Raw genomic sequence first — 57,254 nt, forward strand, 5'->3', positions numbered from 1 at the left:
TTTTAAGGCCCCGCCCCAAACCCCTCCCCACAAGGGGGAGGGGCTTAACTCGCCGCTCCAACATCAATCCACATCAACGTTTCAGCTTGCTCTGCGCTCAATTTTCTGGCGCGGACGGTGCCGCATATGTAGCCCTCCCCCTTGTGGGGAGGGTTGGGAGGGGGTTTGCTCCTACCGTTTCGTCAGCTTCAGCTTCTCACGCACTTCCGCCGGGCCGATGATCTTCGCGCCCATGCCTTCGATGACGCCGACGGCTTTTTCGACGAGCTGGGCATTGGTGGCGAGCTGGCCCTTGCCGGCATAGAGATTGTCTTCCAGCCCGACGCGGACATTGCCCCCGGCGAGAACGGCTGCGGCCGGATAGGCGAGCGCGTTGCGGCCGATCGAAAAGGCCGAGAAGGTCCAGCTGGACGGCACGTTGTTGACCATCGCCATGAAGGTGTTGAGGTCGTCGGGCGCGCCCCACGGAATGCCCATGCAGAGCTGGATGAGCACCGGGTCCTCGATCAGGCCTTCTTCGACGAGCTGCTTGGCAAACCAGAGGTGACCGGTGTCGAACGCCTCGATTTCCGGGCGCACGCCCAGATCGGTCATCATCTTGGCCATGGCGCGCAGCATCGACGGCGTGTTGGTCATGACATAATCGCCGAGCGAGAAGTTCATCGTGCCGCAATCGAGCGTGCAGATTTCCGGCAGGCATTCGGCGACGTGGGAAACGCGCTCTGTGGCCCCGGCCATGTCCGTGCCATTGGGGTTGAGCGGCAGCGGGCTTTCGACATTGCCGAAAATCATGTCGCCGCCCATGCCGGCCGTCAGGTTCAAGACCACATCGACATCGGCGGATCGGATGAGATCGGTCACTTCCTTGTAGAGGTCGTTGCGGCGGCTCGGCGCACCGGTCTCGGGATCGCGGACGTGACAATGGACGATCGCAGCGCCCGCCTTGGCAGCATCGATGGCCGATGCGGCGATTTCCTTTGGCGATCTTGGCACATGCGGTGACTTGCCGGCGGTATCGCCGGATCCGGTGACTGCACAGGTGATGAAAACGTCGCGGTTCATGCTCAATGGCATAAAAGGCCTCCCCTTGTTCTTGGCGTACATTACGAGCCAAGAATGACGGCTCTGCTTTTCATTTGTGGATGTTTGTTATACATTTTCGGAAGAAAAATCCGGAGATGAACGAATGCTCGTTCCAAGCGATGGAACCCAACACCTCGACTTGCTGGTGTTGCCGGAGACCAATCTGATCCTCGTTGCATCGGTGATCGAGCCGCTTCGCGCGGCAAACCGCATTGCCGGAAAAGCGCTCTACGACTGGGAGATTTTCAGCCCGGACGGCCAGACGATCGAGACCAAAAGCGGCATCCCGATCCCCGTTTCCGGGCCGTTCCGGCCGCAAAACGAGACGGCGCCGCTGTTCGTACTCTCAAGTTACAATTGGCGGGCCTATGCGACGACGCAGCTGAAGATGCTTCTGTCGAGAACCGCACGGCATCGCGAGGTCATGGCGGGCATCGAGGCCGGCAGCTGGTTTCTGGCCGAGACCAGCCTGCTCGACAATTTCTCGGCCACCAATCACTGGGAGGATTTTGAGGATTTTGCCGCCGCCTATCCGCAGATCAATATGGTGCGCGAGCGTTTCGTCATCGACGGCAAGCGGATCACCACCGGCGGATCGTTGCCGACGCTCGACCTGATGCTGGAACTGATCCGCCGCCAGCACAGCTATTCCCTGGCGCTCGAAGTGTCGCGCCTGTTCATCTACGAACAGGAGCGCACGCGAGGAGACCTTTTGCAGATGCCTGCCATCGGCAATATGCGCATCCTCGATGCCCGGGTCGGGTCGGCCGTCAAGCTGATGGAGGAGACCGTCGATGCGCCCTTGACGCTTGCCCGTCTCGCCCGACGGACGGGGGTCAGCGCCCGCCATCTGCAGGACCTGTTTCAGGAGACGATGGGGGTGGCGCCGCATGCCCATTACCTGGCACTGCGGCTAAATGCGGCGCGGCGCAATGTGATCGAAACCCGGGCCGATTTCGCCGATATCGCCGCTGCCACCGGCTTCAATTCCTCCTCGGCTTTTTCCCGCAGTTATCGCGCCCACTACCGCGAAAGCCCGAGCGAGACGCGCAGGCGGGTCAAGCTGAAGAGCTGAGACGGCGAGTTCATGCAGTGATTCAACGGGTGGCAGATTCGCGAGTCTGATCAGGGGTTTGCCGCCCGTCGTGCAGGAAGTGATTCAATCTGGATCAACCGCGATGCCGGATGTCTGCTCTGCCAGCATCATGCCGAGCATCGCTTCCGCAACCTGCCGGGAGAGCGCGTTTTTCTGCCAGGCCAGCGACAGGCTTTGCATGTAGTCTGGGCCGAGCCTATGCATCGCCGGGGGATTTCGGAAGCGGGCGGCGGAGCTTTCCGGCAGCACCGAAAGATAGCCGTGGTCCATCACCAGATTGAGGATGACGGGGATCGAATCGACTTCGGTCAAGGTCAGCCGGTTGCGCTCCTGTTCGGTGAGCGCCGCCTCGATGAAATGGGCCGCCTGTTGGCGTAGTCCGCTCTTGAGGCTGGGCACTGCGATCGGATTGGCCTGCAGCAATGCGGCGATATCGTCGCCGTGTTTGGCAAACAGCGACGGGTGGCCGGCGAGCGCCAGCGGCGTGCGCGAGATCAGACCGCCTTCGAACTCGGACGGGAATGTTTCCAGATCAAGCAGCACCACGTCGAAGCGGCGGTTCTTCAAACCGGCAATCAGTTCGTCGGCGGTCGTACTGGAAACGAACAGCGGCTGGCGCGGGCGGGCGCGATGCCACTTGGCAGTCAGTGCGGCCAGCATGCGGGCGATCTCGCTTTCAGGCCCCAGCGGCATCACGGAGCCAAACCGCCAGGTCGCCGCTGCCCGGCGGAACCGGTCGCCTGAGGCCCGCGACAGCCTGCGCCAGATGTCGAGCAGGTTTTCGATGACCGGGATTGCCGCCAACCCTTCGGCCGTGCAGGTGATACCGGATGGCGAACGGATCATGAGCGTATAGCCGAGGTCCCGTTCCAGATCGTTCATCTGCCGCGTCAGCTGCGGTTGGCCGGTTGCCGACGTCTTGGCGGCGCCGCGAATGCTGCCGCTACGGGCGACGCTGACAAAGCGTTCCAGCGCGGTCAGGCTGATCGAGGGTATTGAACAAAGAATGTGAGCGTTGGCGATGCTCTCCCTCTTCTCCCCGGCGGGGAGAAGTGCCGAACGCAGTGAGGCGATGAGGGGGCGGTTCGGCACATTCACAGCTTGTCGCCCCCTCATCCGGCCCTTCGGGCCACCTTCTCCCCGCTGGGGAGAAGAGGGAGGCGACTGAAAACTATTCGATCGTGGTGGTTCTGGCCGGGGATCTGAGGTCGTTGCAGGCCGTAAGAGGGATTGGATCGCCTCGTTTGCGGCCGCAAGGTCGGCCATCCGGCTCTGCGCCTCCAGCGTCGGCACGAGATTGCCGCGTTCGCGCCGGACAAGTGGGACGGCGATGGCGGCTTCGAAGCGTTTCAAGGCTGCGCTAACGCTTGCGGGTGGCCTGCCGCTCACCTTTGCCGCCCGGCGGATTCCGCGCTCTTCAAGGACCGCGTGGACTAGGGCAAGGGTGGCGATGTCCATCGGCGATCTTGATCCTCAAAGTGAAATTAAAGGCTGCTGCCAGTCTGTACCGTTATCGGCATCTCGCGTTTCATTTTTGGGATATAACACGAACCGGGATATTGGGCATAGCATGTCGCCAACAAGGTGAGTCAAAGCATGCATGCATCGATGAAAACCATCCTTCTCAACGGCAATCCGCTGGATTTCTCCGCATTGGAGAAAATCGGCTCCGGCCTGTTCGTGCCCGTTGTCGCCAACCAGTCGTTCGACCGGGTGGAGGCCGCGCACAAAATCATCGCCGATCGTATCGCCATGGGCCTGCCGGTCTATGGCGCCAACACCGGGGTCGGCTCGATGAAGGATCGGTTGTGGACGGTCGATGATCTCGCGGAATTCAACACGGCGCTGGTCAAGGCCCATCATTTTGGCACCGGTCCGCTGTTTTCCAAGGCCATCGTGCGCAAGGCCATTGCCATCCGCATCAACACGGCTCTCGGCGGTCATACCGGCTGCAGCGTCGATCTCGTCAAGGCGTTCCTGGCGCTGTTGGAGCGCGGCGTCGTTCCGGCCGTCCATCGCCATGGCTCGATCGGTTGCGCCGATATCGGCCTGATGGGGCAGGTCGCCTCGGTACTGACCGGCACAGGCCAGGCTTTTTTCGAGGATGAGTTGCTCGATGCGGGCGAAGCGTTGCGCCGCGCCGGGCTCGAACCTTTCGTCATGCTGCCGCGCGATGCGCTGGCCGCCCTCAGCGTCAACGCGACGGCGTTTGCTGCCGCAGCCGACGTGCTGCGCGAGGCGGCCTCTGCGGTGCGTGTGCTGATGACCACCGGGCTGATGTCGTCGCTGGCGCTCGGCGCATCGGCCGATCCCTGGCGTGTTGCGGCAACCCTGGGAACACGCGGCGAAGCGCTTGTCGGCTCGTGGCTTTATGGCCAGTCCGATTGTGTCGACTGGCCGTTGGCGACGGCGATCCATGATCCGCTCAGCCTGCGGATGACCGCCCAGGTTTTTGGTGCTGCCGTCGATACGCTGCTGGTTGCTGCCGAACGGCTGGTCGATGCGACCTATCTGTCCGACGACAATCCGGTGGTGCTCGGCGGACAGGTGCATGCGTCCGGGGCATCGCTGCCTCTGACGACGACGCTCTATATCGAGACGGCGCAGATCGCCTTTTCGCATGTGGCCCGCAACGTGCTCAACCGCTGCATTCTCTTGTCCAATGGCGTCCGGCGAAACCTGCCGATCAATCTGGTCGCACCCGGCGAGGTCGCCAGCGGCCTTGGCCCGGTGATGAAGCTGGTGGTCGAGCTTTATATGCGCGTCCAGTCGCTGGCAGTTCCCCTGTCGGCGCAATCGATCGTCGTTGCCGGCGGATTGGAAGAAGAGGCGACCTTCCTGCCCTTGATCGTGGAGCGCATGGAAACGCAGGTGCGCGACCTCCGGCAGATGGCGGCGATTGAGGCCATGCTGTCGGCACAGGCCGTCGATCTCCTGGGCGATATGCCGCAGGGCGTAACCCAGATTGCCTATGACCGGGTGCGGGCCGTCTGCCCGATCTATCTCAGGGACCGGCCGCTCTCCAAAGAGATTGAACTTCTGCACCATGAATTTGCCTGCGGGCGTCTGCTGGAGGCGATCGTGGCCGCGGCGCCGATGCCCGAATTCGACGATTTCTTCGCGCTCGGACAGTAAGGGAGACAAACATGTCTGACTTCGATCTGGTTCTGAAAGGCACCGTGGTTCTTGCCGATCGTGTCGTCGAAGGCGGATTTGTCGCCGTGCGCGATGGCAAAGTCGCGTTCGTCGGGCAGGGCGCCATGCCGGGAGCTCGCGAGCGCCACGATCTCGGCAGCGCGCTGATCCTGCCCGGCGCCATCGATGCGCAGGTGCATTCGCTCTCGCAGAAGGACCAGGAGGATTTCATCTGGTCGACGCGCTCGGCGGCAGCAGGCGGCGTCACCACCATCGTCGATATGCCCTATGACGAAGGCGATCTGGTCTGCTCGGCCGACGCAGTAAAGCGCAAGATCGATCATGCCGGAAAACAGGCACGCGTCGATTTCGCGCTCTACGGCACGATCGACCCGGAGGAAGGCCCGGCGCGGATCGGCGAAATGGTCGAGGCCGGCGTTGCCGCGTTCAAGTTCTCGACGTTCGGTACGGATCCGAAACGGTTTCCCCGCATTCCGGCCGGCCTGCTGGAGGATTGTTTTGCGGCGATAGCGCCGACCGGGCTGACGGCCGGTGTGCACAACGAGGACGACGAGGCGGTGCGGGCCGCGATCGGCAAGGTCAAGGCGGCTGGTATTACCGATTATCGCGCACACGGGCTGTCGCGTCCGCCGCTGACGGAACTGCTTGCCACCAACCAGATTTACGAAACGGGAGCCGCGACCGGCTGCCCGGCCCATGTCGTGCATTGCTCGGTCGGGCGCGGCTACGATATCGCGGCCGCCTATCGGGCTCAAGGTTTTCGCGCCACCATCGAATGCTGCATCCACTACCTTGTCCTCGATGAGGAGAACGACGTGAAGCGGCTGGGCGGCAAGGCCAAGATCAATCCGCCGATCCGGCCGCGCGCCGAGGTGGAAAAGCTCTGGCGCCATGTGGCCGATGGCAAGGTGACGATGGTTTCGACCGATCATGTCAGCTGGTCGGAAAACCGCAAGACCAATCCGGATATGCTCGCCAACGCGTCGGGCGTTCCGGGGCTTGAGGTGATGATCCCGTTGTTCATCAAAGGTCTGCTCGAGCGCGGCATTTCGTTGACGCGCGCGGCCGAACTGATGTCGCTCAATCCCGCCCGGCATTTCCGGCTTGATCATCAGAAGGGCGCGCTGGAGGTGGGCAAGGACGCGGATATCGCCGTGCTGATACCGGAACCCTACACCTATGACGCAGCGGCAAGTGGCAACAATGTCGTCGGCTGGTCGCCCTATAACGGCATTCGTCTGCCCTGGCGGGTGGCAGCCACTTATAAGCGGGGCGCACAGGTTTTCGACGGCAAGACGGTGCTGGCAGCGCCGGGCGCCGGTCAGTTCGTCCGGCCGCTCGCCAGCCTGCCGCTGCGCGAGGCCGTCTGATGGCTGCAGTCGAAACCAATCTTCCCGTCAATGCCGGGCGTATCGCCGATATCATCAAGGGCCTTGCCCGTATCACCGAGCCGGACAAGCCCTACACGCGGCGCGCCTTCACGCCGCTGTTTCTCGACGGCCGCGCCTTTCTGGAACAGCGCTTCAAGGCGGCCGGACTGGAAACCCGGATCGATGCGTCCGGAAACCTGATTGGCCGTCGCAAGGGGCGCAAGTCGGCGCTCGGCACGATCATGCTCGGCTCGCATTCCGATACGGTGCCGGAAGGCGGGCGTTTCGACGGTATTGCAGGGGTTGCCGCAGCCCTTGAAGTCGCGCAGGCCCTGAACGATGCCGGCTTCCGGCTTGATCATGATCTGGAGGTCGTGGATTTCCTGGCCGAGGAGGTGTCGATCTTTGGCGTCTCCTGCATCGGCAGCCGTGGTCTGGCGGGGTTGATCCCGGACGGCTGGCTGAGCCGGACGCAAGGGGAACTAACGCTGCGGCAAGGCATGATCGATGCCGGTGGCGACCCGTCGCGGCTGGCGCGGCAGAAGCGATCGGATATCAAGGCATTTCTGGAGCTGCATATCGAGCAGGGCCCAGTCCTTGAAACAGAGCGCTGCGATATCGGCATCGTCACGGCGATTTCGGGTATTACCCGTATCGAGATCCTTTTCGATGGCCAGGCGGATCATGCCGGTACCACGCCGATGGGCCAAAGGCGTGATGCGCTCGTGGCGGCGGCGCGGATGGTCGGAGAGGTTGAGCGTCTGGCCTTGGATTTTGCCAGGGGCGAGGGGCATTTTACAGCGACAGTTGGGGAATTCTCGATCGAGCCGAATGCCGCCAATGTCGTGCCGTCGCGTGCCCGCATCCTGATCGATGCACGGGCGGAATTGCGGCCGGACATGGAGCGGTTCATTGCCGAGATCGATCAGCTCGCCGTCGATATCCAGCGGGAAACCGGCGTGTCGATCGCCTCGCCAAAGCTGATTTCGGATAATTTTCCAACGCCCGCCGATCCGCTTGTGATGGCCAATCTCGAACAGGCCTGTGACCGTGTCGGCGCCAAGCGGCGGCGCATGGCGTCCGGTGCCGGGCACGACACCGCCTGGATGGCCCGGATTTCAAAGTCGGCGATGATCTTCATCGCCTGCCGCGAGGGCCGCTCGCATACGCCGGACGAATGGGCTGAAAACGACGATGTGGCGCTGGGCACGGCGGTTCTGTTCGAGGCCGTGCGCAAGCTCGATAGCGATTTACAGGGAGAGCAATGATGGGCCGGATACTCACGGAAAAGGACGTCGAGGCGGCCGTCAAGGGCGGTTCGGTCTATGCCGCCGGTGGGGGCGGCTGGGCCGATCATGGCCGCATGCTGGGCTACGCTGCCGTGTCGATCGGCAAGCCGGAGCTGGTCTCCATTGATGAACTCGACGCCGATGACTGGGTGGCAACGGCCGCTGCCATCGGTGCGCCAGCCTCGACGACGGCCTGGGAGATGCGGGGCGTCGATTACGTCAAGGCGGTCGAACTGCTGCAGGAGGCGCTTGGCGAAAAGGTTGCGGCGCTGATGGTCGGGCAGAACGGCAAGTCCTCGACGCTGAACGGCTGGCTGCCATCGGCCATCCTCGGCACCAAGGTCTTGGATGCCGTCGGCGACATGCGAGCGCATCCGACCGGCGACATGGGGTCGATCGGCATGGCGGGTTCGCCCGAGCAAATGATCCAGACGGCGGTCGGCGGCAATCGCGACGAGAACCGCTATATCGAGCTTGTCGTGCGCGGCGCAACCGCAAAGGTTTCGCCGATCCTGCGCACCGCATCCGACATGTCCGGCGGCTTCATCGCGTCGTGCCGCAATCCGCTGCGCGCGTCCTATGTCCGCAAGAATGCAGCGCTCGGCGGCATTTCGCTGGCCTTGACTCTGGGTGAGGCAATCATCGCGGCGGAAGGCAAGGGCGGCAGCGCCATCATCGATACCATCGCCAAGACCACCAACGGCACGATCCTTGCGGAAGGCGTCATCACCGGCAAATCTGTCATCTACACTAAGGAAGCTTTCGACATCGGCACGGTGACGCTCGGGAAGGGCGATGACTCGACGGTACTCCACGTCATGAATGAATACATGGCCGTCGAGAACGCCGGCGGCACGCGGCTTGCGACCTTCCCCGACGTCATCACCACGTTGTCGCCGGAGGGCGAGCCGCTGAGTGTCGGTCAGTTGCAGGTTGGCATGAAAATCTTCGTTCTACATGTGCCGAAGACCGTCATTCCGCTGGCCTCCAGCGTGCTTGATCCAACCGTCTATCCTTCGGTAGAAAAGGCCATGGGGATCGAGCTGGCGAAGTATGCACTTTCACCCTCCCCTTGAGGGGGAGGGTCGGCGCGTAGCGCCGGGGTGGGGTGATTTTTTGCTCACCTAACGATCACCCCACCCGCGCGTTCCGCGCGACCTCCCCCTCAAGGGGAGGTGGGAGACTGCCGCAACGGCTCGTGCAACGAAGCGATCAAGGACAACACCATGCCCAAACCAAACCCCCGTCACCCCAACTTCCCCATCCCCGGTGGCCCGGAGCTGCGTGCCAAGGGGTGGCGGCAGGAGGCTTTGCTGCGGCTTCTGGAGAATGTGCTGTCGGTCGGCGAGGATCCGGACAATCTGATCGTTTATGCAGCGCTCGGCAAGGCTGCGCGCAACTGGGCGTCCCACAAGGCAATCGTCAGGACGCTGCTGGAGATGGACGAGGACCAGACGCTGGTCATCCAGTCGGGGAAGCCGGTGGGCCTGCTCAAGACCCATGCCAAGGCGCCGCTGGTGATCATGGCCAATTGCAACATCGTCGGCCAGTGGGCGAAGGCCGAGGTGTTCTACGAGCTGGAAAAGCAGGGGCTGATCTGCTGGGGTGGGCTGACGGCCGGCGCCTGGCAATATATCGGCAGCCAGGGGGTCATTCAGGGCACCTATGAAATCTTCATGCGCATTGCCGAAAACCGGTTCGGTGGCGATCTGGCCGGGCGGTTCATTCTGACGGCGGGCCTTGGCGGCATGGGTGGTGCGCAGCCGCTGGCGGGCCGCATGGCGGGCGCGGCGATCTTGTGCATCGATATCGATCCCGTCCGTGCGGAGAAGCGCAAGGCAATCGGCTATCTCGAACATGTGGCGCCCGATCTCGACACGGCGTTGGCGATGATCGATCAGGCGGTCAAGGAGAAGCGCGCTACCTCCATCGGCCTTGTCGGCAATGCGGCTGCGCTTTACCCGGAAATAGCCAGGCGCGGCATCGTGCCGGATATCGTCACCGACCAGACCTCGGCGCATGATCTCGTCTATGGCTATGTACCGAAAGGCATGAGCATCGAGGAGGTCAAGCGGCTGCGCATCGACGGGCAGGGGCAACTGATGGCCGCCAGCCGCGCTTCGATCGTCGATCATGTGAAAGCCATGCTGGAATTTCAGGCCAAGGGCTCGGAAGTCTTCGACAATGGCAACCTGATCCGCACCCAGGCGCGCGAGGGCGGCGTGACCAATGCCTTCGATATCCGCATCTTTACCGAGGCCTATCTGCGGCCGCTGTTTGCCCGCGCCATCGGCCCCTTCCGCTGGATGGCGCTGTCGGGTGAGGAGAGCGATATCGCCCGCATCGACGACCTGTTGCTGGAGATGTTCCCGGACAACAAGATCGTCACCAACTGGATCCGCCTTGCGCGCGAAAACGTGCCGTTCGAAGGACTGCCCGCCCGCATTGCCTGGCTCGGTCATGGCGAGCGGACGCAGCTTGCGGTGGCTGTCAATGCACTGGTCGCATCCGGAGAGCTCAAGGGGCCGATTGCCTTTTCGCGCGATCATCTCGACGCGGGTGCCATGGCGCATCCGAACATCATGACCGAGCGGATGAAGGACGGCTCCGACGCCATAGCCGACTGGCCATTGCTCGATGCGATGCTGCTCTGCTCGTCGATGGCCGACCTTGTCGTCGTCCATTCCGGCGGCGGCGGTTATGCCGGCTATATGACCAGCTGCGGCGTGACTGTGATTGCCGATGGAACGGAGGCGGGCGCAGAACGGCTCAGCCACGCGCTGACCAACGACACGTCGCTCGGCGTCATCCGCTACGCCGATGCGGGCTATGAGGAATCGGTGGACGAGATCGGCAAGAAAGGAATCGGGTACATCGCGCTCGACTAACGGTGATCGCGCCGTTGCCGCCTTTTGCGCCGGAGACCAGCGCCGTCTTCCTGATGGCCGGCAAGCGAGCCATTGCGGATTTATATATTTAGTTTCTCTAAAATAAACTCTTGTACTCTGCCCTCCACGTGTCATCCTGTCCCCGGCCTGAAAGGCGGAGGGGACGGGCTGGCTTGAGGCTGCGAGGGAGGTTGCCGTGAAAGCGACACTGGGGGGATGCATCGCGCTTGCTCTGGTTTTCTCGAGCGTGCCGCCGAGTTCGCCTGGCGACGAACTCTCCCCTGGAAAAATCATCTCCGAGGACGACGCGCGGATTATCAGCGGGCGGCTTTACTCGGCCATCCTGGTGAAAGCCTGCCGAAACGGATGGCGATATCCCCTCAGCCGTGTGAAAAGCGGCTTCAAGCGCCATTTCACCGAATTCAAATTGCAGCTTGTCAATAATGGTTACATCATCGTTCCCGGCCGAGCGGTCAGGGACGGCCACAGGGAATATCAGGCATCGACGGCCATTGCCGATGACCGCGTTGCGCGCCGGTTTGGGTGTGACCGGCAATATTGGCTGGATGATCGCCGATAGTGAGAAGGGCAGGTCAAGCTGCCCTTCCACAGCGCCTGGTATCAGGCGTTGACCAACGCCAACTGCGCGCGTGCAGCCAGAATCTGCGAGCAGGCATTGGCCGCTTCCACGCCCTTGACGACGAAATGGTCGGTAAAGAATCGGATATGCTGTTCGGATTCTTGGAAGTGATGCGGGGTGAGGACGGTCGAGAGCACCGGCACACCAGTGTCGAGCTGGACGCGCATCATGCCATCGAGCACGGTTGCGGCAACAAAATCGTGACGATAGATGCCGCCATCGACGACGAAGGCGGAGCCGATGATCGCCGAGAAGCGGTCGGTTCTGGCCAGCGTTTGGGCGTGCAGCGGAATTTCAAGCGCGCCGGGGACGTCGAAGATTTCGACATCGGATGCGTTGCCGCCAAGCTTCTGCCAGTGGGCAACAAAGGAATTGACGCATTGATCGACGATATCGGCGTGCCAGCGCGCGCGGATGATGGCGATTTTCTGGGTCGGGTGGGAAGCGATTGTCATGTCGGTCTGGCCTTTCAAGGTTGCCATTTTTCAATGATCCCCTTGGGCGAACACGCAGGCGCAGCGACCCCTTTTGACAAGGTGCCACTTGGTCTGCTTGCTCTCTTTCATCCGGACTTTAACCGTCGGCTCCGGAATTCAACCGGATCTGCTGACCTTCCTACCTGGATGCGTGCATCCGGGTGGGAAGCGCTCGCGGGCTCCGGGAATTGCTTCCCGTTACCGCCGGTGGGGAGTTTCACCCCGCCCTGAGAACGTGCAGCGTCAACTATAAGGATCGGCAGGCGGGCGTCAAATGCGCTGAGCGACGCGTACAACGACAAAGGCGACAGATTTTTCCTGAAAATCCATCTGCTGAAACATATTTTTTCGAGTATCGCGCTACTCGCGGATGATCAGCAGGTCGCTTGCGGTGAACCGCAATGTGGCGATCTCGCCGACAGCCGGCGGCATCAGGCCTGGCGCGTTGAACATGTCGAAGGAAATGACGGCGTCGCCGACCTTCATGCGGGTGCGGATGACCGAGCCGAGGAAGTTCGAGGAGACGACTGCGCCGGTGAGCGCGGTATCGCCCTTGGCACCTTCGGCGATCGAGCCCGCCTCCGGGCGCAGTGCCAGCGAAACCTTGTCGCCGGCCTTGGCAATCGCGCCGAGCGGCTCGCGCAGCGTGATCTCCTGGTCACCGATGATGATCCGGTTGGTGGCGGGATCGACGACCTTGGCTTCGATCAGGTTCAGCGTTCCAACGAAGGAGGCAACGAAGCGTGTGGCCGGTTTGTTGTAGATGTCGAACGGCGTGCCGATCTGGTCGGCGCGTCCGCCGTTCATCACGACGATACGGTCGGAGATCGACAGCGCTTCTTCCTGGTCATGGGTGACGAAAACCGTGGTGATGCCGAGCTTCTGCTGGATCGCCCGGATTTCTTCGCGCAGCGACACGCGAATCTTGGCGTCGAGCGCCGATAGCGGCTCGTCGAGCAACAGCACCTGCGGCTTGGGTGCCAGGGCGCGGGCAAGCGCTACACGCTGCTGCTGGCCGCCGGACATCTGGTAGGGATAGCGGTCGGCCAGATGGTCGAGATGGATGAGGCCCAGCATTTCCTTGACGCGGGCATCGACAGCCGATTTTTCCATGCCTGCGATTTTCAGGCCGAAGGCGACATTGTCGTGCACGGTCATGTTCGGAAACAAAGCATAGGCCTGGAAGACCATGCCGATATTGCGCTGGTTCGGTTTCAGCTCATTCTGGTTGCGGCCGTTGATGATGACCGTTCCGGCCGACGGCGTCTCGAAGCCGGCGATCATTCTGAGAATTGTCGTCTTGCCACAGCCTGACGGTCCGAGAAAGGAGACGAATTCTCCCTTTTCGATGGTCATGTCGAAATCCTTGACCACCTGTACGGGGCCAAAGCTCTTCTGAATGCCGGCGAGTTCGAGAAAGGACATGGACGATCAATACCTCAGGGCTTGGAAGGAGCCGATTTGCTGAAACGGGAAACGAGCTGCAGAAGAACCATGCACCCCCAGGTGATGGCGAACGCGATGACGGCGAGTGCCGGCGGCTCATAGGCGCGGTTGGCGCCGATCAGCTGCAGGTAGGGACCGAAGGCCGGGCGGTTGAGCAGCGACGGCATTGTGAACTCGCCGATGACGATGGCAAAGGTGATGAAGGCGCCGGAGAGAACGCCGCTCATGACATTGGGGAGAATGCATTTGAACATGATGGTCGGCCAGGAGGCGCCAAGGCTTTGTGCCGCTTCCGTCAAGGTGCCGACGTCGATGGTGCGCATCGCGGTATCGACCGAGCGGTACATGTAGGGCAGCGACAGCGTCATGAAGGAGAACATCAAAAGCGCATCGGTGCCGCGCGTCGAGCCGGTGAACGGAATGAACGAGGACGAATTGTAGATCCGCAGATAGCCGAAGACGATGACGATGGCCGGAATGACCAGCGGCATCAGGGTGATGAACTCGACCACCGGCCGCATCTGCGGCAGCCGCAAGCGAACCCAGTAGGCAGTCGGCACGACCAGAAGCACCCCAAAGACGATCGTCAGGATTGCCATCACGATCGAGTAGCTGAAGGATTCGCGGAACTGGACGTCGGAAAAGACCGAACGATAGGCATCGAAGGAATATTCGCCACGGCGCATGCGCAGCGAGAATTCGAACGTGGCGATCAGCGGCACGACAAAATAGGATGCACCGAAGAAAATCGCGAGCCAGGCGCCGATTTTTTGTGTCTTCATTTCTGCCACCGTTCGGCACGCATGCGCAGCCAGATGTAGATGAGGTTTGAAATGCCGGTGATGACGATCATGCCGAGCGCCAGAGCATAACCGAGATTGGGATTGTGCAGAACGTCGCCGCGGATCTGGGCATAGAGCTGGATCGGCACGATGTTGAAGGTGGAGCCGGTCAGCGAGTAGGCCGTCGCAATCGCGCCGAAAGCATTGGCGAACAGGAGCAGCGTCGTGCCGAGGATGCTCGGGAACAGGATCGGCAGGGCGACCTTGGTCCAGTATTGCGTGTTGGTCGCGCCGAGAATTTCGGCAGCTTCGCGCCATTCCTTTTTCAGACCGTCAAGCGCCGGGGTGATGATCAGCACCATCAGTGGGATCTGGAAATACATGTATGTCAGCGTCAGGCCGATGAAGCTCAACAGATTGAAGCCGGAGGCATAGAGATTGATGCCGAACCAGTCGCGCAGGATCATCGTCACGAGACCGGTGCGGCCAAGCGTTGCCAGAAAGGCGAAGGCGAGCGGCACGCCGGCAAAATTGGATGCGACGCCGGAAAAGGTCAGAAGCGATGAACGGATCCAGGAGGGCAGGCCGCCGAGCACCACGGCCCAGGCGAGCCAAAAGCCGATCAGGGCACCGCCGATCGAGGAGGCCAGGCTGATTTTAATGGAGATCCAGTAGGAGGCGAGAATCTTGTCGGTGAAGAGCCCGCCAATGTTCTCGAAGGTGAATTCGCCCGCCGGATTGAGGAAGGCGCCGGTGACCAGATAGAGCGTCGGGGCGATCAGGAACATCACTGCAAACAGCAGAAACGGTGTGATCCCGAGCCAGTCGATGGCCGTCTTCTTCAAATCAATGGCCCTGTTGGCGCTCATCCGGAAACCGTGTTTTGAAAATTGAAAAATAGCCTTCCCGCGCGATCGCGGGAAGGCCTTGTTGCGACAGCCTTACTGTACGTTGGCGCCAACGACCGTATCCCAGCCCTTGGTGATGACTTCCTTGTAGGCTTCCTGTTCGGCGAGCGTCGGGAACACGGCCTTTTCATAGGCAGCAGCCGGCGGCAGCTTGTCGAGCAGTTCCTTCGGGATCTTGTTGTTCTTGGCAAGATCATTGAAGCGGATCGGATGGCAATAGCCCTTCAGCCAGCCGAGCTGACCTTCGTCGGAATAGAGGTATTCCATCCACAGCTTTGCAGCGTTCGGATGCGGAGCGTAGGCCGAAATTGCCTGGACGTAGACGCCGGCAACAACGCCCGTAGCCGGGATGACGACGTCGATCGGCGGGTTGCCGGCCAGCGTGTCACGGTCGGACAGCGCATTGTAGTCCCAACGCAGGATGATCGGGGTCGTGCCTTGTGCGAGCGGAGCCGACTTGCCGATGACCGGAACGAAATTGCCCTTGGCATTCAGTTCCTTGAAGAAGGCTAGGCCAGCTTCGCCGGACTTGGCAACGTCACCGCCAGCGCCGGAAAGGCCAGCTGCGAAAACGCCCGAAATCGCCTGGTTGGCAGTGCGCGGATCACCGGCAAGAGCCACCATGTTGGCATATTCTGGCTTCAACAGGTCGGCCCAATCCTTCGGGCTTTCCTTGACGAGGTCCTTGTTCACTTCGAAGGCCATGACGCCGTAATAGTCGCCGTACCAGTAGCCGTCAGCGTCCTTGGCGGTGTCCGGGATCGAATCCCAGGTTTCGACCTTATACGGCTGGATCAGGCCTTCGGCCTTGGCGGACGGGCCGAAAGAGAGGCCGACGTCGATCACGTCAGGAGCCTGGTCGCCCTTGTTGTCCTTGTTGGCCTTGATGGCTTCGATTTCGTCGCCCGAGCCGGCGTCCGGGTTGAGTTCGTTGACGGTCAGGCCGTACTTGGCCTTGAAGCCTTCGATGACGCCGCCGTAGCCGCACCAGTCGTGGGGCAGGGCGATGGTCGTCAGGGTGCCTTCTGCCTTGGCAGCGGCGATCAGTTCGGCGCTCGGTTCGGCAGCGGCGATGGCGGTCGATGCCATGACCATGGCGGTCGAAAGCGAAAGCAGGCGGCGCATGTGTGAAATCACTGGTCTTCTCCTTGTGGTTATATCAGTCAACTTCGATGAAGCTGATACTGGGGTCCTATGAAGCTTATGTGACAGGTGTTGTCTCCTTTGCGACCAGAGGTTCGCAGGCGGAACACCTTCATTTCATTTTCAAAATTTACATCCGTCCGGGTGCTGGCGTTTTGTATTGCATTCCAAATCGCGGACCATGGCATCCCCGCGCCGGTCAACCCGGCGCCACGTTCCGTACCGCTTCCTCCTCTTAAAGCGGCTTTCGAAAAAGCCTCGTTGAATCGAACAGGCCTTCGAGCGTTTTCATGCGGTCATGCGTCTCGTCCCAGATGGAACTCTGCACGGCCTCGATCAGCGCTTCGACGGCAAACAGGGTGACAACCGAGCTATCCCAGGCCGAAGGTGCTTCGATCTGGATGCGGAAGACGCGCCGCGCCGATTTGGCGATGGGCGAGCTCCACTGGTCGGTGAACAGGATGATTTCGACGCCGCGATCGCGGGCGATGCGCGACAGCGTTTCCATCTCCTGCTCGTAGCGGCGAATATCGAACATGATCAGGACGTCGCCCTTCTTCATGTCGAGCACGTAATGCGGCCAGGAGCTGGAATTGGAGGCGATCTGGGTGACGCCGGAGCGAATGACCTGGAGATGGGTGAAGAAATAGTCGGCAAGGGCACGGGTGATGCGGCCGCCGACGAGATAGATATTTCGCTTGCGGTCGGCGATCATCGCCGCAGCGCCATCGAACTCGGCGGTTTCCAGCTGCGCCAGCGTTGCGCGCATATTGTTCATCGTTGCATCGGCGAAACGGTTGAGGATATGCGTGCCCGGCGCATTGGCCGCCCAGCGGTCGTGCTTGCTGATCGGGTTGGAAATGGTTGCTTCGAGTTCCTGATGCAGCCGCGATTGGAAATCCGGGAAGCCGCGAAAGCCGATTTTCTGCACCATGCGGGCGACCGTCGGCGTCGACACGCCGGCATTCTCGGCCACAGTCGTGATGCTGCCGAGTCCGGAAACCGGATAGTTGTCGAGAAGCGTCGCAGCCAACTGTTTTTCCGCGCGGGTGAGCACGGCAAAATGGGCGTTGATCACATCCGACACCGTCATGGTGCCTGCGGTATTGGTCAAAATTCATCCCCTAAACCGGTCTCTGCCAGCTTTGTGACAGAGTAAACATCGCTGTCACAATTCGAGTCAATTGATTTTTTGAAGAGATCGTTTCAGATTCCGATTGACACAGGTCAAAACGTGAAGAATTCTTTTCAGTATCGGCAGTCACGCATGAGTTGAAAAAAATGACTGGCTGACCGATTCTTGTTTCCATGCGTGATTTCAGGGGCTTCCAGCCCATCCTGGAAATGCGTGGCGCCGATGAGGCAACCGGAAGGGGACCGGAGTTGACGGGACTTTTGACAGAGGCGGATGGATCGCCAGTCGCAGTGGAAAACCTGGAGGCGCTGAGCCCGGTGCTGCTGGTCTGCGAACACGCCTCGCGCCGCCTTCCGGAAAAGATGGGGTCGCTTGGTCTTTCTGAAGACGCACTCAAAAGCCATATTGCCTGGGATCCCGGCGCGCTTGCCGTCTCACAGCTTTTGGTCAAAAGCCTCGATGCCGCGTTGATCTATCAGCGCTTTTCGCGCTTGATCTATGATTGCAACCGGCCGCCGGAGGCTGAAGCCGCCATGCCGCCGGTCAGCGAAGTTTTTGAAATACCCGGCAACGCATCCATTTCCGCTGCCGAGCGACTGGCCCGGACGGATGCGCTGTATGTGCCGTTCCGTGATCAGCTTTCGAATTTCATCACCACGCGCAAGGCCGCCGGACGGCCGCCGGTGCTGATCACAATGCACACGTTTACGCCCGTCTATCACGGCAAGCAGCGCGACGTCGAAATCGGTATCCTGCATGACGAGGATAGCCGGCTGGCAGATGCGATTCTGGCTGCCGCGGGCGAAACGTCTGCTTACGTGGTGCGCCGCAACGAGCCCTATGGACCGGCGGACGGCGTGACGCATACTCTGATCCAGCATGGCTTGAAGAACGGCCTGCTCAACGTAATGATCGAGATCCGCAACGATCTCGTTTCAAATGAAATCGGCCAAAAGGTCATGGCCGATTATCTGACAGGCATTTTGGGCGAAAGCCTTACTGCACTGTCGCAATAAAAAGACCTGGGGAGCGGCATGTCCGCGGAGACTGGTCCATGGGCTTCCATGGGCACACTGGCATTTCGGCATCCGGCAATACCGCCGGAGGCTGGCTGATACAGGGGAAAAACATGTCAGACTATTCAGATAATGATAAACATGAGGACATGAAGGTCCTCCATTCGATGGGCTATGCGCAGGAACTCGAACGGCGCATGAGCTCTTTCTCGAATTTCGCCGTTTCCTTCTCGATCATCTGCATCCTTTCCGGCGGCATCAACTCGCTCGCCCAGGCAACGTCGGGGGCGGGCGGTGCCGCGATCGGCATCGGCTGGCCGCTCGGCTGCTTCGTTTCCCTCGTCTTTGCCGTCGCCATGGCGCAGATCAGCTCGGCTTATCCGACGGCCGGCGGCCTCTATCACTGGGGTTCCATCCTCGGCAACCGGTTCACAGGCTGGGTGACCGCCTGGTTCAACCTGCTCGGTCTCGTCACGGTTCTCGGCGCCATCAATGTCGGCACCTATTACTTCTTCATGGGATCGTTCGGCACACCTTATTTCGGTCTGGAAGACACCACGACCGTCCGTATCCTGTTCCTGGTCGTCATCACCGGCGCGCAGGCGATCGTCAACCATATGGGCATCGGCCTGACGGCCAAGCTGACAGATTTTTCCGGTTATCTGATCTTTGCAACGGCGATCGCGCTTTCGGTCGTGTGCCTTGCCGCAGCCGATACCTACGAGTTCAGCCGGCTGTTCACCTTCTCCAACTATTCGGGCGAAGCCGGCGGCAATGTCTGGCCGGCGACCTCGGGCACCTGGGTCTTCCTGCTCGGCCTGCTCCTGCCGATCTACACGATCACCGGTTATGACGCTTCCGCCCATACGTCGGAAGAAACCGTCAAGGCGGCAACCTCGGTTCCGCGCGGCATGATCTCGTCGGTTCTATGGTCGGCGCTGTTCGGCTACATCATGCTGTGCAGCTTCGTTCTGCTGCTTCCCAGCATGGACGAGGCCGCCAAGCAGGGCTGGAACGTATTCTTCTGGGCAATGGACACGCAGGTCAATGCGACCATCAAGGATATCCTCTACTTCGCCATCCTGGTCAGCCAATGGCTGTGCGGCCTGGCAACTGTGACGTCGGTATCGCGCATGATCTTCGCCTTCTCGCGCGATGGCGGCCTGCCGGCTTCCAAGGCTCTGGCCAAGGTCAGCCCGACCTATCGCACGCCGGTTGCCGCCATCTGGACCGGATCGATCCTGTCGGTGCTGTTCGTCTGGGGCTCGTCGCTTGTCACAATCGGCGAGACTCCGGTTTACACCATCGTCGTTTCCTGCACGGTCATCTTCCTGTTCTTCTCCTTCGCGATCCCGATCACGCTGGGCCTGTTTGCCTGGGGTACGTCGAAATGGGACAAGATGGGTCCGTGGAACCTCGGCGAAGGCGTCTTCAAGCTGTTTGCCGTGCTGACGATCCTGGCCATGATCCTGATCTTCGTGCTCGGCGTCCAGCCGCCGAACACGCCCGCCCTCTACGTGACCGTCGGCTTCCTGATCCTGACCGGTATCGTCTGGTTCGGCTTTGAACGCCGCCGTTTCAAGGGGCCGCCGATCGGCGACGAAGTTGCGCGCCGCTCCGCTGAAATCGCAGCGGCCGAAAAGGCCGTTGGACAGAAGTGATCCAATAAAGACAAGGCAGAAGCCGCATATGCGGCTTCTGCCAGACGTCCGCAGACGCAGCCGCGCAAGGCAGCGTTACGATCAAGCACGGGATTTTTGCAATGAGCGCGAGCTATTCGTTTGAAGAGTTAAAGAAGGATGTTGCCGAAGGCCGCATCGATACGGTTCTGGCCTGCCAGGTCGATATGCAGGGACGCCTGATGGGCAAGCGCTTTCACGCGCAGTTTTTCGTCGATGGCGCCTGGGAGGAAACCCACAGCTGCAACTACCTCCTGGCCACCGACCTAGAGATGGAAACGGTTAGCGGCTACAAGTCGACGAGCTGGGAATCTGGCTACGGCGATTACACGATGAAGCCCGATCTTTCGACGCTTCGCCGCATTCCATGGCTTGAAGGCACGGCGCTGGTTCTCTGCGACATGCTCGACCATCACACCCACAAGGAAGTGCCGCATTCGCCGCGCGCCATCCTGAAAAAGCAGGTCGCACGCTTGGAGGCCATGGGCCTGAGGGCCTTCATGGCAACAGAGCTTGAATTCTTCCTGTTCGATCAATCCTACGACAGTGCCCGCGAAAGCGGCTATCGCGACCTGAAACTGGTCAGCGGTTATAACGAAGATTACCACATCTTCCAGACGACCAAGGAAGAGGACGTCATGCGGGCGATCCGCAACGGCCTGCAGGGGGCGGGTATCCCTGTCGAGAACACCAAGGGTGAGGCATCCGCCGGTCAGGAAGAAGTCAACGTGCGCTACGCCGATGCGCTTGATATGGCCGACCGGCATGTGATCATCAAGAATGGCTGCAAGGAAATTGCCTGGAGCAAGGGCAAGGCGATCACCTTCCTTGCAAAGTGGAACTACAACGCCGCCGGTTCGTCGTCGCACATTCACCAGTCGCTCTGGAGCGTTGACGGCAAGAGCTCAAAATTCTTCGACAAGGACGCCAAATACGGTATGTCGGAAATGATGCGCCAGTATGTTGCCGGGCTTTTGAACCATGCCGGCGAAATCACCTATTTCCTTGCGCCTTACATCAATTCCTACAAGCGCTTCGTGGCCGGCACCTTCGCGCCGACAAAAGCCGTCTGGAGCAAGGACAACCGTACTGCCGGTTATCGCCTGTGCGGCGAGGGCACCAAGGCTATCCGTATCGAGTGCCGGGTCGGCGGCTCCGATCTCAATCCCTATCTGGCGATGGCTGCGCTGATTGCTGCCGGGATTGCCGGGATCGAGAACAAAATGGAACTGGAACCGCCATTCGTCGGCGACGCCTATGGCGGCAAGAACATCCGCGAGATCCCCCGCACATTGCGCGACGCCACCGAAGTGATGCGCGGCTCCAAGATGCTGATCGATGCCTTTGGTCAAGACGTCATCGAACACTATACACGGGCGGCCGAATGGGAGCAGGAAGAATACGATCGCCGCATCACGGATTGGGAAGTGGCAAGAGGGTTCGAGCGGGCCTAATGTAAACACACATATGATTTACTGTGTTTACATAACTCCATTTTCTTGCGATAGTTGATGGCGTTGATGCGAACAAGGAGTTTCGGCGTGGGTAAATATGAGCCTCTTGGTCAGTTTTTGCTCAAGCAAAATGCTGACTACCTTGCTTTGAGCTTTTCCGAAATCGAACAGCTTCTTGGAAGCAAATTGCCAGCCTCTTCGAGGGAGCATCGTGCATGGTGGAGCAATAATCCCCAAAATAACGTGATGACTCGTGAGTGGTTGAATGCGGGTTACGAAACTGAGTCTGTAGATTTGGGAGCCGAAAAGCTGGTTTTTCGCAAGGTTAAGGCCCGTGTCGCAAGCTCTGAATCAAGTTCAAATCCAAAAGGACGTATGGGTGGAAAGTATCGTCCTTTGGGCGACTATTTGAAGCGTCAGGACAAGGAGCGGATATTGATGACTTTTTCGGAGATCGAGGACGTCATCGGCAGCAATCTGCCGGCCTCTAAAATGTATCCCGCATGGTGGAGTAATAACCCGGGAAACAATACGATGACGCAAGAGTGGCTCAATGCAGGCTATCACACAGTGTCGGTCGATACCGCAGGTGCAAAGCTCATTTTCCAGCGAGTTCGCGGGAGCACCGCGTCTGAATACAAGTCTGAGCAAGAGCTACCAGACCATCCCATTTGGGGCAGCATGGCCGGTACGATAACAGTCATGCCCGGTGTCGATCTCACGGAACCCATGGAATTCGAATGGGGCGGAACGCTCTATAATGAGTAATGGATACCTTTTAGATACATGTGCTGCTATTTGGCTTTCACATCGGCAGGCCGTGTCCGAGGAAACGAGGTTCGCGCTCAAGATTGCTTGGCGTGACCGCGTTCCGGTTCGTGTTTCCGTGATGACAGCATGGGAAATGGCGATGCTTGTCTCCAAGGGTAGAATTTCGGAGACAAAGTCGCCTGAGCGCTGGTACCGCGGTTTTCTAAACGACAGCCAAATTGAAGAGCAGCCAGTAACAGCGGATATTTTGATGGCTTCCTGCTTCCTGCCCACGCCAGTTCACAACGATCCGACGGATCGCATTCTTATCGCGACCGCCCGCGAATATGACCTGACCATTATCACCCGTGACCGCGCGATCCTCGCCTATGGCGCCGCCGGTCACGTCAAGACACTTGCCTGCTAGGCTTTTGGAGTGAACAACGAATGACCATGATCCAATGCATTTCCCCGGTGAACGGGGAGGTTTACGCGGAACGGCCGGCGGTTGATGCCGCCGTCGCCTCGGCTGCCGTTGCGCGTGCGCGTGCTGCGCAGAAAAGCTGGGCCAAGCGGCCGATCGAAGACCGCGTCAAGCTGGTGCTTGCCGGTGTTGCGCGCCTCAACGAGATGGTCGACGAGGTCGTGCCGGAGCTTGCCTGGCAGATGGGCCGGCCGGTGCGTTATGGCGGCGAGTTCCGCGGCTTCAACGAGCGTTCCAACTATGTGGCGACGATTGCCGCCGATGCACTGGCGCCGATCATCGTCGAGGACAGCGCCAGTTTCGAGCGCCGGATCGAGCGCGTCTCCCATGGAGTCGTCTTTGTCATCGCCCCCTGGAACTATCCGTACATGACCGCGATCAATACGGTTGCGCCGGCGCTGATGGCCGGTAACACAGTGATCATCAAACATGCCAGCCAGACGATCCTGGTTGGCGAGCGCATGGTGCGTGCCTTTGTCGAGGCCGGCGTTCCGGAAGATGTGTTCCAGAATATCTTCCTCGATCATGCGACCGCGTCGCAGCTGATTGCGGCCAAGAGCTTTGATTTCGTCAACTTCACCGGTTCGGTCGAAGGCGGCCGGTCGATCGAGCGGGCAGCGGCAGGGACCTTTACCGGTCTTGGCCTCGAACTTGGCGGCAAGGACCCGGGCTACGTCATGGAAGACGCCGATCTGGATGCTGCCGTCGATACGCTGATGGATGGTGCGATGTTTAATTCCGGGCAGTGCTGCTGCGGCATCGAGCGCATCTATGTCAACGAAACCCTCTACGACGGCTTCGTCGAGAAGGCCGTCGCCTTTGCCTCGGCCTACAAGCTCGGCAATCCGCTGGAGCAGGAAACCTCGCTCGGGCCGATGGCGCACAAGCGTTTTGCCGCCGAAGTGCGCGCGCAGACCGCTGAAGCTGTTGCCAAGGGTGCCAAGGCCCTGGTCGATCCAAAACTGTTTCCGCAGGATGATGGCGGCGCCTATCTCGCCCCGCAGGTTCTGGTCGATGTCGATCACTCGATGAAGGTGATGACCGAAGAAAGTTTTGGCCCGGTCGTCGGCATCATGAAGGTGAAGAATGATGCGGAAGCACTCGCGCTGATGAACGATTGCAAATACGGCCTGACCACCTCGCTCTGGACCAAGGACCCGGAACGCGCTGCCCGCATCGGCAACGATCTGGAAACCGGCACCGTGTTCATGAACCGCGCCGATTATCTCGATCCGGCGCTGTGCTGGACCGGCGTCAAGGAAACCGGCCGTGGCGGCTCGCTGTCGGTCATCGGTTTCCAGAACCTGACCCGCCCGAAATCCTACCATCTGAAGAAAGCCTGAACGATGACCATCACTGCCAACTGGAGCTACCCGACATCCATCAAGTTCGGCGCCGGCCGGATCAAGGAACTTGCCGATCATTGCAAGGCGCTCGGCATCAAGAAGCCGCTTCTGGTCACCGACCGTGGCCTGGCGCCGATGCCGATCACCCAGAATGCGCTCGATATCCTTGAGGCTGCCGGTCTTGGCCGCGCGCTGTTTGCCGATGTCGACAGCAATCCGACCGACGTCAATCTCGATGCCGGCGTAAAAGCCTTCAAGGCCGGCGACCATGACGGCGTCATCGCCTTCGGCGGCGGTTCGGGCCTTGATCTCGGCAAGTGCGTCGCCTTCATGGCCGGGCAGAGCCGCCCGGTCTGGGACTTTGAAGATGTCGGTGACTGGTGGACCCGCGCCAGCGTCGAGGGCATCGCGCCGATTATCGCCGTTCCGACAACCGCCGGCACCGGTTCGGAAGTCGGCCGCGCCTCGGTCATCACCAATTCGCAGACCCATACGAAGAAGGTGATCTTTCATCCGAAGTTCCTGCCTGCGGTCACCATCTGCGATCCGGAACTGACGGTCGGCATGCCGAAGATCATCACGGCCGGTACCGGCATGGATGCCTTTGCCCATTGCCTGGAAGCCTATTCGTCGCCGTTCTACCATCCCATGTCGGCCGGTATCGCGCTGGAAGGCCTGCGTCTCGTCAAGGAATACCTGCCGCGCGCCTATAAGGACGGCACGGATATCGAGGCCCGCGCGCATATGATGTCCGCCGCTGCCATGGGCGCTGTCGCCTTCCAGAAGGGGCTCGGCGCCATCCATTCTCTGTCGCATCCGGTCGGCGCCATCTACAACACCCATCACGGCATGACCAATGCCGTCGTCATGCCGCCGGTGCTGCGCTTCAACCGCCCGGCCATTGAGGACAAGATTGGTTTGGCGGCTGCCTATCTCGGTATTTCCGGCGGCTTCGATGGTTTCTACGATTATGTGCTGAAGCTGCGCGAAGAACTCGGCGTGCCGGACAAGCTGTCGGCACTCGGCGTCGGCACCGACCGCATCGACGAAATGGCAGCAATGGCAATCGTTGATCCGACGGCAGGCGGCAATCCGGTCGAGTTGACGCTCGATGCTGCCAGGCAGCTGTTTCGCGACTGCATTTGATCTTCTGTCTCTTCCTTCTCGGAAAGCCCGGAAAACCAAGGTTTTCCGGGCTTTTTTTCATGTCCAGGAAGCGCTGCCGATGCTTGACTGGTTAATTCTCGGGAGGGGTGCATTCAGTCTTTGTTAACCACGATCTGAAAGGTTTGGTTCATCGAAGCGCGATGGGATTTGCGCTCTCCGGGAGCCATGCAGGGGCTCCGACTTTTCAGACAGGAACGGACATGCCAGTCATTACATTCGCAAACACTAAAGGCGGCGCCGGCAAGACGACTGCCGCGCTGATCCTGGCGACCGAACTGGCGCGCACCGGCGCCCGTGTCACCATTCTCGATGCCGACCCGCAGCACTGGATTTCCCATTGGCACGATATTTCGGGGAAGGTTCCGAATATCGAGGTGATCTCCTATGTGACGATGGCGTCGATCCAGACGCATATCAACGACCACCGGGCAAAGACCGACTATTTCATCATCGATCTCGCTGGAGCCCGCAACACGCTGATGGCAACCGCCATTGGGCTGTCGGACCATGTGATGATCCCGATCCAGGGCTGCGCCATGGATGCCAAGGGCGGCGCCCAGGTGCTGGAGCTGCTCGGTTATCTCGAAGAAAAGGCGGGTATCCGCATTAATCATTCCGTCGTTCTGACGCGCGTCAACTCGCTGGTGACGACACGGGCGTTGCAGGTGGTTAAGCAGTTGCTCTCCGAGCGCTCTGTGCCGGTACTTGATACCCCGATCATCGAGCGCGCGGCCTTCCGCGATATTTTCGATTGCGGCGGTACGCTTCAGACGATGGACCCGGCCCGGGTCAGCAATCTCGACAAGGCCTGTCATAACGCCCGCGCCTTCGGCGACGAAGTGCGCAGACTTGTTCCGCTCTGGTTGACCCGCAGCATGCGCCACGCCGCCTGAAGAGTTTTGGCCGGAAAATTCAACGCCGCGTGTTTTCACGCGGCGTATTGCGTTTGACGAAGTCTAAAATCGGCGGTCGATGAAATGCTTGGCTTGTGCGCCGGCATGATAGAAGGCCGATTTGACGCTGCGCAAAGGATCAGGTGTGATCGGCGTTTCGGCTAGCGGCAGCGCGTTCGGCTCACCCATGACGTGATTGGCCAGCGCACGGCCAAAGACCGTGCCCGGTGCGATGCCGCGCCCATTGTAACCGCTGACGGAAAAGACGTTCGGGGCCATCACGTGCATCTGCGGCAGGTTGTTGGTGGTCATGCCGATGCGGCCATCCCACCAGTATTCGAAGCGGAAATCGCCGAGCGCCGGAAACAGCTTGCCCAGCGAACGCTCGGCAAAGGCACGGTGGGTGCCTTCGGCCAGCGCATCGAGACGGCCGACGCTGCCGAAGATCAGGCGGTTCTGCTGGTCCATCCGGAACGAGGTCATCACCAGCCCGGTGTCCCAGCAGCCCTGGCGTTCCGGCAGGATGGTGCGGGCGATGTTGTCGGAGAGCGGATTGGTGGCGAACTGGAAGTAGGGCAGGATCGTCAGTTCCTGGGTATAGGATGTCCACGGCGTCTGGGCGAACATGTCGCCATAGGCGTTGGTCGCGACGATGACGGATTTGGCGGTGATCGTGCCGCCTCCGGCGGTCAGGCTCCAGAGGTCGCCCTTGCGTTGGGCGGAGCGCAGCGGCGTTTCGGTATAGATCTGCGCCCCGGCGGCAAGGGCCGCGCGGGCAAGGCCCCGGGCATAGGCCAAGGGCTGGATCGTTCCGGCCCGCCGGTCGAGCAGCGCGCCGGAAAAACCGGGCGCGCCGGTCAGTGTTTGGGCGCGGTCCGCATCGACTACCTCCACTGGTGCGCCAAAGGTCTTCCACTGGCGTTCACGGTCGCGGATGTCCTTCAGGCCCTCGGTGCCGACGGCCAGATGCAGCGTGCCTTTGCGCACGGCTTCGCAGGCGATGTTATGTTTTTCGACGAGTTGATAGACCAGCGACGGGCCGTCGCCGAGTTCGGTCAGAAGCCGCGTCCCCACCTGCGTTCCGAGCGTTGCAATCAGGTCCTCGGGCTTGGTCCACATGCCGGCATTGACGAGACCGACATTGCGGCCGGAGCCGCCAAAGCCGATCATTTTCGCTTCGGCGATCGCGACGTTGACGCCTTTTTCGGCAAGATGCAGGGCTGCAGATAATCCGGTAAAGCCGCCGCCGATCACCGCGACATCGACCGTGATATCGGTTGCAAGCGGCCCTGTCTGCGGGGCTGCAGGTGCCGTGGCATGCCAGAGGTTGGGAAGAGTACGTTCGGCGGCCATTACGGCATTCCTCGTCTATCGGAATTGGTGTTTCAGTTCTCCGACAGATAAAGCATCGCGGCAATGTCTTTTAATGACAATATCTGATGAGGTCATGAGGCCGGAATATCGGCCTTAGCCATCAATAGGGCATCAGGTGGGTGAGGTCGCGGCGTTACCAAGCTCAACGCCACGACCCCCGATCTCCGCCTCCGCGAAACTGTGCCCAATCATATCGCGTTCCGTACCGGCAAGCCGGTGCGGCGACGGGGTATGCGCGTCAAGGATGCAGTTGATCGTAACCTTGACGCAACCATCTTGACCCATGCAAGCGGCCCGTCACCCCCCAAATAGGGGAGGTTTTGGCAAATACACGTCTTTAGTCGAGGAATTCCACAGTCGTGCCGACACTGACCATCTTGGCGAGCTCCGTCGCGTCCCAGTTGGTCAGGCGAACGCAGCCATGGCTCTGGGTCTTGCCGATCTTGGACGGTTCCGGGGTGCCGTGGATGCCGTAGGTCGGCTTCGACAGCGCGATCCAGACCGTACCGACCGGACCGTTCGGACCAGGCTGCAAGGTCAGGACCTTGTCGTTTTCACCCTGCTTGAAATTGATCTTCGGGTTGTAGGTGTAGCCGGGGTTCAGGGCGATGCGATCGACCTGCACGGTTCCTGACGGCGATGGGGTGTCGGACGATCCGATGGTTGCCGGGTAGGCCGCAATCAGCGTGCCTGCCTCGTCATAGGCAAACACCTGCTTGCGATACTTGTCGGCGACGATGCGGGTAACCTTGCCCGACTTTGCCTCACCCGGATTGATGACCTTGATGATGGTGCCCGGGATGGTGAAATCGATGCCCGGGTTCAGTTCGCGCAGATAGGCTTCGTCCATGTGGAATTTTTCGCCCAGCATTTCCGTCGTCGATGTGAAGGAGAGGTGAGGCAACACGGCCTTATGGGCGTAATCCTCCGGAATGGAGGCAACGTAGGGGCCGGCCGCGTCGGCAGCGGTGATGGTATAGGTGGTGATCGGCAGGCCGCCGGTGAAGCGCAGACGCTCGAGAATATCGTCGGTATTGTTCGGATCCAGCGTTTCGCCGGTGGCCTGTTGCCAGGCTTCGATCGCCTTGGTCACATTGGAACCGGTCTTGCCGTCGATGACGCCCGGAGAAAAGCCTTCCCGATCAAGAAAAACCTGCAGTGCGGTGATTTCGGCGCTGGATTTCTTGGTGATCTGGGCGACGGATGGCAGCGTCTGGCGTGCGGGCGCGTTGTCCTCGGGCGGCAGGGCGGCCATGTCGTTCTCGTCCTGCATCGGCAGGCTTGCCGGCAATTCTTCACGCTCGACATTGCGCGGCGCCGAATCACGATAATCCGGGATCGACCCTGTGACGTCGCCCGGGCGCGAATAGCCCTGGTCGGTGAAGGCCGGATCGGAATAGCCATAGTCGGGATTAGTATAGACGTCGCGGTTGCGCTCACGGCGGCGCACGTCATTGCCTTGACGGCCCGATCCCATCACGGTCGCAACGACATTGCCCCAGCTATCGACCAGAACGGTTCGGCCTCGGCCATCGCGCATCATCCGCACGTCGCCGGATTCGGGCATGTAATCGAGAATCTCACCCTGCGGCGTCACCAGCACCGAATTAGGCGGCAGGCGTCCAAAGCTGTCCTGCGCCTCGGCTGCTGTGGCAAGAGCAAGCACGCTGACGGCGGAAAAAACGGCAAGGCGGGTTCTGGAAACGAACGTCACGGTGAAACCTGTTATCTGGCAGTTGAACTCGGGGCGTACAAATCAAATGGGACGTTAATATGAATAAACTGAATTCATTATGAACAGTTCCCTAAAATCCTTCGAAATCGGTGGGTTGCACGTTTTCGACAGGTGATGAACGCCTTTCGTTGCGCTAGTTTTGGCGTGTTACCGGTCCATCCGGCTGAGACGCACGGGAGAACATGCAATGTCGATCCAGATTTCTGGCGGTTCCAAGGAAGAAAGCTTCCAGATTCTTCTCGACCGGCAGTCTGCACTGGATATCGGTGCTTTCGTGGTTGATGGCGTCGATCTGTCGCCGGGGATCGCAATTCCGTCGGATGGCGACCGGCGTATCGATAATGCCCTGCAGGGTTTTTTCTTCACCTGCGGTCCGGATCACATACGGCATCCTGAGCCCATCGAAGGACTCGATGACGGGCAAACGTTCCCGTTGCACGGCTCACTCTGCGGCACGCCGGTCGGCCAAACCCAGATGCCGGCGCCGGGTGAACCGCCGGGCTGCACCGCGCAAACCGACGTGGTGCTCGCGAATGGTGGAACGGCAAGGTTCTCCCGGCAATGGTCTGTCAATGCCGATACGGCGGAGGTGACGCTGCTCGACCGTGTCACCAACACTGGAGACAGGGCGTTTGCGCCGATGCTGATGTATCACATGAATATCGGCGGCTGGCTTGCAGGTAACGAAACACAAATCGGCGGAACGATGTTCGGGGATGAAACGCGGCCCTGGCGGTTCGGCGAGGGCGACCGCGGGCTTTTCTGTCTACCGGCGGCACCCGGTGCCGAAGACGGCTGGGCGCAGGTGACACTCGGGCCTTTCGACGCACTGGCCGGCCGCTCCCTGGTCGTCCGGTTTTCCACGGACACATTGCCGTTCCTGCAGGTCTGGCGCTGCCAGATCGGCGCGGCCAATGTCATCGGCATCGAGCCTGTGTCCCACCGGCTTGCAAAGCGGACCGAGCTGGCTGCCGCCGGCGAAATGCCGATGCTCGAGCCGGGCGGGACGATCGAATACGCACTGGCGTTCCAGATCCGCTGATCCGCCTTTCCAATTGACGCGCTACGCGGCCGGTCTTACATCAGTCCGGGCATTATTTTGAGGAAGGCACAGCCATGGACATTCGCCAGATCAACGATGAATATTCGGTCACCGGACAGATTTCCGTCGAGGACCTCGATGCGATCAAGGCGCTGGGTTTCAAGTCCATCGTCTGCCATCGCCCGGATTTCGAACAGCCCGACCAGCCGCAGTTCGAAACGATCGCCGCCCGTGCCAAGGAACTCGGTCTTGACATCACCCATATCCCGGTCGGCCCAATGGGCGTGACCGCCGATGCCGTGCGCGAAATGGTCGATGCGCTGGATACGTTCGAGCGGCCGATGCTCGGCTATTGCCGCTCCGGAGCCCGATCGACCAATGTCTATCAGCAGACCCAGCACATTCGCGGCTGATATTTTGGACGGCGCGCATTCTTGCGATCGCGCGCCGGTCGTCCTTGGATGAAGCCTAGCCGTTCCGGATCTGGCTCAGCGTCCGCGTCGGCGTGATCGCTTCCGAATCGAGCCTGATCTCGATGATCGACGGCTTGCCGCTTTGGCGGGCGCGCTCGAAGGCACCGGCAAAATCCGCCGTCTTTTCGACGAGTTCGCCATGGCCGCCATAGGCGCGGGCAAAGGCTGCGAAATCCGGATTGGTCAGGTCGGTACCGCTGACCCGGCCCGGATATTCCCGCTCTTGATGCATGCGGATCGTGCCGTAGATGCCGTTGTTGATCACCAGAGTTATGATCGGCAGATTGTAGCGCACGGCGGTAGCAAATTCCTGCCCGTGCATCATGAAGCAGCCGTCACCGGCAAAGCAGATCACTTCGCGCTGCGGAAACAGCTGTTTGGCGGCAACGGCTGCCGGCAGGCCATAGCCCATCGAGCCGGATGTCGGGGCCGCCTGCGTGTTGAATTGCTGGAACCGGTGGAAGCGGTGCAGCCAGGTGGCGTAATTGCCGGCGCCATTGGCAAAGATCGTATCTTTTGCCGTGTTCGCTTCGATGTAGCGCATGATCGGCCCCATCTGCACGTCGCCGGGACCGGTTTCCGGCGGAGTGGACCAAGTGAGATAGGACTGGTGCATCCGTGCCGTCCGTTCGGACTGAGAACGTGGTTGCGCCCGGGTCAGGATCTCAAGGGCGGCGGCGAAATCGGCGGGGGAAGCAGCAATTGCCAGATCGGGACGGTAGACCCGGCCGAGTTCGCCGGGATCGGGATAGACATGGACCAGCGTCTGCCGCGGGTAGGGCACCTCCAAAAGGGTATAACCGGAGGATGGCATCTCGGAGAAGCGGCCGCCGACCAACAGCACGAGGTCTGCCTCGCGGATGTCCTTGGACAGCGCCGGGTTGATACCGATGCCGACATCTCCGGCGTAATTTGGATGCAGATGATCAAACAGCATCTGACGGCGGAATGAACAGCCGACCGGAAGGTCGAAGCGTTCGGCGAAAGACTGGAACTGCCGGACCGCCTGTTCGCTCCAGCGCGTGCCGCCGAGAATGGCGATCGGCCGTTCGGCCTTGGCGATGAGCTGCTCCAGCGCCTGCATCTGGCCGGGGCCGGGATGGCTTTCCACCGGTTGATAGGGCTTTGCCAGGACCGCTTCCGTCTTCTGCGTCAGCATGTCCTCCGGCAGGGTCAGAACCACCGGGCCGGGGCGGCCGGATGTGGCGACCGCAAAGGCACGGGTGACGAGCTCCGGGATGCGGGCGGGATCATCGATTTCGCCGACCCATTTGGCGATTTCGGTGAAGGCGCGGCGATATTCGATTTCCTGGAAGGCTTCGCGCTCGCGGGCATCGCGCTGGACCTGGCCGATGAACAGGATCATCGGGATCGAATCCTGGCGGGCAATATGCAGGCCGGCCGACGCGTTCATGGCGCCCGGACCGCGTGTCACCATGCAGATGCCGGGTTCGCCGGTCAGACGGCCCCAGGCGTCCGCCATCATCGCAGCGCCCCCCTCCTGGCGGCAGACCAGGACCTCGATATCGGTATCGTAGAGCGCGTCGAGCACGGCGAGATAGCTTTCGCCCGGTACGCAGGACACCCGCCTGACGCCGTTTGCCTTCAGCGCCTCAACGATCAATTCTCCGCCTGTCTTCATGTCTGCTCCTCCCAAAGCACGTCACTCACGTTTGTCAGATGGCCGGCGATACCGGCGCGATACCTGCTGTTTTGTTGACCCGGCGCTCGCGCCAGATGATGTAGAGGCCGGAACTGATGATGATGGCGATGCCCAGCCATTTCAGTGCGTCCGGCAGATGGCCGAACACCAGCCATCCGAAAATCGTCGCCGAGACGATTTCCAGATATTGCAGGGGCGCCAGCACCGAGGCGGGCGCGGCGCGATAGGCATAGACGCCAAGCACCCCGGAGATTGTCGCGGTGACGCCGACACCGAGCAGGTAAAGACCGGCAGTCGTATCCGGCACGACCGGATCGAAAATTTCCGACCCACTTCCGTCGCCGATGTAAAGCAGGATGCCGCAGAACACCGCACCCCAGACGCCGGCGTGAAACTGCATCGACCATGGGTCCTCGTTCTGCGCCACCAGACGGGTGACCAACAGGAAGATCGCCAGCCCGAAGGCCGAGACAATTGGCAAAAGTGCGATCCAGCCGACTTCCTGCATGCTTGGCTGGATGACCAGCAGAGCGCCGAAAAAGCCGACGCCGCAGGCGGTATACCGCCGCCAGCCGATGGTTTCCTTGAGGAAAATGCTGCCGAGGATGGTCAGGATGATCGGCTCGACGAAGAAGATGGCGATGGCATCGGCGACTTCCATCGCCTTCAGCGTGGTGATGAACGACAGCATGGTGACGACCAGCAGGCCGCCGCGCAGCATATGCAAGCCTGTCTTCTTCCAGGTGAGATCGAACAGCGTGCCGCGGAAGATGACAACAGGCAGGATGAAGATCATCTGCAGCACGAAGCGCACGGCGGTGATTTCAGCCGATGGAATTGTGGTGATGGCAAGTTTTGCAAAGATATCGATCAGTGGCGAGATCAGCACCGCGATGACCATCAGGGTGAGACCGAAGGAAACATCGTTGCTGCGTGTCGCCGGTTTTGCGGAAATGCCGGTCATGCCAGGTCTTTGCTCATTTCCGCTGCTCCACGACGCAGAGGCACCATGCGGCGAAATCCTGCATGGCGCCGTCGCGCTCAAGTTCGTTCAGGGTTTCGTGGCGCATTGACGGGTAGATGGTCGTCGTTACCTTTTCCAAGCCGGCTGCTCGCATACGCCCCGCCAGCCATGAGATTTCCCGGCCGCCATTGGTGGCTGGATCCTGGCCGCCGCCAACCAAGTGGACCGGCAAGTTTTTCGGCAGCCGGCTCAGCCGTTCCGGCTTTGCGCCGTCGAAGGTCAGAGTGAACAGGTCGATCCACATCGAAACGCTGGCATCGAAACCGCAGAGCGGGTCGTCGATGTATTTTCCCACTTCCACCGGATCGTGCGACAGCCAGTCATAGTCGGTCCTGCGGTCGGGGATTGTTTTGGCCCAGGCGGCGAATGTCAGTTTCGACAGCAGTCCGCTTGGCACATCGGAGCCTTTCAGCATTTTCTCGATGGCAAGCAGGGCTTGGGCTGCGCGTCCGGCCAGCCCCGGATTGAAATTCGAATTCCAGACAGCCAGTCCATCGTAAAGGCCCGGATCTTCTTCCGCGGCGTTCAGGGCGATCAGGCCGCCCATGGAATGGCCGAACAGGATGACGGGAAGGCCGGGATGACGGCTGGTGGTCATCATGCGCATTGCCCTGACGTCGTCGACGACCTTGGCTGCCCCTTGCGATTGCGCATAACGGCCGAGCGGTGCATCGGCGGCTTTTGTTGCGCCGTGGCCGCGATGATCATGCGCATAGACGTTGAAGCCGTGGGTGCCCATGACTTCAGCGAAGCGGGCATAACGGGCCGAATGTTCGGCCAAACCGTGGCTGACGAGCAGCACGGCCTTTTCCGGTGTGGCAGCGCGCCAGTGACGCCAGGCAATCGCGGCTCCGCTCGGGCTTTGCAACGTTTCGACCGTGGTGAACACCCCTTAGATCCTCCCAGTCGAAGTTCGTGCGCTGAACCGCTATCAAATTGATTTACCAGCCAAAGGCAACAAGCGCTTGGTGCTTGTTTGGTATCAGGTCAGAAAAAATCGATCGTGCATGGATTTCAGGTTGCAATTTTCCCGTTTTAATCGCAAGATGATCTTGTTTTGTTCTGTTTTGGGGGAGGCCGGCATGCAAAGGACTGTGAGGACTATCGTCGTGTCGTTTCTGCATCGTCTGGGGCTGATCATGATTGCCGCGATGTTTGTTTCACCGGTCTTTGCGGAGGAAAAAGCCACAGCCGCCAAGGGCAAGACCGAATACATTCTCGCTGTCAGCTGGCAGCCGGGCTTTTGCGAGATCCGCCCGACCCGCAAGGAATGCGCCGGGCAGACCGCAGAGCGCCATGACGCGACGCATTTTTCGCTGCATGGCCTCTGGCCAGTCAAAAAGAGCTATTGCGGCGTCTCTGCGGATATCAAGGCCCGTGATCAGAAAGGCGACTGGCTGGACTTGCCGCAATTGGCCATGGCTGAGGAAACTGCGGCCAAGCTGAAGGTGGCGATGCCCGGAACCCAATCCGGGCTCGACCGGCATCAATGGCTGCGCAGCGGCACATGCCATGGCGGTACCGCACAGGACTATTTTTCCGTGCAGCTTCGCCTTGTCGAGGACATCAATGGCTCGGCCGTTCGCACCCTGTTTGCCGGCCGGATCGGGCAGGATGTGACGGAGGGCGAGGTCAAGCAGGCGTTTGACGACAGTTTCGGCAAGGGGGCGGGCGACCGCGTCAGGATGCGCTGCCAGAAAGCCGGAGGCCGCAGCGTCGTCACCGGGCTGACGATCGGCCTGTCGGGCGATCTTTCGGCCAGTGCCGGCCTCTCAAGTCTGATCCTTGCCGCCGGTGATACCGATTTCAAATGCGCAAAAGGCACCGTCGATGCAGCCGGCATTCAGTGAATGGCGTTGCGAAAACCGGTTTCTTCATTGCTCCGCCGGGATAATTCGCCTACATAGCGGGCAAAATCCCATTCCGTCGGAGCAGTTTTCTCTATGGCACGTCAATTCATTTATCATATGTCCGGGCTGAACAAGTCCTACGGCACCAAGAAGGTGCTGGAGAATGTCAATCTGTCGTTCTATCCGGACGCCAAGATCGGTATCCTCGGCCCGAACGGCGCCGGTAAATCGACCGTGCTGCGCATCATGGCCGGGCTCGACACGGAATATACCGGCGAAGCCTGGGTCGCTCAGGGCGCGACCGTCGGCTACCTGGCGCAGGAGCCGCAGCTCGATCCCACCAAGACGGCGATGGAAAACGTCATGGAGGGCGTGGCCGACAAGACCGCCATCCTCGAGCGCTACAATGAACTGATGATGAACTATTCCGACGAAACGGCGGAAGAGGGTTCGAAGCTTCAGGACATTATCGACGGCCAGAACCTGTGGGATCTCGAAAGCCAGGTCGAAATGGCGATGGAAGCGCTGCGCTGCCCGCCCGGCGATGCGGATGTGACCAGCCTTTCGGGTGGTGAGCGCCGCCGTCTGGCATTGTGCAAGCTGCTGCTCTCCAAGCCGGACCTTTTGCTGCTCGACGAACCGACCAACCATCTCGACGCCGAAACCATCGGCTGGCTGGAAAATCATCTGCGCATGTATGCCGGCGCCGTGATGATGATCACCCACGATCGCTACTTCCTCGACAATGTCACGGGCTGGATCCTCGAGCTCGACCGTGGCCGCAGCATTCCCTACGAAGGCAACTACTCGGCATACCTGCTGGCCAAGGCCAAGCGCATGCAGCAGGAAAACCGTGAAGACGCGTCCCGCCAGAAGGCGATCAGCCGTGAACAGGAATGGATCGCGTCCAGCCCGAAAGCCCGTCAGTCGAAGTCGAAGGCCCGTATCAAGGCCTATGACGAACTGGTCGATGCGGCCGACAAGATGCGTCTTGGCGATGCGCAGATCATCATTCCGATCGGTGAGCGTCTCGGTCAGGTGGTTATCGAAGCCGAAAACATCACCAAGGGTTACGGCGACCGCGTGCTGATCGACGACCTGTCGATCAAGCTGCCGCCAGGCGGCATCGTCGGTGTGATCGGCCCGAACGGCGCCGGCAAGACGACGCTGTTCCGGATGATCACCGGCCAGGAAAAGCCGGATAGCGGCACATTCCGCGTCGGCGATTCCGTTAAGCTTGGTTATGTCGACCAGAGCCGCGATGCCCTTGATGGCGCTAAGACCGTCTGGGAGGAAATTTCCGGTGGTGCCGAAGTCATCAAGCTCGGCAAGCTGGAAATGAATTCGCGGGCCTATTGCGGCGCGTTCAACTTCAAGGGCACCGACCAGCAGCAGAAGGTCGGCAATCTCTCCGGTGGTCAGCGCAACCGCGTTCACCTTGCCAAGATGCTGAAGGCCGGTGGCAACGTGCTGCTGCTCGACGAACCGACAAACGACCTGGATACGGAAACACTGGCCGCGCTTGAAATCGCGCTGGAAAACTTCGCCGGCTGCGCCGTAATCATCAGCCACGATCGCATGTTCCTCGACCGGCTGGCCACGCATATCCTCGCCTTCGAAGGCGACAGCCATGTGGAGTGGTTCGAAGGCAACTTCGAAGACTACGAGAAGGACAAGATCCGCCGCCTCGGTCCGGAATCGGTCAACCCGAGCCGCGTCAGCTACAAGCGCCTGACGCGATAGACGGGACGGCTTCATTGGCTGCGCTGTCATTGCGAGCAGTCAATTGTTTCTCCTGCTAAAAATAAATCAAGGCGGTCCGCGCGGGCCGCCTTTTTCATGTCCCGATGCTCGGGGGCCATGCGACATTTCACCTTGCGGAAAATCCGGAAATCACATAAACATATCTTTATGTGTTGATGGGGTGAATAATGGCGCGAGAACACGGGCTGGGACTGGACGAGTTGGTCGACGTGCTGAAGGCAGCGGGCGAGCCGACGCGCATGCGTCTTCTGGCGCTTCTGGCTGCCGGCGACCTGACCGTGACTGATCTTACCGAAATTCTCGGTCAATCGCAGCCCCGAATTTCACGGCATCTGAAGCTGCTTGCGGAAGTTGCCCTGATCGATCGCTATCAGGAGGGCGCCTGGGCCTATTTTCGCCTGAGGGGCGAGGGCGCGGGTGTTGCGCTGGTGCGCGACCTTCTCTCGGCTTCCGATATAACCGACGCGGTGCTGACGCGCGACGGCGAGCGGTTGGCGGCGCTGAAACAGGCGCGCTCCGAAAAGGCACAGGACTATTTCAGCCGCAATGCCTCCGAGTGGGACGAGTTGCGCCGTCTGCATGTCAGCGAAGCGGATGTCGAGGCGGCCTTGAAAAAGGTTATCGGCACCGAGCCGGTCGATGGCCTGCTCGATCTCGGAACAGGCACCGGCCGCATCCTCCAGCTTCTGGAAGGACTGTATCGCCGTGGCGTCGGCGTCGATGCCAGCCGTGACATGCTGGCCGTGGCCCGCGCCAATCTCGATCGCGCCGGCATCACCAAAGCTTCGATCCGGCATGGCGATATCTTCAACCTGCCGCTCGACGGCCGTCAGTTCGATCTCGTCACCATCCACCAGGTCCTGCACTTCCTGCCGCAGCCGCAAGCGGCGATTGCCGAAGCTGCCCGCATGCTTGTGCCCGGCGGCCGGCTGGCGATCATCGATCTTGCTCCGCATACGTTGGAATATCTGCGGGACGATCATGCGCACATGCGGCTCGGCTTTTCGCGCCAGACGATGGCCGACTGGCTGGAAAAGGCCGGGCTTTGCGTCGAAGAGACGGTGGACCTGACGCCGGAGACGGATCGGGACCGGCAACTGACAGTGACCATCTGGCTTGCCCGCGATCAGCGGCAGGCTGCGACAATCGATACACCCGAGGGCAAGCGCGCTCTCGCCCATGCCGGGAGGACATGACATGCCGATACACACCCTTTACCCGGCCGAACGTGGCAACCTGCGTCTGTCCTTCGAGTATTTCCCGCCGAAGAATGACGACATGGAAATCCAGCTTTTCCAGACTGTTTCCGCACTCTCCGCCTTCGATCCCGCTTTCGTGACGATGACCTATGGCGCCGGCGGTTCCACCAAGGCGCGTTCGCTGACGGCGGTACGGCGGATGATCCACGACGAGGGGATTGCCAGCACCGCTGCGCACCTGACATGCGTGGGGGCGACCAGAGCGGAGATCGATCTGGTTGTGGAGGAGTTCATCGACAATGGCGTTCGCCATTTCGTAGCGCTGCGCGGTGACCCGCAGGGCGGTATCGGGGTGCGCTACGAGCCGTTTCCGGATGGCTATGAAAACGCCGCCGCACTTGTGGCGGCAATCCGGGCCAGGGGGGATTTCGAGATCTCGGTGTCCGCCTATCCGGAAAAGCATCCGGAAAGCCCGGATGTCGATGCCGATATCGACATGCTGAAGCGCAAGGTCGACAATGGCGCGACGCGGGCGCTCACCCAGTTCTTTTTTGATAACAATGATTTCGAGCGTTATCTTGAACGCGTTCGGCGAGCGGGCATTACTATTCCCGTCGTCCCGGGCATCATGCCGATCAACAATCTTGCGGGGATCACCAAGTTTTCCGGGCTCTGTGGTGCAAAGGTGCCCGAGGCTATCGTCACCCGGCTGGTTCATCTTGATGAAAGTCCGGAAGAACGCTTCAAGGAGGCCACTCATATCGCCGCCGAGCAGATCGTCGATCTGGCGCGCCGTGGCCTTCGCGATTTCCATCTCTATACGATGAACCGTGCGCCGCTGGTGGCAGCCGTGTGCGATCTGGTTGGCTTCGAGCGGGTGGCGCCGGCTGCGGTTCAATCCCGTTCGGCGGGTGCCGCTGCCTGAAAAGAGCGAGCGAGGCACTGCTGCAGACAGAAAGAAGCCCTTGGAACCGGATGGTTTCAAGGGCTTTTGTCTTTGGCAGCTTCAGCTTTGCGGTCCTCTTGGAGCGCCTGCCTTGCTGGATCTTGCTGCAATGGATTGCGGTTTTAAAGCCCTTCCGTATCGACTGGACTATTTCCTGATGCTTTCAGATAAAAAGCATGGTTGCAACGAATACGAACGCTGCACTTATCATGAGGACATTCAACGAATGTGTGATTCCCATAACCGGCCCTCCTTGCGTTGACATCCGAAAGATAGGGGGAAAATGTCACGCGTGAAAGGAAAAGTTATGCTGCGCTGCGGCAACTGGAGTGCTAAAAAGGCTTATTCACAGGGTTAAGCTATTGATCTGAAGAGACTTTAGCCCTTGCCACATTTTTTTCACAATGTCTTAACTTTGGTTAATGTAACGCACTGAAATGCGCGGTGAGTGACCGATGGGACACAGCGTGGCCACGAACCAAGCAGCTTGTCGATTCCATGTCTCAGGATCAGGTGCGGCGGTAAGGTAGAAGGCGGCCATCCAGCACCACCAGTCCGGCGGCGATCAGCAGCATGCCGGCAATGTCGGTCTTTTCCAGCGTTTCCCCGAGGAACAGGACGCCGAGAAAAATTGCACTTGGTGGTACCAAAAGGGTAACCAGCGACGTATTGGTGGCGCCGGCCCGGCTCATGATGCGGAAGAACAGGATATAGCCGTAAGCAGTAGAGAGTAGCGCCAAGGCCAGGATCGCCAGCACCGAGGTCATCGGCGGAAAGGCCAGTTGCCACGGCTGATCGACGATCAGGGAGAGCGGCAGCATGATCAGCGTCGATGCGGTGAGTTGTCCGGCCGCAGTGACGGGTGCTGCCAGTCCCCGGAAGCGCTTGCCGTAGGTGGCTGCAAAACCATAGCTGATCGCGGCCGCCACCGGAAAGAGCAGGGCCCAGAGCGGAATGCTGCCGCCAGCCTGCGTCAGGCCGGGCAGGGCGCTCGGTCCGATCAGCACCGCTGTGCCGGCAAGGCCGAGCAGGCAGCCAGCGATCTTTGCAAGGCTGAGCTTCTCGTCCTGCGTCAGCGCATTGGCAATCAGCACCGTCCAGACCGGCGTGGTGGCGTTGAGGATGGCCGCCAGACCGGCGCCGATCTGCGTCTGGCCGAGAAAGATGAACGTGTGCGGAATGGCATTGTTGATCAGGCCAAGCATCAGGAATTGCGGCCAGCGAGCCTTCAGTTCGCGATAGATGTCATAACGGCCGAAGATGTAGATATGCAGCGCCAATGCGGCCAGCGCCACGCGCAACAGCACGAGCGTAAACGCCGGCACATGCTGGATGGCGATACGCGCGAAGAAGAATGAGCCGCCCCAGATCAGGCCGAGCAGAGCCAAGAGGCCCCAGGTGGCAAGCGTCATGCGGTTCTGCAGACCGTCCATTTTCGCGTGCATGTGACTTGACCTTCCCCTGCCTCATTCGGAACATAACGACGGTTAAGGGGTAAGGTGGGATTTATCCACCCGATTCTTGAACAGCGCCACAGATGAAGGATGAACTGCTGGAGCCTTTGACGACACAATCCATTGCGGCCACTGCGCATGACGGCCAGGGGCTGATCTCTATCGCGATCGTGGTGGCGGTCGCTGCCATTCTGGGGCTGGGATTCCTGCGCCTCCGCCAGCCGCCGCTGGTCGGGTTCATCCTGGCGGGCGTCGCCTTGGGGCCGACGGGGTTCGGCTTCATCTCCAACAATGCCAATGTCACGCTGCTTGCCGAAATGGGCGTCGTCGTGCTGCTGTTCTTCATCGGTATGGAACTGTCGATCAAGGCCTTTGTGCTCAGCCTGCGCCAGGCTTTGAGCGTGGCAGGCGGGCAGGTGATCGCGGCCATCGCTGCGGCGGGTCTGATCGCGCTGATCACCGGCGCCACCATGGCCGAGGGGCTGATCCTCGGCTTTGTCATTGCGATGTCCTCCACCGTCGTTGCCATGAAGATGCTCGAGGACATGGGCGAGTTGCGCAGCGAGACCGGGCGGATCGCCGTCGGCGTGCTGATCGCGCAGGATATCGCCGTTGTCCCGATGCTGATTCTGGTCTCAAGCCTTGGCGGCGAGGAGCTGCATGTCGGCATCATCGCGATCAAGATGGTCATCGCCATCGGCATTCTCGCGGCCTTGCTCTGGTGGTTCGGCCGCCACGGCAAGTTGAAGGTTCCCTATAGCGAGGCTGTTGAGGACAAGGTCGAGATCCTGGCGCTGGGCGCGCTTGCCGTCTGCTTCGGCGCTGCCGCGATTTCCGGCCTTGCCGGCATGTCGCCGGCCTATGGCGCATTTCTGTCCGGCATCGTCATCGGCAATTCGACGCTGCGCAGCCGGGTGATCCCGGTGATCGAGCCGATCCAGAGCGTGCTTTTGGTGGTCTTTTTCCTGTCGATCGGCCTTTTGATCGACCTGACCTTCATAGGCGAGAATTTCTGGTCGGTGCTGAGCGCCGCGCTGATCGTCATTGCGGCCAAGACCGTGCTAAACATTTTCCTGCTGCGCAAGACCGGCTCATCGCCGCAGATTGCGTTGGTCGCCGGCCTGTCGATGGCGCAGATCGGTGAGTTTTCCTTCGTGCTTGCCGCAGCGGGCCTTGGCGCGGGCGTGCTGCAGTTCGACACTTACAAGGTTGCGATCGCCGTGACGGCGGTGTCGCTGCTGGTGTCGCCGCTCTGGGTCAGCATGATGCATCGCCTGGAGAATATTGCTTCCGAACAGCTGCTGACCTATCGCAAGGCCTTTGCCGTTGCCTATGCACGCGAACTGAACGAAGTGTTGAAACAGGGTGCGGCGCTTGCCGGCGCCCGCTGGTCCTTGAAGCTGCGCTACCGTGCATTTCGTCTTGCCCGCCACCATCGGCGGCGGGCGCGATCCGAAAGCAGGCGCAACAGGGACCTTACAAAGCGCTGAGAACCGCCTGGGTTGCCCAGCCGTCAGCCGGGATGCCAAGACGGAGCTGTTCCTTCTGAAGGGCAGCGCGAGTGCCGGAGCCGAGGATGCCATCGACCTTGCCGACATCATGGCCGAGAGCTTGCAGTTTCGTCTGCAGCGCCTTCATGCCTTCGTCATTCAATCCCGGTTCCGGAGTATGGTTGTCATAGGCCGGAGCACCAGCAAGCCGGGTGGCGAAATAGGCAGCCGACGTCGTGTAGATGAACGACTGGTTCCATTCGAGATAGACGTTGAAGTTCGGGTAGGTGAGGAAAGCGACGCCGTGGCGGCCCTGAGGGATGACCAGTGACGAGGCCAGCTGCGGGAAGGCCGTATTGCCGTCGCGCGGCTTGACTCCGAGCTTGAACCAGTCACCGGCGGTCATGCCCGTCTGCAGGCCGGTCTTTTCCCAGGGCAAGTTTTCCGGCAGGTTGACTTCCTGAATCCAGGGCTGGCCGGCGGTGAAGCCGAGGCTCTTGATGAATTTTGCCGCTGTCAGGATGGCATCCGGCGAACTCTGCTTGAGGTTCACATGACCGTCGCCATCGCCGTCCATGCCCTGCGCAATGATGTCTTCCGGGAGCATCTGCACCTGGCCGATTTCGCCGGCCCAGGCGCCGGTCGTGGTTTCCGGATCGAGGTCACCGTGCTGGACCATCTCGATGGCCGAGATCAGCTGCGGACGGAACATTTCCGGGCGGCGGCAGTCATGCGCCAGCGTCACCAGTGCGTTAAGGGTATTGAAATCGCCCTGAACTGCGCCGAAATCGGTTTCCATCGCCCAGAAGGCGGTGATCACCGGCGCCGGGACACCGAATTCCGTTTCAGCCCGTTCGAAGACTGCGGCATATTCCTTCATCTTCTTGGCGCCGATATCCAGCCGTGCCTTGCTGACGGTGCGCTGCGAGAATTCGGTGAAGCTCTGCTTGAACACACCCTGAGCGCGGTCGCGGCTCAGCACTTTTTCAGAAAGGGCAGCGCCGGCAAGCGCGCGATCGGCCACATCGGCCGGAATGCCCTTGGCAATCGCCTCGGCCTTGACGCCTTGAAGGAACGTTGCAAGATCGCCGCCGCAGGGGGCTGCCGGGGTGGCTGATGTCGCCGCCTGCTGCGCAAGGGCGGTTGAGGTCAAAAGAGTGAGGAAACCGATCGAAAGAACGGAGCGCAGTGTGCTGCGTGTCATCGCAAGTCCTTGTTGTAAGGCCGAAAACCGGCTGGAAGCAGCGGAAATACGGCTGCTTGTGTCTGGCTGAAAATATGGCAGCGTCTTTCGCACGGCAATGGGGCGGAAAGAAGAAATACTGCTGCGTTTGTCTCAGTTTTGCGCCGGTGCCCGGGGTTTGGAAACGGCCGCCACCCAGCTCTTCCAGTTCTTCTGGGAACCAGCAAAGACGTTGATATCGGCGTTACCCTGGATGCCGGGGATGACGCCGGTGCTGGTATATTGCCAGAAGGCCCAGCGGCGCTCGGTGTAGATTTCCGTCGGGTGTGCTGCGACCGAGCGGACCCAGAAATGATAGTCCTTGAACTGGCCGACAAGATTGTCGCGGTGGAAATCGACCGAGGTATAGATGATCGGGCGCTTGCCGTAATAGGCTTCCAGCCGGTCCATGAAGCGCTTCATTTCGCTCTGGACGGTCAGGGCCGAAGGCCGGTAGCGGCAGGTCTTGGATTCGCCGTTCCATTCGACATCGAGAACCGGCGGCAGGTAGACGGCGCTCTTTGGCACGTTGGCGATGAACCAGTCGGCCTGCTGGTCGGCCGTCGAGCAGAAATAATAGAAGTGGTATGGAGCATAGGGCAGGCCGGCAGCGCGGGCCTGCTGCCAATATTCGCCGAACTTGGCGTCGATCCGGTCCTTGCCTTCCGTCGCCTTGATGAAGGCGAAGGAAACACCGGAATTTTTGACCTTGGCCCAGTCGATATCACCCTGCCATTTCGAAACGTCGATACCATGGATATTGTGATGCTGCGGCGTGCGCGTGCCGAAATTCTGCGGGTCCTTGTCCTGGAATTTTGGCGGGATCGATGCGGTGGAGACAAGATCGTAGTCTGTCGATGTGCAGGCGGACAGCAGCGAGACAATAGGCAGAAGAGCCAGGAACAGCCGGCGCATGAGGTTTCCGTTCTGAGACGATCGACGTTGCTGCCTCACGCGATGATATCCGCTGATGTGAATCCCCCAGGAGGCATGAACCTCATTTTCACCATATCATCGTAAAAATTACGTTAGTTTCAAGCGGCAATTGCGAAAGCGGCGCGGCAAAACGCCAACGGCACGCATTTTCCGGCGGTTCGACAGTAGAACGCGATGATGTCGCGGAGCTTGCGCCGGCTTATCGTGCCGCGCGCCGGTAGGTGAAGAGCCAAGCGTAGCCGCGTCCGATCGGGCGGAACTCCAGGGTGTCTCCGAATCTGTCGGCATTGGACTTGAGTACGGCTGCCATCGTCTTGCGCGGCGTGACGTGGAACCGCCGCAGCCAGGCCTGCAATCCGCGCCGGAACAGGCGAGGCAGGCGCTCTTGCTGGCCGAAATCGGCGATATGCAGCGATCCGCCGGGATTGAGCGCGGCGATGGCCGCGCCGACTGCCTTTTCCCAATCCGGGATCATCGACAGGGCATAGGAAATGACGATCCGGTCGAAACCTGTTTCGCCGAATTCGGATGCTTGAAAATCAGTCGCGTCGGCGACGCGCAGCACCGTCCTGGTCAGGCGGGGTTTGCCGAGTTTCGCCTCGGCTGAGGCGAGCATTTCCGCCGAAATATCGAGCCCGAAAAGCCTTGCGTCCGGAAACCGCTGGCTGATCAGCGCTAGATTGCGGCCGGTGCCGCAGCCGACTTCAAGCACGCTGCCGCCGGCTGGAACGTTCAGTTCGTTAATCAGCGTGTCGCGTCCGAACAGATAGTATTTGCGGGTCAGATCATAGACATGCCGCTGGGTGCGATACATCCGGTCCATGCGGTCCGCATGGCTGCTGCCTGCACCGGTCTCGATCGCGGTCATGCCGCTTTCCTGTAAATGTGGAAGCCGCCATAGATTGCCGAGCGGTCTTTCAGGTTGAGCGCCTGCGACTGCTCGCCCTCATAGTGCCACTGGCCAAGCACGTTTTCGGAGACGCGGCCTTCCAAAATGCTGGCTTCGGCGGCGGTACGGAAGATCACCATGGCGCCCTCTGCCGATGTGCGGGTGATTTCACTCCACAGGTCGTTCAGTTGACGGTCGTTCATCCAGTCCTGCGCATCGAGCAGAACGTAGCGGTCGACGGAGCCGGCCGCTTTCTTGGCCAGAAGCTCGGTAAAGCTGGCGTGATGCACATGCACGCGCTCGGCATTGTTGCGGATCGTCTCGTGGCGGCCGGACTGCAGATAGTCCGGCAGATCGCCCTCATGCTGCATCGGATAACGGCGGGCGAAAGCCTGCCAGGCAAAATAGTTTTCCTTCAGCGGGAAATGGCAGCAGAGCTTTTCCAGCCGGTGGCGCAGCACGCCTGCCAAGGATTTTTCCGCGCTGAGGCTTGCCAGCTCGTCGAACTGCTGCGGCGGAATGCCGAGACCGAACAGCGAGCTCTTGCGGCTGGTAATCCAGCGGATCACCGGACGGTCGAATAGCGGAGCAAGGCGCTCGTCGAAGAACTGGCGCTGCTCGCGCATTGAGCGAGCATTGGCAAGCTCGCTCGGATCGACACCGTGCAGGCGCGCCAGAAGGTGACCAAGGCCGATAAAGCGGCCGAGCAGGCCGGTGCGGTAGATGTTCTTGCCGAAGACCTTGATGCGGCGCTGGCCGGTCAGGCCGCGGCTGCTCCAGTATTCCCGGGTCGCGTTGTCCAGCTTTGGCGCGATGAAGAGATCATAGGCCTGGACATTGCTGGGAAGGTCGTGGCGAGCCAGGAAGCGGACGATATCGGCATGACCGGGCAGGTGGCGAAAGGCGGCGAGTTTTAGCCGGTTCAGCGCCACGTGATGCCGGTTGAGGTCAACGACATCGATGCGCTCGGGCGCCGCCGAGAGATAGGCGAGCATGTTGCAGCCACCGGATCCGATGGTGACGATATGATGCTCGGGACGGATCTGCATCGCGGCCATATCGACGGCCGGGTCCTCCCATATCTGCGGATAGACGAGGCCGGTGAAGAGCAGGCCGAAAAGACGCTCCGACAGGCCCTCCAAACTCAGCGCCTTATGCTGGATCAGAGCGGTCTTCAGCTTGCGGTTTCTTTTGCCGTAGCCTGCATCGGGTGCGAGATCGGTCATGTCATCCTGCCATCCGTTAAAGTTGGAGGTGCTTCTAAGACGAGTCCGCTACACTTTGATGACGGCGAATTCCTATCATTTCTTACCCGTAAGAATTGATTAAACCTGTATATGTTAGGTATAACGAGGTTTTCCGGGGCGCTGACATGATGTTAAAGGCTTTTCTGCCGAAGTCCGAGCTGCGCCATGCTGCAATGGGCGCGGCGATCGGGGCATTGTTTCCAGCAGTTTGCGTCGGTTATGATATGGTCGGCGGCAACGCTCACGCCTTTCTTGGCAGTGGAACGCTGGCAGTGTCGCATATTTCACTGATGTTGATGCCACTTGTCTGCGGTCTGTTCTTCTACCAGCGGGGACGCGCCCAAAGCCGCCTGCTGGACCAACTTGATTTGCGCCGTAGGACGGAAGAAAACCTGTCGCAAATCGTCCATACCGATCAGCTGACCGGGATCGCAAATCGTGTCGCGCTGGAGCGCGATCTTCGGAAACTTATGGCCACCCGATCAATGCCTGCAGGCCGCACGGCTTTGTTGATGCTCGATCTCGACCGCTTCAAATTCGTCAACGATTCCATGGGGCATGATGCCGGCGATGCGTTGCTTGTCGCGCTCGGCGGGCGGCTGATCCAGGCGATGTCGGGCATCGCTGCGGTCTACCGGATGGGGGGAGACGAGTTCGTCATCGTCGTCGCTGGCTCTCCATCGAAGGGCAAGCTTGACGATATCTGTGTGACGATCAAGGGGCTGTTCGCCGAGCCCTTTCAGCTGTTTTCCGCACAGTTCTGGACAGGCGGCAGCATTGGTGTCGCCTACATGGAGCCGGACGACCGGTCGATTTCTGCGGTTCTCAAGCGCGCCGACCTCGCACTCTACAAGGCCAAGGAAATTGCCGGCAACAGCCACATGCTCTACACGCCGGAAATGGCGGAAGAAGCAACGCGAAAAGGTGAGATCGAGTATGATCTTTCCCGCGCATTGGCGGCCGGCGAATTCTATCTGGAATACCAGCCGATCGTCGGTATCGAGAGCCGGGCGATTCGTTCTTTCGAAGCATTGATTCGCTGGCGCCACCCGGAGAAGGGCATCATCCCACCCGATCATTTCATTGCCGCCGCAGAAAAAACGGGACTGATCCTGCCGATCGGCAACTGGGTGCTCAGAACCGCCTGCCTGGAAGCGGCGCGGTGGCCGGCCCCGACCGGTGTCGCGGTCAATGTCGCAGGCGATCAGTTCAAGGATCGCGCTTTCGTTCCGCATGTGAAAGCCTGCCTTGCGGAAGCCGGACTTGCACCCGGCCGGCTGACCATCGAAGTGACGGAATCGATTTTTCACGTCGATGCGGCGATCATCAGCGACAGCCTGACGGAGCTTCGCGCTCACGGCGTGCGCATTGCGCTCGACGATTTCGGCATCGGATTTTCGTCGATCAACAATCTCAGGCGTTTTCCGCTTGATCAACTGAAGGTCGATCGCTCGTTCACGCAGGCGATGCTCGGCAATCAGCGCGACGCCGACATTGTCGATATCATCCTGCAGCTTGGAAACACGTTCCAGGTATCGACCACCATAGAGGGCATCGAGACCGAGGGGCAAATGGAGTTTGTGCGGGCGCTCGGCGCTTCGGAAGCCCAGGGCTTTCTGATTTCCCGGCCGGTCTCGGCTGAGGGGGCGATTGCCATCCTCCAGCGGGAACCGGAAAGGCTCGCGGCGCGATCGATCGGCTAGAAGCCTCATTTGTCTTACGAGGCTGAAGAAACATGTTTAGCGTCAATGTGACTGCCACAAAGCCTTCCTAAATGCGTGGAATCCTGTTCTTCTGACAATGACGAAGCAGGGACAATGTGCATGCGGGAAAAAAGGTGGTTCTGGCTTGCGGGCTCGGTATCGGCAGCCGTAGCGGCTGTCGCGGGCTGGCTTGTCGTAGCGCCGCCGGAGCTGCTGCGGGTTGGTGACGGCTATGCGGCCAAGATTGTCTGCTCGAACGTTTTCATTGCCGACAGGGACGCGAACACGGTTCTTGCCGACGACGTTCAGGCGCCCGGACATCCGCTTCTGCGCCTGGTGCGGATATCCGTCGATAACGCCAGAAAGACCGTCACGGCGCGCATGTTCGGCTTTGCGGCCCCCGGCCGGGCCATCTACCGTGAAGGCCTGGGCTGCACCAATGTGACCGAAGGCGAGTTCGCTGCTTTTCCCGGCAACAGGCAACTTCGGCGCAGGCCGCCGCAATCGGATGATGGCAAGCCATGGCCGGATGGCAGCGGCACTGCCGTCAACCCCGCAGTCCAGACGCTGTTGACCGATCCGCAGCTGGCGGGACCCGGCATGCGGGCCATCGTCGTCGTCAAGGATGGCAGGATCGTTGCCGAAAACTATGGCGAGGGCTTTAATAGCGCGACGCCGCTGCTCGGCTGGTCCATGACCAAGTCGGTGACGGCCGTCCTGATCGGATTGAGGATCCGCGACGGCCAGATGGCGCTCGAGCGGACCGAGCTCTTGCCGCAATGGCGCAACGATCCGCGCAGCCAGATCACACTGGCCGATCTGATGGCCATGCAGAGCGGACTTCAGTTCAACGAGGACTACGGCGATGTGACCGACGTCACACGCATGCTCTATCTGGAAGGCGACATGGCCAATTTCTCGGCGGCCAAGCCGCTGGAGGCAAAACCGGGTGAGCGTTTCAGCTATTCCAGCGGCACCACGACCATCCTGTCGCGGCTCTGGATGGATACGTTCGGCAGTGTGCGGGAGGCGCTGACCTTTCCGCGCGCGGCACTGTTCAGGCCGCTCGGCATGAACAGTGCGGTCTTGGAGCCGGACGCGCACGGCACCTTTGTCGGTTCTTCCTATATGTATGCGACAGCACGCGACTGGGCCCGGTTTGGCCTGTTCCTGCTGCAGAACGGCAGCTGGAACGGCGAACAATTGCTGCCACAGGATTTTGTCAGCTACATGCGCACGCCGACCCAGGCATCCGGCGGCCGTTACGGGGCGGGACAGGTGTGGACGAAGTTCGGAAGTGACAATGGCCCGCCTTTACCCGGTGATGCCTACTGGCTGCAGGGGCATGATGGCCAGACCGTGATGCTGGTGCCGTCGCTCAGGCTTGCCGTCGTTCGGTTGGGACTGACGCCATCGCGCAGCGGCTACGACGTACGCCAGCTGCAGGCCAAAATAATTGAGGCGGTCAACTGACCGCCCCTGAACTTGAAATCTCTAAATTTGACATGCGATAGGGAGGCTGGCGGCCTTACTTCATGCCCAGTGTTTCGAGCAGGCCCTTGCGCTTGGCATGGTAGTAGTAGCCGCTGGCATAGAGCTTGACCGCACCGTCGTTCTGGTTGTCGGCCACCATCCAGGCGCCGGCCAGATATTTCGTTGCATATTTCAGGTTGGTCTCGGCATCGAACAGGCCTTCCGCCGGCCCTTCATAACCAAGGCCCTTTGCCGTGTTGTAACGGATCTGCATCAGGCCGTAATTGCCGGAATGATAGGCGCGCGGATTATAGGTGCTTTCGCGCTTGACGACGCGATGCACCAGTTCCTCTGGGATATTGTTGAGTTTGGCGTAATAGGCGATCAACCTGTCGAGTTCCGGCCGCGAGCTTGTCGGCTTTGCGCCGATCCCCAGGGAGGCCGGGATATTTTTTGCCATGGCATAGGCACTGGCGCCGATCGAAGGTTTTGGCATCGGAACGATCATACGCCTGGCGACAAGAGTTTCGAGACCGACGGGTTCGCCCGTATCGAAATCCGATTCCATCGCGGCCATGACCATGCCTTCGGGAAGCTGGGGAACGCGGCCGGACTTGGCTGATGCCAGCGTATTCGCCGCGTCAGGCAGCACGACAGCCGTTGCGGCTTGAGCGGCTGCAGATGTCTGGGGGGCTACCAGCGCGTTGGCGGCAACTGCGGGGACCGCAGCCGGGTTGGCCGTGGCCCTCTGAGCTGCCGACGTCTCGCCTGGCTTCATCATCGCCGTTTCGGCTGCGAGTGCCGCGGTCGTTGCAGCCACGCCATCCGGCGTCGGCAGAGCGTAAGCGGTCATTTCCGTTCCCGGCTTTGGCAGCGGGGTCACCGTCTGCACCGCCATCAACTGTTCCATCGGCGTTCGCTCGACACTCGAACAACCGCTGACAAGCGATGCCGAGATCAGAGCGCAGGCCGTAACGGCCGGTTTGGAAACGGAAAAACGGAAATTCGCCATGCTGTCACTTTCGTGCTGTCAGGCCCCACAGCCCTATGCAAATCAGCAGCCAGAGGCCACCATGCGCAAGGTGTCATTAACCTATGAGAGGGGGAACCGCAAGCGCAGGACGCCTTTTCAGGTGCCCGCGCGCCGCAAGCCCGCTGTCAGGAGGCCGGCGCCGATCAGAAGCGATCCGCCCGTGCGGTTGACGATGGCCTGGACTTTGGGCTTTCGAATCGTATGGCGCGCTGCCGATGCCATCAGCGCATAGAGCGTCGCGTTGAGGGTTGCGAGCACCAGGAATGTGGTTTCAAAGATCAGCATCTGATTGAACAACGGACGGCTCAAGTCGAGGAACTGCGGCAGGAAGGCAACGAAAAAGACGATGCTTTTCGGGTTGAGCGCGGTGACGACATAGGTGTGCAGAAAGATCCGCAGCGGTTTTTCCGCCGGCACCGACATCGTGCCGTCGGCGGCCTCAGTGGCGATCGGTGCGCGCCAAAGCTTGATGCCGAGCCAGATCAGATAGGCGGCGCCAACCCATTTCAGCACGGCGAAAATCGCAGCCGACGTGGCAAGCAGTGCGCCAAGGCCGAGCATCGAAGCGGTCATCGCGGTGAAATCGCCGAGTGCTACGCCAGCGACCGTGGCACTTGCGACCTTGCGCCCGTGCCCGAGCGCATAGGAGATGACGAGCAGGATGGTCGGGCCGGGAATGGCGAGCAGGATGGAGGAGGCGGCGACGAAGGCCAGCCAGTGTTCGATCGACATGAAAACGGCTCCGTTTGGGTATGGCGTTCGATCGAGGAAGCCATGCGCAAACGGAGCCGTCAATAGGCATTTATGAGCCGGATATCAGTTTGCCGGCGACCACTTCTGGCCGATCGCGTCCATGACTTCGCCGAACCAATTCACCGAGGTGTCGAAGTGCTTGCCGCCCCGGATGCGCGGGAATTCGATCGTCCGCAGCTTGCCGCCCTGGTCCTCGTCATGGCCGGTGACGCCGGAGACCTTGTTGAGCGCGCTTTCGACGGCGAGATCGACCATGCCCTGGATGAGGCGCAGGTCGTCGGCGTTGGCCGGTGCGGAGCGGGCGTAGTAGCCGGACTTCTGCACCATCGAGCGTTCGGCGCCGAGAAGGGCAGCGAACTGCTTGGTGAACCAGCCGCCGACATTGATCGTGTCGATCTTCACGTGGCCGAAGGCATCGCGCTTGACGGCTTCACCGGCTGCCTCGCGTTCGGCAACGACAGCATCGAGGCAGGCGCCTTCCGAGACGAAGAGCGTGACGAAGCCGGTCTTGTCCATGACGGCGCGCAGCCGTTCGGCTTCCGTTTCCAGATTGAACGCGGTCTCGGGCAGATAGAGGCCGTCGATATTCTTCATCTGCCGGTTCATCATGAAACCATCGACGAATTCCCGGTCGTCGATATGCTGGATGTAGGATCGTGCCGTCGCAGCTGTCAGCCAGCCGCAATGGCGGCCCATGACTTCGTGGACGACCAGCGTGCGTGGGGCAGCGCTCTGTTCGTTGCTGACATTGTCGAAGAATTTTGCGCCGTATTCGGCAGCCGTCCAGGCGCCGAGCGACTGGCGGATCGGCACGACGTCGTTGTCGACGGTCTTCGGCAGACCGACGACGGTGAGGTCATAGCCATTGGCGCCGAGATAGGCGGCAAGGTCGGCAGCCGTGATGTTGGTGTCGTCGCCGCCGATCGTGTGCAGGATGGTAATGCCGTCGGCAGCCAGCCGTTCAGCCGCGACCCTGAGCGGGTTCTGGCCTTCCTTGACCAGGCCACGCTTGATGCAATCGGCAGTGTTGGTCAGCTTGACGCGGCTATTGCCGATCGGTGAGCCACCATGACGATGGAGAATATGGGCTTTTTCCCGCATGTCGCGGGTGATTTCGATGCGGTCGGCAAGCAGAAGGCCCTGATAGCCGGAGCGGTAGGCAACCAGTTCGATATCGGGCGCGATATCGGTGTAGCGTTCGATCAGGCCACCCACGGCAGAAGACAGGCATGGCGCGAGCCCGCCTGCGGTCAGCATTGCAACTTTCTGTTTGGCCATGGAGTCCTCCTCGGGGATTGCGGCAAGATCGTTCGCGGTCTCTCTAGCGCAATTCGCATGGAAGTTAAATGACATGCTGCGGGTATGGCGGTGGATGGCTCAGGCAATGCGTGCCTTTCGACCGAGCCAGACGAGCAGGGCAACCGCAGTCGCAAAGCCGATTGTCGATGGGCTTACGACTTCGCCGAGCAGGACAGCGGAGGCGGCGAGCGTGACGAAAGTCTGCAGCAATTGCACCTGCGCCACGCGCGCAATGCCGCCGAGCGCCAGCCCGGCATTCCAGAAGATGAAGCCGGCGAACATCGACATCAGGCCGAGATAGGAGAGGGCGCCGAGTTCGGCGGGGGTGGGTGCCTGAATGCCGTCCTTCATCACCAGCAACGTGGCAACGACGGAGAGCGGCGCGGTGATGACGAGAGCCCAGGAGATCACTTCCCAGCCCGGAATGATGCGTGAAACCTTGGCTGACAACACATAGCCGAGCGAGGCGGTGACGGCGGCGAGAAACAGCCAGGCATCACCAGCCTGCAGGTTGAAGCCGCTGTCGCGGATGGAAAAGAACACCACCAGCGCTGCGCCGGCGAGACCATAGGCCCAGAAGGCCGGACCCGGCCGCTCGCCATCGACGAGAGCGGCGAAGATCGAGGTCAAAAGCGGCAGGATGCCGAGAATGACGCCGCCATGGCTGGCCGGCATGGTTTGCATCGCCGTGGTGGAAAAGATCGGAAAACCGTAGACGACGCAGATTCCGGCGCCGAGCAGCATGGCGCCTTGTCCCTTCGGCCATCGTTTTCGCAACATAAGCAGCGTCAGTCCGGCGGCGATGGAGGCAATGACGGCGCGGCCGAAGGTGATGAAAAACGGCGAAAAGCCGCCAAGCGCGATATGCGTCATCGGCAGGGTGACGCCGAAAATCGTGACGCCGATCAGGCCGAGTGCCATGCCCATGGCCTGCGGGTGGGCGGAAATGCGCATCGGAACTCCAACCAAAAGTGCATTGTCCGGTCGCACCCTGGCCGGTTCGGAGTCAAATTCATTTGCATGATTGGACGATCACGGCAACGAATGCTAGAATAGTGAGGTGCCATCACAAATTCGTCATTTCGGCCTGATCCGCGCTTGTGGTGCCTTGCAATCGCCGCCAACATCTGTTCATGCTGTCGCTTGAGCTGCATGTGACTACCGTGGCGGCAAAGTCGCGTCAGCCGCTTTGCATTTGTGCATGGACGTTTTGCCCATGCCGTCTCCACCTGAACGCGACGTGGATCAGCCGATAATGGGAAAGAACGTGCCTATGTCATTCTGGGATAGCATCCTCAGCATAGTCTCCGCGACGGGCAATGCGCTCGCCGGTGTGATCGAGGCTGTGCTGACGCTGTTTGAAGGCGATCCCGAGACCCGCCGCAAGGTGGCTTTTTCCGTCGCCATGATCGCGCTGTCCGCCAAGATGGCAAAGGCCGACGGCATCGTCACCGAGGCCGAAGTGTCGGCGTTCCGCGATATCTTCAAGTTCCCCGACGACCAGGCGCAGAACGTCGCCCGGCTCTACAATCTGGCGCGCCAGGACGTTGCCGGCTATGAAGCCTATGCCGAGAAGCTGGCATCGCTTTGCGTTTCCTGCGATCAGAATTGCCCGGTGCTGGAAGACATCATCGACGGTCTCTTCCATATCGCCAAGTCCGACGGTGCCATCCATGAGAAAGAGCTGAACTTCCTCTCCCGCGTCGCCGAGATATTCCATATCAAGCAAGAGCGCTTCCAGGAGATCATGGCCCGCCACGTGCACGCCGCCGGTGCCGATCCCTACAAGATCCTCGGCGTCTCGCCGAAGGACGATTTTTCGATCATCCGCAAGCGCTACCGCGTGCTGGTGTCGGAGAACCATCCTGACATTCTGGTTGCCCGTGGCGTGCCGCAAGAGCTGCAGGCGATCGCCAATGATCGCATGGCCGAACTCAATGCCGCCTATGAGGCGATCGAGAAAGAGCGCCGCGCCGCATGACGGACTTCGCCTGTGACTACCCTGCCGCACATATCGTGCCGTCGCCCAATCATGGCGAAAGGGCAGGTGGGCTGAAGCCCGACATGATCATCCTGCATTATACCGGCATGGAGACGGCAGCGGCTGCACTCGACTGGCTCTGCCGCGAGGAAAGCCAGGTCTCCAGCCACTATTTCGTCCACGAGGATGGCCGCGTCGATCAGCTGGTTGCCGAGGACCGCCGTGCCTGGCATGCGGGCAAGAGCAACTGGAAGGGCGAGAGCGACATCAACTCCCGCTCTATCGGCATCGAAATCGCCAATGCCGGTCATCCCGGTGGACTGCCGGATTTCCCTAATGGACAGATCGATGCGGTCGTCGAACTGTGTCGAAACTGTGGCGAACGGTGGTCGATTGCCCCGGAACGGGTGCTGGCACACAGCGACATCGCCCCTATTCGCAAGGTCGATCCGGGAGAAAAATTTCCTTGGGAACGGCTGCATGCCGGGCGCGTCGGGCATTGGGTTCCACCGGCCCCGATCGGCGGAGGTCGATTTTTCCAGCGGGGCGATCGGGGGCAGCCGGTCGAGGCTGTGCAGACGATGCTGTCGCTCTATGGCTACGGAATTGAAGTGACAGGTGTTTTTTGCGAGAAGACCCAAGGGGCGGTGGCTGCATTTCAGCGCCATTTCCGCCCCTTGCAGGTGGATGGTATCGCCGATATTTCGACGCTGGACACGCTGCACAGACTGTTGTCGGCCTTGCCGAGTTTCAGCCGCTGAACAGCTGCCGGGCCGGTGATCGCAAAGGCTGTTTCATGCCGTCTTCCGACTATTTTTGTGCACTGCCACATCATCACCATGATGCCGGGGTCTTTTGCGGCCATACCAAACCGCAGGGAATTCAGGCCTCCAGCCCTTCCTGTTGATGACGAAAATCGGGATGCGAACGGCAGGGCGGGGTGCGCCTACAAGGCCGCGGCGCCCGAAAGTGGAGACTTCAAGCTAAATGAGAATATCGCATCTTGCTGCGGCGGCGGCATGCTTCTGCATGCTTTTTTCCGGGGTTGAAACGTCGTATGCCGGGGGCACCGACAAGACCATCACATCCTCCATCAAGCCAGTGACCAGAACGACCGGTTATGCCGCACCAGGCGTCATGTCGCTGCAGTCTTCCGTCTATAGCGGCCTGATTAAGACTTACGCCAAGCAGTACGGCGTGCCGGTCGATCTTGCCCATGCGGTGATCAAGGTCGAGAGCAACTTCAATCCCAAGGCACGCGGCAGTGCCGGTGAGGTGGGTCTCATGCAGATCAAGCCCGCCACGGCCCGGATGATGGGCTATTCCGGCGGCAAAAACGGCCTGTTCGATCCCGAGACCAACATCAAGTTCGGCATGAAATATCTTGCCGTGGCGCATGAACTGTCCGGCGGTTTCACCTGCGGCACGATCCTGCGCTACAATGCCGGTCACGGTGCCAAGAAGATGAACCCGGTGTCGCGCCGTTATTGCGGCAAGGTACAGGCGATCATCAACTGATGCGGCAAGGGTAGCGGACCGCATTTCCGGCGCCGGGTTTTTTCAAGTTCACAGATGTCAGCAACTGCATGTCATGGTATTGCCGAAGGACCGGTTTCCTGAGGACGCAGCATGGCAGGCACATTCGATTTCATCATTGTTGGCAAAGGCATGATGGGGGCAGCGGTCGCCCGGCACCTGGCAAAAAGCGGCGCGACGATCGCTCTGATCGGGCCGGACGAGCCGGAAGACTGGGCAAGCCATGGCGGTGTGTTCAGCAGCCACTATGACAATGGCCGCATCACCCGCACGATCGATGCCGACCCAGTCTGGGCGCTTCTGGCACAGCGCTCCATCGAGCGCTACGCCGATATCGAAACCGGCAGCGGTATTGCCTTCTACAGCGAATCCGGCTGCCTGATCGCCGCTCCTCTGCCGGGCGGCGAGGATGGCACGCTCGACAATGTGATTGCCGCCCGCAACCGCCTCGGCGTCGAGGCGCCATTCATCGACGAGCAAGACCTTGCCGCCCGATTTCCATGGTTCCGGTTTCCGGCTGGCTACGGTGGCGTGTTCGAGCCCCGCAACGCAGGCCATATCGATCCGCGTGCACTGGTCAAGGCGCAGGTTATCCTGGCCGAGAAGGCCGGCGTTACGATCATCCGCTCGGAGGTTTCGGCGGTCGCGCGGGTCGGAAGCAGTGTCAATGTTCGAACGGTTGACGGAGCGATATTCAGGGGCGGCCGGGCTGTCATCGCCGCCGGCAAATTTTCGATATCAAGTCAGTTGCTCGCCCGGCCGCTCGATCTCACCGTCAAGGCGCGCACCGTGCTGTTTGCCGAGGTGGCGACGTCTGATCTGCCACGGTTTGCCGGGATGCCGTCGCTGATCGGTTCGGCCGTTCAGCAGGACGAAAGCTATTATCTGTTGCCGCCGATCCGCTACCCGGACGGCAAGCATTACATCAAGATCGGCGGCGATCCGAGCGACATCGATATCGGCTCGG

The 57,254-nt window shown here is 60.5% G+C and carries 50 protein-coding genes and 1 riboswitch (1 of these 51 cut by a window edge); of the genes, 28 read left to right on the forward strand and 22 right to left on the reverse strand.

The window, feature by feature from the left end; all coding sequences use genetic code 11:
• Positions 1–171 precede the first annotated feature (171 nt).
• Complete coding sequence (locus ACP7E6_RS02415) at positions 172–1,074, reverse strand: 3-keto-5-aminohexanoate cleavage protein (protein WP_426227559.1); 903 nt, start codon at positions 1,072–1,074, stop codon at positions 172–174.
• 112 nt (positions 1,075–1,186) lie between these two features.
• Here ACP7E6_RS02415 and ACP7E6_RS02420 point away from each other — a divergent pair, with 112 nt between their 5' ends.
• A complete protein-coding gene (locus tag ACP7E6_RS02420) occupies positions 1,187–2,158 on the forward strand; it encodes a GlxA family transcriptional regulator (protein ID WP_426227560.1) in 972 nt (323 codons plus the stop codon).
• Between the two features lie 84 nt (positions 2,159–2,242).
• Here ACP7E6_RS02420 and ACP7E6_RS02425 read toward each other — a convergent pair whose 3' ends face one another.
• A complete protein-coding gene (locus tag ACP7E6_RS02425) occupies positions 2,243–3,637 on the reverse strand; it encodes a LysR family transcriptional regulator (RefSeq protein WP_426227562.1) in 1,395 nt (464 codons plus the stop codon).
• Between the two features lie 150 nt (positions 3,638–3,787).
• Here ACP7E6_RS02425 and ACP7E6_RS02430 point away from each other — a divergent pair, with 150 nt between their 5' ends.
• The 6 genes from ACP7E6_RS02430 to ACP7E6_RS02455 all read left to right on the forward strand — a co-directional run bounded on the left by ACP7E6_RS02430 (position 3,788) and on the right by ACP7E6_RS02455 (position 11,462).
• Positions 3,788–5,314 (forward strand): aromatic amino acid lyase, encoded by a 1,527-nt coding sequence (locus ACP7E6_RS02430; RefSeq protein WP_426227564.1) that lies wholly within the window; start codon positions 3,788–3,790, stop codon positions 5,312–5,314.
• 11 nt (positions 5,315–5,325) lie between these two features.
• Positions 5,326–6,705 (forward strand): dihydroorotase, encoded by a 1,380-nt coding sequence (locus tag ACP7E6_RS02435; protein WP_426227566.1) that lies wholly within the window; start codon positions 5,326–5,328, stop codon positions 6,703–6,705.
• Positions 6,705–7,973 (forward strand): Zn-dependent hydrolase, encoded by a 1,269-nt coding sequence (locus ACP7E6_RS02440; protein ID WP_426227568.1) that lies wholly within the window; start codon positions 6,705–6,707, stop codon positions 7,971–7,973. Before ACP7E6_RS02435 ends, ACP7E6_RS02440 begins: the two co-directional genes overlap by 1 nt.
• Positions 7,973–9,070, forward strand: a complete 1,098-nt coding sequence (locus ACP7E6_RS02445; RefSeq protein WP_426227569.1) for a DUF917 domain-containing protein — start codon at positions 7,973–7,975, stop codon at positions 9,068–9,070. The genes ACP7E6_RS02440 and ACP7E6_RS02445 overlap by 1 nt, the downstream gene beginning before the upstream one ends.
• Positions 9,071–9,220: 150 nt before the next feature.
• Positions 9,221–10,882 carry a urocanate hydratase gene (locus tag ACP7E6_RS02450; RefSeq protein ID WP_426227571.1) on the forward strand — a complete coding sequence of 554 codons (1,662 nt, stop codon included), beginning with the start codon at positions 9,221–9,223 and terminating at the stop codon, positions 10,880–10,882.
• 196 nt (positions 10,883–11,078) lie between these two features.
• Positions 11,079–11,462, forward strand: coding sequence for a hypothetical protein (locus ACP7E6_RS02455; protein WP_426227573.1), 384 nt, complete (start codon positions 11,079–11,081; stop codon positions 11,460–11,462).
• Positions 11,463–11,503: 41 nt separating this feature from the next.
• Here the strand turns inward: ACP7E6_RS02455 and ACP7E6_RS02460 are convergent, their stop codons facing one another.
• The 6 genes from ACP7E6_RS02460 to ACP7E6_RS02485 form a co-directional block, all read right to left on the reverse strand.
• Positions 11,504–11,977, reverse strand: a complete 474-nt coding sequence (locus ACP7E6_RS02460) for a 6,7-dimethyl-8-ribityllumazine synthase (protein WP_426228518.1) — start codon at positions 11,975–11,977, stop codon at positions 11,504–11,506.
• Between the two features lie 95 nt (positions 11,978–12,072).
• Positions 12,073–12,237, reverse strand: a riboswitch (FMN riboswitch).
• Positions 12,238–12,358: 121 nt separating this feature from the next.
• The gene (locus ACP7E6_RS02465) at positions 12,359–13,423 is read right to left on the reverse strand and encodes an ABC transporter ATP-binding protein (RefSeq protein WP_426227575.1); all 1,065 of its coding nucleotides are present in this window, start codon (positions 13,421–13,423) and stop codon (positions 12,359–12,361) included.
• 14 nt (positions 13,424–13,437) lie between these two features.
• Complete coding sequence (locus ACP7E6_RS02470; RefSeq protein ID WP_426227577.1) at positions 13,438–14,226, reverse strand: ABC transporter permease; 789 nt, start codon at positions 14,224–14,226, stop codon at positions 13,438–13,440.
• A complete protein-coding gene (locus tag ACP7E6_RS02475) occupies positions 14,223–15,095 on the reverse strand; it encodes an ABC transporter permease (RefSeq protein ID WP_426122639.1) in 873 nt (290 codons plus the stop codon). Before ACP7E6_RS02475 ends, ACP7E6_RS02470 begins: the two co-directional genes overlap by 4 nt.
• Before the next feature lie 72 nt (positions 15,096–15,167).
• On the reverse strand, positions 15,168–16,271 hold the full coding sequence (locus ACP7E6_RS02480; protein WP_426227579.1) for an ABC transporter substrate-binding protein: 1,104 nt from the start codon (positions 16,269–16,271) through the stop codon (positions 15,168–15,170).
• Positions 16,272–16,512: 241 nt separating this feature from the next.
• Positions 16,513–17,370, reverse strand: a complete 858-nt coding sequence (locus ACP7E6_RS02485) for a MurR/RpiR family transcriptional regulator (RefSeq protein ID WP_426228520.1) — start codon at positions 17,368–17,370, stop codon at positions 16,513–16,515.
• Between the two features lie 290 nt (positions 17,371–17,660).
• Here ACP7E6_RS02485 and ACP7E6_RS02490 point away from each other — a divergent pair, with 290 nt between their 5' ends.
• The 8 genes from ACP7E6_RS02490 (at position 17,661) to ACP7E6_RS02525 (ending at position 26,201) form a co-directional block, all read left to right on the forward strand.
• Positions 17,661–18,428 carry an N-formylglutamate amidohydrolase gene (locus ACP7E6_RS02490; protein ID WP_426228522.1) on the forward strand — a complete coding sequence of 256 codons (768 nt, stop codon included), beginning with the start codon at positions 17,661–17,663 and terminating at the stop codon, positions 18,426–18,428.
• 113 nt (positions 18,429–18,541) lie between these two features.
• A complete protein-coding gene (locus ACP7E6_RS02495) occupies positions 18,542–20,089 on the forward strand; it encodes an amino acid permease (protein WP_426227581.1) in 1,548 nt (515 codons plus the stop codon).
• Positions 20,090–20,190: 101 nt separating this feature from the next.
• Positions 20,191–21,561, forward strand: coding sequence for a glutamine synthetase family protein (locus ACP7E6_RS02500; protein WP_426227583.1), 1,371 nt, complete (start codon positions 20,191–20,193; stop codon positions 21,559–21,561).
• Between the two features lie 87 nt (positions 21,562–21,648).
• Positions 21,649–22,329, forward strand: coding sequence for a DUF7662 domain-containing protein (locus tag ACP7E6_RS02505; RefSeq protein WP_426227585.1), 681 nt, complete (start codon positions 21,649–21,651; stop codon positions 22,327–22,329).
• The gene (locus ACP7E6_RS02510) at positions 22,322–22,738 is read left to right on the forward strand and encodes a type II toxin-antitoxin system VapC family toxin (RefSeq protein ID WP_426227586.1); all 417 of its coding nucleotides are present in this window, start codon (positions 22,322–22,324) and stop codon (positions 22,736–22,738) included. Before ACP7E6_RS02505 ends, ACP7E6_RS02510 begins: the two co-directional genes overlap by 8 nt.
• 20 nt (positions 22,739–22,758) lie before the next feature.
• The gene (locus ACP7E6_RS02515; protein WP_426227588.1) at positions 22,759–24,138 is read left to right on the forward strand and encodes an aldehyde dehydrogenase family protein; all 1,380 of its coding nucleotides are present in this window, start codon (positions 22,759–22,761) and stop codon (positions 24,136–24,138) included.
• Positions 24,139–24,141: 3 nt separating this feature from the next.
• Entirely contained in the window at positions 24,142–25,287 is a 1,146-nt protein-coding gene (locus ACP7E6_RS02520; protein ID WP_426227590.1) for an iron-containing alcohol dehydrogenase, read from the forward strand.
• A gap of 221 nt (positions 25,288–25,508) precedes the next feature.
• Positions 25,509–26,201, forward strand: coding sequence for an AAA family ATPase (locus tag ACP7E6_RS02525; protein WP_426227592.1), 693 nt, complete (start codon positions 25,509–25,511; stop codon positions 26,199–26,201).
• A 63-nt stretch (positions 26,202–26,264) separates the two neighbouring features.
• On the opposite strand, the gene ACP7E6_RS02530 is transcribed toward ACP7E6_RS02525, so the two are convergent.
• Both ACP7E6_RS02530 and ACP7E6_RS02535 read right to left on the reverse strand, forming a co-directional pair.
• Positions 26,265–27,554, reverse strand: a complete 1,290-nt coding sequence (locus tag ACP7E6_RS02530) for an NAD(P)/FAD-dependent oxidoreductase (RefSeq protein ID WP_426227594.1) — start codon at positions 27,552–27,554, stop codon at positions 26,265–26,267.
• Positions 27,555–27,912: 358 nt separating this feature from the next.
• Positions 27,913–29,289: a L,D-transpeptidase family protein gene (locus ACP7E6_RS02535; protein WP_426227595.1), complete on the reverse strand. Its 1,377-nt coding sequence runs from the start codon at positions 29,287–29,289 to the stop codon at positions 27,913–27,915.
• Positions 29,290–29,497: 208 nt separating this feature from the next.
• Here ACP7E6_RS02535 and ACP7E6_RS02540 point away from each other — a divergent pair, with 208 nt between their 5' ends.
• Together ACP7E6_RS02540 and ACP7E6_RS02545 are read left to right on the forward strand one after the other, a co-directional pair.
• On the forward strand, positions 29,498–30,352 hold the full coding sequence (locus ACP7E6_RS02540; protein WP_426227597.1) for a DUF4432 family protein: 855 nt from the start codon (positions 29,498–29,500) through the stop codon (positions 30,350–30,352).
• Between the two features lie 74 nt (positions 30,353–30,426).
• A complete protein-coding gene (locus tag ACP7E6_RS02545) occupies positions 30,427–30,765 on the forward strand; it encodes a TIGR01244 family sulfur transferase (RefSeq protein ID WP_037209235.1) in 339 nt (112 codons plus the stop codon).
• A gap of 55 nt (positions 30,766–30,820) precedes the next feature.
• Here the strand turns inward: ACP7E6_RS02545 and ACP7E6_RS02550 are convergent, their stop codons facing one another.
• Genes ACP7E6_RS02550 through ACP7E6_RS02560 form a run of 3 tightly spaced genes read right to left on the reverse strand, consistent with a single transcriptional unit; the run spans position 30,821 to position 34,401 of the window.
• Positions 30,821–32,467, reverse strand: coding sequence for a thiamine pyrophosphate-binding protein (locus tag ACP7E6_RS02550; protein ID WP_426227599.1), 1,647 nt, complete (start codon positions 32,465–32,467; stop codon positions 30,821–30,823).
• Positions 32,468–32,501: 34 nt separating this feature from the next.
• Positions 32,502–33,452, reverse strand: a complete 951-nt coding sequence (locus ACP7E6_RS02555) for a DMT family transporter (protein WP_426227601.1) — start codon at positions 33,450–33,452, stop codon at positions 32,502–32,504.
• Between the two features lie 13 nt (positions 33,453–33,465).
• Positions 33,466–34,401, reverse strand: a complete 936-nt coding sequence (locus ACP7E6_RS02560) for an alpha/beta fold hydrolase (RefSeq protein ID WP_426227603.1) — start codon at positions 34,399–34,401, stop codon at positions 33,466–33,468.
• 262 nt (positions 34,402–34,663) lie between these two features.
• On the opposite strand from ACP7E6_RS02560, the gene ACP7E6_RS02565 reads away from it, so the two are divergent.
• From ACP7E6_RS02565 to metF, 4 genes are all read left to right on the forward strand, one after another.
• Complete coding sequence (locus tag ACP7E6_RS02565; RefSeq protein ID WP_426228524.1) at positions 34,664–35,362, forward strand: ribonuclease T2; 699 nt, start codon at positions 34,664–34,666, stop codon at positions 35,360–35,362.
• 93 nt (positions 35,363–35,455) lie between these two features.
• Complete coding sequence (ettA, locus tag ACP7E6_RS02570) at positions 35,456–37,105, forward strand: energy-dependent translational throttle protein EttA (RefSeq protein ID WP_426227605.1); 1,650 nt, start codon at positions 35,456–35,458, stop codon at positions 37,103–37,105.
• Positions 37,106–37,293: 188 nt separating this feature from the next.
• Positions 37,294–38,322: an ArsR/SmtB family transcription factor gene (locus tag ACP7E6_RS02575; RefSeq protein WP_426227607.1), complete on the forward strand. Its 1,029-nt coding sequence runs from the start codon at positions 37,294–37,296 to the stop codon at positions 38,320–38,322.
• Position 38,323: 1 nt separating this feature from the next.
• Positions 38,324–39,250, forward strand: a complete 927-nt coding sequence (metF, locus tag ACP7E6_RS02580; protein ID WP_426227609.1) for a methylenetetrahydrofolate reductase [NAD(P)H] — start codon at positions 38,324–38,326, stop codon at positions 39,248–39,250.
• A 530-nt stretch (positions 39,251–39,780) separates the two neighbouring features.
• On the opposite strand, the gene ACP7E6_RS02585 is transcribed toward metF, so the two are convergent.
• Positions 39,781–40,716, reverse strand: coding sequence for a DMT family transporter (locus ACP7E6_RS02585; RefSeq protein ID WP_426227611.1), 936 nt, complete (start codon positions 40,714–40,716; stop codon positions 39,781–39,783).
• A 92-nt stretch (positions 40,717–40,808) separates the two neighbouring features.
• Between ACP7E6_RS02585 and ACP7E6_RS02590 the strand changes: the two genes are divergently transcribed.
• Entirely contained in the window at positions 40,809–42,215 is a 1,407-nt protein-coding gene (locus ACP7E6_RS02590) for a cation:proton antiporter (protein WP_426227613.1), read from the forward strand.
• On the opposite strand, the gene ACP7E6_RS02595 is transcribed toward ACP7E6_RS02590, so the two are convergent.
• The 4 genes from ACP7E6_RS02595 to ACP7E6_RS02610 all read right to left on the reverse strand — a co-directional run bounded on the left by ACP7E6_RS02595 (position 42,202) and on the right by ACP7E6_RS02610 (position 46,488).
• Positions 42,202–43,419: a lytic murein transglycosylase gene (locus ACP7E6_RS02595; RefSeq protein WP_426227615.1), complete on the reverse strand. Its 1,218-nt coding sequence runs from the start codon at positions 43,417–43,419 to the stop codon at positions 42,202–42,204. The genes ACP7E6_RS02590 and ACP7E6_RS02595 overlap by 14 nt on opposite strands.
• A 132-nt stretch (positions 43,420–43,551) precedes the next feature.
• Positions 43,552–44,352: a glycoside hydrolase family 25 protein gene (locus ACP7E6_RS02600; protein WP_426227617.1), complete on the reverse strand. Its 801-nt coding sequence runs from the start codon at positions 44,350–44,352 to the stop codon at positions 43,552–43,554.
• 220 nt (positions 44,353–44,572) lie between these two features.
• Positions 44,573–45,241 carry a class I SAM-dependent methyltransferase gene (locus tag ACP7E6_RS02605; RefSeq protein WP_426227618.1) on the reverse strand — a complete coding sequence of 223 codons (669 nt, stop codon included), beginning with the start codon at positions 45,239–45,241 and terminating at the stop codon, positions 44,573–44,575.
• A complete protein-coding gene (locus ACP7E6_RS02610) occupies positions 45,238–46,488 on the reverse strand; it encodes a DUF3419 family protein (RefSeq protein WP_426227620.1) in 1,251 nt (416 codons plus the stop codon). The genes ACP7E6_RS02605 and ACP7E6_RS02610 overlap by 4 nt, the downstream gene beginning before the upstream one ends.
• Positions 46,489–46,634: 146 nt before the next feature.
• Between ACP7E6_RS02610 and ACP7E6_RS02615 the strand changes: the two genes are divergently transcribed.
• Together ACP7E6_RS02615 and ACP7E6_RS02620 are read left to right on the forward strand one after the other, a co-directional pair.
• Entirely contained in the window at positions 46,635–48,212 is a 1,578-nt protein-coding gene (locus ACP7E6_RS02615) for a putative bifunctional diguanylate cyclase/phosphodiesterase (protein WP_426227622.1), read from the forward strand.
• Positions 48,213–48,332: 120 nt separating this feature from the next.
• Positions 48,333–49,685 (forward strand): serine hydrolase domain-containing protein, encoded by a 1,353-nt coding sequence (locus ACP7E6_RS02620; RefSeq protein ID WP_426227624.1) that lies wholly within the window; start codon positions 48,333–48,335, stop codon positions 49,683–49,685.
• Positions 49,686–49,740: 55 nt separating this feature from the next.
• On the opposite strand, the gene ACP7E6_RS02625 is transcribed toward ACP7E6_RS02620, so the two are convergent.
• From ACP7E6_RS02625 to ACP7E6_RS02640, 4 genes are all read right to left on the reverse strand, one after another.
• Positions 49,741–50,697 carry a transglycosylase SLT domain-containing protein gene (locus ACP7E6_RS02625; RefSeq protein ID WP_426227626.1) on the reverse strand — a complete coding sequence of 319 codons (957 nt, stop codon included), beginning with the start codon at positions 50,695–50,697 and terminating at the stop codon, positions 49,741–49,743.
• 117 nt (positions 50,698–50,814) lie between these two features.
• On the reverse strand, positions 50,815–51,450 hold the full coding sequence (locus ACP7E6_RS02630; protein ID WP_426227628.1) for a LysE family translocator: 636 nt from the start codon (positions 51,448–51,450) through the stop codon (positions 50,815–50,817).
• 84 nt (positions 51,451–51,534) lie between these two features.
• The gene (locus ACP7E6_RS02635) at positions 51,535–52,749 is read right to left on the reverse strand and encodes a pyrophosphate--fructose-6-phosphate 1-phosphotransferase (protein ID WP_426227630.1); all 1,215 of its coding nucleotides are present in this window, start codon (positions 52,747–52,749) and stop codon (positions 51,535–51,537) included.
• A 99-nt stretch (positions 52,750–52,848) separates the two neighbouring features.
• On the reverse strand, positions 52,849–53,724 hold the full coding sequence (locus ACP7E6_RS02640; RefSeq protein ID WP_426227632.1) for a DMT family transporter: 876 nt from the start codon (positions 53,722–53,724) through the stop codon (positions 52,849–52,851).
• A gap of 319 nt (positions 53,725–54,043) precedes the next feature.
• Here ACP7E6_RS02640 and ACP7E6_RS02645 point away from each other — a divergent pair, with 319 nt between their 5' ends.
• The 4 genes from ACP7E6_RS02645 to ACP7E6_RS02660 form a co-directional block, all read left to right on the forward strand.
• The gene (locus ACP7E6_RS02645) at positions 54,044–54,751 is read left to right on the forward strand and encodes a TerB family tellurite resistance protein (RefSeq protein ID WP_426227634.1); all 708 of its coding nucleotides are present in this window, start codon (positions 54,044–54,046) and stop codon (positions 54,749–54,751) included.
• Entirely contained in the window at positions 54,748–55,512 is a 765-nt protein-coding gene (locus ACP7E6_RS02650; protein ID WP_426227636.1) for an N-acetylmuramoyl-L-alanine amidase, read from the forward strand. The genes ACP7E6_RS02645 and ACP7E6_RS02650 overlap by 4 nt, the downstream gene beginning before the upstream one ends.
• A gap of 226 nt (positions 55,513–55,738) precedes the next feature.
• The gene (locus ACP7E6_RS02655; protein WP_426227638.1) at positions 55,739–56,269 is read left to right on the forward strand and encodes a lytic transglycosylase domain-containing protein; all 531 of its coding nucleotides are present in this window, start codon (positions 55,739–55,741) and stop codon (positions 56,267–56,269) included.
• A gap of 111 nt (positions 56,270–56,380) precedes the next feature.
• Positions 56,381–57,254, forward strand: partial view of an NAD(P)/FAD-dependent oxidoreductase gene (locus ACP7E6_RS02660; RefSeq protein ID WP_426227640.1) — the 5' portion only. The gene runs 317 nt beyond the window's last position; the window shows 874 of its 1,191 coding nt (coding positions 1–874); its start codon is at positions 56,381–56,383; its stop codon lies beyond the right edge, outside the window.

The sequence above is a fragment of the Pararhizobium sp. DWP3-4 genome, from assembly GCF_049898205.1.
Taxonomy (GTDB): domain Bacteria; phylum Pseudomonadota; class Alphaproteobacteria; order Rhizobiales; family Rhizobiaceae; genus Pararhizobium.

Excerpts from the sequence above, each read along its gene's own strand:
- ACP7E6_RS02415 (WP_426227559.1), bottom strand. The coding sequence starts at position 1,074 with ATGCCATTGAGCATGAACCGCGACGTTTTCATCACCTGTGCAGTCACC.
- ACP7E6_RS02420 (WP_426227560.1), top strand. The coding sequence starts at position 1,187 with ATGCTCGTTCCAAGCGATGGAACCCAACACCTCGACTTGCTGGTGTTG.
- ACP7E6_RS02425 (WP_426227562.1), bottom strand. The coding sequence starts at position 3,637 with ATGGACATCGCCACCCTTGCCCTAGTCCACGCGGTCCTTGAAGAGCGC.
- ACP7E6_RS02430 (WP_426227564.1), top strand. The coding sequence starts at position 3,788 with ATGAAAACCATCCTTCTCAACGGCAATCCGCTGGATTTCTCCGCATTG.
- ACP7E6_RS02435 (WP_426227566.1), top strand. The coding sequence starts at position 5,326 with ATGTCTGACTTCGATCTGGTTCTGAAAGGCACCGTGGTTCTTGCCGAT.
- ACP7E6_RS02440 (WP_426227568.1), top strand. The coding sequence starts at position 6,705 with ATGGCTGCAGTCGAAACCAATCTTCCCGTCAATGCCGGGCGTATCGCC.
- ACP7E6_RS02445 (WP_426227569.1), top strand. The coding sequence starts at position 7,973 with ATGGGCCGGATACTCACGGAAAAGGACGTCGAGGCGGCCGTCAAGGGC.
- ACP7E6_RS02450 (WP_426227571.1), top strand. The coding sequence starts at position 9,221 with ATGCCCAAACCAAACCCCCGTCACCCCAACTTCCCCATCCCCGGTGGC.
- ACP7E6_RS02460 (WP_426228518.1), bottom strand. The coding sequence starts at position 11,977 with ATGACAATCGCTTCCCACCCGACCCAGAAAATCGCCATCATCCGCGCG.
- ACP7E6_RS02465 (WP_426227575.1), bottom strand. The coding sequence starts at position 13,423 with ATGTCCTTTCTCGAACTCGCCGGCATTCAGAAGAGCTTTGGCCCCGTA.
- ACP7E6_RS02470 (WP_426227577.1), bottom strand. The coding sequence starts at position 14,226 with ATGAAGACACAAAAAATCGGCGCCTGGCTCGCGATTTTCTTCGGTGCA.
- ACP7E6_RS02475 (WP_426122639.1), bottom strand. The coding sequence starts at position 15,095 with ATGAGCGCCAACAGGGCCATTGATTTGAAGAAGACGGCCATCGACTGG.
- ACP7E6_RS02485 (WP_426228520.1), bottom strand. The coding sequence starts at position 17,370 with ATGACGGTGTCGGATGTGATCAACGCCCATTTTGCCGTGCTCACCCGC.
- ACP7E6_RS02495 (WP_426227581.1), top strand. The coding sequence starts at position 18,542 with ATGTCAGACTATTCAGATAATGATAAACATGAGGACATGAAGGTCCTC.
- ACP7E6_RS02500 (WP_426227583.1), top strand. The coding sequence starts at position 20,191 with ATGAGCGCGAGCTATTCGTTTGAAGAGTTAAAGAAGGATGTTGCCGAA.
- ACP7E6_RS02510 (WP_426227586.1), top strand. The coding sequence starts at position 22,322 with ATGAGTAATGGATACCTTTTAGATACATGTGCTGCTATTTGGCTTTCA.
- ACP7E6_RS02515 (WP_426227588.1), top strand. The coding sequence starts at position 22,759 with ATGACCATGATCCAATGCATTTCCCCGGTGAACGGGGAGGTTTACGCG.
- ACP7E6_RS02520 (WP_426227590.1), top strand. The coding sequence starts at position 24,142 with ATGACCATCACTGCCAACTGGAGCTACCCGACATCCATCAAGTTCGGC.
- ACP7E6_RS02525 (WP_426227592.1), top strand. The coding sequence starts at position 25,509 with ATGCCAGTCATTACATTCGCAAACACTAAAGGCGGCGCCGGCAAGACG.
- ACP7E6_RS02530 (WP_426227594.1), bottom strand. The coding sequence starts at position 27,554 with ATGGCCGCCGAACGTACTCTTCCCAACCTCTGGCATGCCACGGCACCT.
- ACP7E6_RS02540 (WP_426227597.1), top strand. The coding sequence starts at position 29,498 with ATGTCGATCCAGATTTCTGGCGGTTCCAAGGAAGAAAGCTTCCAGATT.
- ACP7E6_RS02545 (WP_037209235.1), top strand. The coding sequence starts at position 30,427 with ATGGACATTCGCCAGATCAACGATGAATATTCGGTCACCGGACAGATT.
- ACP7E6_RS02550 (WP_426227599.1), bottom strand. The coding sequence starts at position 32,467 with ATGAAGACAGGCGGAGAATTGATCGTTGAGGCGCTGAAGGCAAACGGC.
- ACP7E6_RS02555 (WP_426227601.1), bottom strand. The coding sequence starts at position 33,452 with ATGACCGGCATTTCCGCAAAACCGGCGACACGCAGCAACGATGTTTCC.
- ACP7E6_RS02565 (WP_426228524.1), top strand. The coding sequence starts at position 34,664 with ATGTTTGTTTCACCGGTCTTTGCGGAGGAAAAAGCCACAGCCGCCAAG.
- ettA (WP_426227605.1), top strand. The coding sequence starts at position 35,456 with ATGGCACGTCAATTCATTTATCATATGTCCGGGCTGAACAAGTCCTAC.
- ACP7E6_RS02575 (WP_426227607.1), top strand. The coding sequence starts at position 37,294 with ATGGCGCGAGAACACGGGCTGGGACTGGACGAGTTGGTCGACGTGCTG.
- metF (WP_426227609.1), top strand. The coding sequence starts at position 38,324 with ATGCCGATACACACCCTTTACCCGGCCGAACGTGGCAACCTGCGTCTG.
- ACP7E6_RS02585 (WP_426227611.1), bottom strand. The coding sequence starts at position 40,716 with ATGCACGCGAAAATGGACGGTCTGCAGAACCGCATGACGCTTGCCACC.
- ACP7E6_RS02590 (WP_426227613.1), top strand. The coding sequence starts at position 40,809 with ATGAAGGATGAACTGCTGGAGCCTTTGACGACACAATCCATTGCGGCC.
- ACP7E6_RS02595 (WP_426227615.1), bottom strand. The coding sequence starts at position 43,419 with ATGACACGCAGCACACTGCGCTCCGTTCTTTCGATCGGTTTCCTCACT.
- ACP7E6_RS02600 (WP_426227617.1), bottom strand. The coding sequence starts at position 44,352 with ATGCGCCGGCTGTTCCTGGCTCTTCTGCCTATTGTCTCGCTGCTGTCC.
- ACP7E6_RS02605 (WP_426227618.1), bottom strand. The coding sequence starts at position 45,241 with ATGACCGCGATCGAGACCGGTGCAGGCAGCAGCCATGCGGACCGCATG.
- ACP7E6_RS02610 (WP_426227620.1), bottom strand. The coding sequence starts at position 46,488 with ATGACCGATCTCGCACCCGATGCAGGCTACGGCAAAAGAAACCGCAAG.
- ACP7E6_RS02615 (WP_426227622.1), top strand. The coding sequence starts at position 46,635 with ATGATGTTAAAGGCTTTTCTGCCGAAGTCCGAGCTGCGCCATGCTGCA.
- ACP7E6_RS02620 (WP_426227624.1), top strand. The coding sequence starts at position 48,333 with ATGCGGGAAAAAAGGTGGTTCTGGCTTGCGGGCTCGGTATCGGCAGCC.
- ACP7E6_RS02625 (WP_426227626.1), bottom strand. The coding sequence starts at position 50,697 with ATGGCGAATTTCCGTTTTTCCGTTTCCAAACCGGCCGTTACGGCCTGC.
- ACP7E6_RS02630 (WP_426227628.1), bottom strand. The coding sequence starts at position 51,450 with ATGTCGATCGAACACTGGCTGGCCTTCGTCGCCGCCTCCTCCATCCTG.
- ACP7E6_RS02635 (WP_426227630.1), bottom strand. The coding sequence starts at position 52,749 with ATGGCCAAACAGAAAGTTGCAATGCTGACCGCAGGCGGGCTCGCGCCA.
- ACP7E6_RS02640 (WP_426227632.1), bottom strand. The coding sequence starts at position 53,724 with ATGCGCATTTCCGCCCACCCGCAGGCCATGGGCATGGCACTCGGCCTG.
- ACP7E6_RS02645 (WP_426227634.1), top strand. The coding sequence starts at position 54,044 with ATGTCATTCTGGGATAGCATCCTCAGCATAGTCTCCGCGACGGGCAAT.
- ACP7E6_RS02650 (WP_426227636.1), top strand. The coding sequence starts at position 54,748 with ATGACGGACTTCGCCTGTGACTACCCTGCCGCACATATCGTGCCGTCG.
- ACP7E6_RS02655 (WP_426227638.1), top strand. The coding sequence starts at position 55,739 with ATGAGAATATCGCATCTTGCTGCGGCGGCGGCATGCTTCTGCATGCTT.